Source organism: Streptomyces sp. McG3 (assembly GCF_018619185.1).
In the GTDB taxonomy this organism is placed as follows: domain Bacteria; phylum Actinomycetota; class Actinomycetes; order Streptomycetales; family Streptomycetaceae; genus Streptomyces.
Genome location: NZ_JAAXYC010000030.1, coordinates 1 through 44,693 on the forward strand (window position 1 = coordinate 1; position 44,693 = coordinate 44,693).

Annotated in this window: 36 protein-coding genes and 5 pseudogenes; 20 read left to right on the top strand and 21 right to left on the bottom strand. The window is 70.1% G+C overall.

Features of this window, described 5'->3' with window-relative positions; genetic code table 11:
• Positions 1 to 357: 357 nt before the first annotated feature.
• Both HET64_RS07695 and HET64_RS07700 read right to left on the bottom strand, forming a co-directional pair.
• Positions 358 to 690, bottom strand: a complete 333-nt coding sequence (locus tag HET64_RS07695; RefSeq protein WP_215103302.1) for a PRC-barrel domain containing protein — start codon at positions 688 to 690, stop codon at positions 358 to 360.
• 154 nt (positions 691 to 844) lie between these two features.
• Complete coding sequence (locus tag HET64_RS07700; protein WP_215103303.1) at positions 845 to 1,159, bottom strand: MerR family transcriptional regulator; 315 nt, start codon at positions 1,157 to 1,159, stop codon at positions 845 to 847.
• Positions 1,160 to 1,967: 808 nt separating this feature from the next.
• Between HET64_RS07700 and HET64_RS07705 the strand changes: the two are divergent.
• Positions 1,968 to 2,338 (top strand): annotated as a pseudogene (locus HET64_RS07705) (ATP-binding protein).
• A 486-nt stretch (positions 2,339 to 2,824) separates the two neighbouring features.
• Here HET64_RS07705 and HET64_RS07710 read toward each other — a convergent pair.
• From HET64_RS07710 to HET64_RS07720, 3 genes and pseudogenes are all read right to left on the bottom strand, one after another.
• Positions 2,825 to 2,986, bottom strand: coding sequence for a hypothetical protein (locus tag HET64_RS07710; protein ID WP_374105545.1), 162 nt, complete (start codon positions 2,984 to 2,986; stop codon positions 2,825 to 2,827).
• A 77-nt stretch (positions 2,987 to 3,063) separates the two neighbouring features.
• On the bottom strand, positions 3,064 to 3,342 hold the full coding sequence (locus HET64_RS07715) for a hypothetical protein (RefSeq protein ID WP_215103304.1): 279 nt from the start codon (positions 3,340 to 3,342) through the stop codon (positions 3,064 to 3,066).
• Between the two features lie 533 nt (positions 3,343 to 3,875).
• A pseudogene (locus HET64_RS07720) lies at positions 3,876 to 4,632 on the bottom strand (transposase family protein).
• A 235-nt stretch (positions 4,633 to 4,867) separates the two neighbouring features.
• On the opposite strand from HET64_RS07720, the gene HET64_RS39625 reads away from it, so the two are divergent.
• Positions 4,868 to 5,368: a hypothetical protein gene (locus HET64_RS39625; RefSeq protein ID WP_215103305.1), complete on the top strand. Its 501-nt coding sequence runs from the start codon at positions 4,868 to 4,870 to the stop codon at positions 5,366 to 5,368.
• Positions 5,369 to 5,686: 318 nt separating this feature from the next.
• Here HET64_RS39625 and HET64_RS07730 read toward each other — a convergent pair whose 3' ends face one another.
• Positions 5,687 to 6,001 carry a hypothetical protein gene (locus HET64_RS07730; RefSeq protein WP_215103306.1) on the bottom strand — a complete coding sequence of 105 codons (315 nt, stop codon included), beginning with the start codon at positions 5,999 to 6,001 and terminating at the stop codon, positions 5,687 to 5,689.
• 528 nt (positions 6,002 to 6,529) lie between these two features.
• On the opposite strand from HET64_RS07730, the gene HET64_RS07735 reads away from it, so the two are divergent.
• The gene (locus HET64_RS07735; protein WP_215103307.1) at positions 6,530 to 7,834 is read left to right on the top strand and encodes a helix-turn-helix domain-containing protein; all 1,305 of its coding nucleotides are present in this window, start codon (positions 6,530 to 6,532) and stop codon (positions 7,832 to 7,834) included.
• Between the two features lie 212 nt (positions 7,835 to 8,046).
• Here HET64_RS07735 and HET64_RS38840 read toward each other — a convergent pair whose 3' ends face one another.
• Both HET64_RS38840 and HET64_RS38845 read right to left on the bottom strand, forming a co-directional pair.
• Positions 8,047 to 8,370, bottom strand: a complete 324-nt coding sequence (locus tag HET64_RS38840; protein WP_251144945.1) for a hypothetical protein — start codon at positions 8,368 to 8,370, stop codon at positions 8,047 to 8,049.
• A gap of 354 nt (positions 8,371 to 8,724) precedes the next feature.
• Positions 8,725 to 9,672 (bottom strand): VOC family protein, encoded by a 948-nt coding sequence (locus HET64_RS38845; RefSeq protein ID WP_251144946.1) that lies wholly within the window; start codon positions 9,670 to 9,672, stop codon positions 8,725 to 8,727.
• A gap of 985 nt (positions 9,673 to 10,657) precedes the next feature.
• Here HET64_RS38845 and HET64_RS07745 point away from each other — a divergent pair.
• Positions 10,658 to 11,287: a TMEM175 family protein gene (locus HET64_RS07745; RefSeq protein ID WP_215103332.1), complete on the top strand. Its 630-nt coding sequence runs from the start codon at positions 10,658 to 10,660 to the stop codon at positions 11,285 to 11,287.
• Between the two features lie 323 nt (positions 11,288 to 11,610).
• Here HET64_RS07745 and HET64_RS07750 read toward each other — a convergent pair whose 3' ends face one another.
• The 3 genes and pseudogenes from HET64_RS07750 to HET64_RS38850 all read right to left on the bottom strand — a co-directional run bounded on the left by HET64_RS07750 (position 11,611) and on the right by HET64_RS38850 (position 13,544).
• Entirely contained in the window at positions 11,611 to 12,444 is an 834-nt protein-coding gene (locus HET64_RS07750; RefSeq protein WP_251144947.1) for a type II CAAX prenyl endopeptidase Rce1 family protein, read from the bottom strand.
• 293 nt (positions 12,445 to 12,737) lie between these two features.
• Positions 12,738 to 13,223: pseudogene (locus HET64_RS39830) on the bottom strand (IS630 family transposase); the annotation flags it as partial.
• An 88-nt stretch (positions 13,224 to 13,311) separates the two neighbouring features.
• Positions 13,312 to 13,544, bottom strand: a pseudogene (locus tag HET64_RS38850) (hypothetical protein).
• A gap of 392 nt (positions 13,545 to 13,936) precedes the next feature.
• Between HET64_RS38850 and HET64_RS07755 the strand changes: the two are divergent.
• Both HET64_RS07755 and HET64_RS07760 read left to right on the top strand, forming a co-directional pair.
• Positions 13,937 to 14,536 (top strand): hypothetical protein, encoded by a 600-nt coding sequence (locus HET64_RS07755; protein WP_215103309.1) that lies wholly within the window; start codon positions 13,937 to 13,939, stop codon positions 14,534 to 14,536.
• A gap of 1,266 nt (positions 14,537 to 15,802) precedes the next feature.
• Positions 15,803 to 16,903: a lytic polysaccharide monooxygenase gene (locus HET64_RS07760; protein WP_215103310.1), complete on the top strand. Its 1,101-nt coding sequence runs from the start codon at positions 15,803 to 15,805 to the stop codon at positions 16,901 to 16,903.
• A gap of 764 nt (positions 16,904 to 17,667) precedes the next feature.
• Here HET64_RS07760 and HET64_RS07765 read toward each other — a convergent pair.
• Positions 17,668 to 18,453, bottom strand: coding sequence for an ABC transporter permease (locus tag HET64_RS07765; protein ID WP_215103311.1), 786 nt, complete (start codon positions 18,451 to 18,453; stop codon positions 17,668 to 17,670).
• Positions 18,450 to 19,352, bottom strand: a complete 903-nt coding sequence (locus HET64_RS07770; protein WP_215103312.1) for an ABC transporter ATP-binding protein — start codon at positions 19,350 to 19,352, stop codon at positions 18,450 to 18,452. Before HET64_RS07770 ends, HET64_RS07765 begins: the two co-directional genes overlap by 4 nt.
• Before the next feature lie 464 nt (positions 19,353 to 19,816).
• Here HET64_RS07770 and HET64_RS07775 point away from each other — a divergent pair, with 464 nt between their 5' ends.
• From HET64_RS07775 to HET64_RS07790, 4 genes are all read left to right on the top strand, one after another.
• The gene (locus tag HET64_RS07775) at positions 19,817 to 20,581 is read left to right on the top strand and encodes a thioesterase II family protein (protein WP_215103313.1); all 765 of its coding nucleotides are present in this window, start codon (positions 19,817 to 19,819) and stop codon (positions 20,579 to 20,581) included.
• 290 nt (positions 20,582 to 20,871) lie between these two features.
• Positions 20,872 to 21,891 carry an endonuclease/exonuclease/phosphatase family protein gene (locus HET64_RS07780; RefSeq protein ID WP_215103314.1) on the top strand — a complete coding sequence of 340 codons (1,020 nt, stop codon included), beginning with the start codon at positions 20,872 to 20,874 and terminating at the stop codon, positions 21,889 to 21,891.
• Positions 21,892 to 21,947: 56 nt separating this feature from the next.
• Positions 21,948 to 22,163, top strand: coding sequence for an ester cyclase (locus HET64_RS07785; RefSeq protein WP_215103315.1), 216 nt, complete (start codon positions 21,948 to 21,950; stop codon positions 22,161 to 22,163).
• Positions 22,164 to 22,178: 15 nt separating this feature from the next.
• The gene (locus HET64_RS07790; RefSeq protein WP_215103316.1) at positions 22,179 to 22,970 is read left to right on the top strand and encodes an alpha/beta fold hydrolase; all 792 of its coding nucleotides are present in this window, start codon (positions 22,179 to 22,181) and stop codon (positions 22,968 to 22,970) included.
• A gap of 37 nt (positions 22,971 to 23,007) precedes the next feature.
• Here HET64_RS07790 and HET64_RS07795 read toward each other — a convergent pair whose 3' ends face one another.
• Positions 23,008 to 23,820, bottom strand: a complete 813-nt coding sequence (locus tag HET64_RS07795) for a DMT family transporter (RefSeq protein WP_215103333.1) — start codon at positions 23,818 to 23,820, stop codon at positions 23,008 to 23,010.
• A 168-nt stretch (positions 23,821 to 23,988) separates the two neighbouring features.
• On the opposite strand from HET64_RS07795, the gene HET64_RS07800 reads away from it, so the two are divergent.
• Entirely contained in the window at positions 23,989 to 24,891 is a 903-nt protein-coding gene (locus HET64_RS07800; protein ID WP_215103317.1) for a LysR family transcriptional regulator, read from the top strand.
• 81 nt (positions 24,892 to 24,972) lie between these two features.
• Here the strand turns inward: HET64_RS07800 and HET64_RS07805 are convergent, their stop codons facing one another.
• The 7 genes and pseudogenes from HET64_RS07805 to HET64_RS07835 form a co-directional block, all read right to left on the bottom strand.
• On the bottom strand, positions 24,973 to 25,647 hold the full coding sequence (locus HET64_RS07805) for a response regulator transcription factor (RefSeq protein WP_215103318.1): 675 nt from the start codon (positions 25,645 to 25,647) through the stop codon (positions 24,973 to 24,975).
• A 1-nt stretch (position 25,648) separates the two neighbouring features.
• A complete protein-coding gene (locus tag HET64_RS07810; RefSeq protein ID WP_215103319.1) occupies positions 25,649 to 26,833 on the bottom strand; it encodes a sensor histidine kinase in 1,185 nt (394 codons plus the stop codon).
• A gap of 4 nt (positions 26,834 to 26,837) precedes the next feature.
• Entirely contained in the window at positions 26,838 to 29,114 is a 2,277-nt protein-coding gene (locus HET64_RS07815) for an MMPL family transporter (protein ID WP_215103320.1), read from the bottom strand.
• A gap of 92 nt (positions 29,115 to 29,206) precedes the next feature.
• On the bottom strand, positions 29,207 to 29,944 hold the full coding sequence (locus HET64_RS07820) for a MerR family transcriptional regulator (RefSeq protein WP_215103321.1): 738 nt from the start codon (positions 29,942 to 29,944) through the stop codon (positions 29,207 to 29,209).
• A 259-nt stretch (positions 29,945 to 30,203) separates the two neighbouring features.
• Positions 30,204 to 31,778: an alpha/beta fold hydrolase gene (locus HET64_RS07825; RefSeq protein WP_251144949.1), complete on the bottom strand. Its 1,575-nt coding sequence runs from the start codon at positions 31,776 to 31,778 to the stop codon at positions 30,204 to 30,206.
• An 89-nt stretch (positions 31,779 to 31,867) separates the two neighbouring features.
• Positions 31,868 to 33,133: a peptide synthetase gene (locus HET64_RS07830; protein ID WP_215103322.1), complete on the bottom strand. Its 1,266-nt coding sequence runs from the start codon at positions 33,131 to 33,133 to the stop codon at positions 31,868 to 31,870.
• Between the two features lie 45 nt (positions 33,134 to 33,178).
• A pseudogene (locus tag HET64_RS07835) lies at positions 33,179 to 33,735 on the bottom strand (DUF3159 domain-containing protein).
• A 420-nt stretch (positions 33,736 to 34,155) separates the two neighbouring features.
• Here HET64_RS07835 and HET64_RS07840 point away from each other — a divergent pair.
• The 9 genes from HET64_RS07840 to HET64_RS07880 all read left to right on the top strand — a co-directional run bounded on the left by HET64_RS07840 (position 34,156) and on the right by HET64_RS07880 (position 44,563).
• Complete coding sequence (locus HET64_RS07840; RefSeq protein WP_018960934.1) at positions 34,156 to 34,812, top strand: GntR family transcriptional regulator; 657 nt, start codon at positions 34,156 to 34,158, stop codon at positions 34,810 to 34,812.
• Between the two features lie 50 nt (positions 34,813 to 34,862).
• Entirely contained in the window at positions 34,863 to 35,765 is a 903-nt protein-coding gene (locus tag HET64_RS07845) for a dihydrodipicolinate synthase family protein (RefSeq protein ID WP_215103323.1), read from the top strand.
• A complete protein-coding gene (araD, locus tag HET64_RS07850; RefSeq protein ID WP_215103324.1) occupies positions 35,762 to 37,516 on the top strand; it encodes an L-arabinonate dehydratase in 1,755 nt (584 codons plus the stop codon). The genes HET64_RS07845 and araD overlap by 4 nt, the downstream gene beginning before the upstream one ends.
• Positions 37,517 to 37,716: 200 nt before the next feature.
• Entirely contained in the window at positions 37,717 to 38,649 is a 933-nt protein-coding gene (locus HET64_RS07855) for a carbohydrate ABC transporter permease (protein WP_215103325.1), read from the top strand.
• Entirely contained in the window at positions 38,646 to 39,557 is a 912-nt protein-coding gene (locus HET64_RS07860) for a carbohydrate ABC transporter permease (RefSeq protein ID WP_215103326.1), read from the top strand. Before HET64_RS07855 ends, HET64_RS07860 begins: the two co-directional genes overlap by 4 nt.
• Positions 39,554 to 40,783, top strand: coding sequence for a Gfo/Idh/MocA family protein (locus HET64_RS07865; protein ID WP_215103327.1), 1,230 nt, complete (start codon positions 39,554 to 39,556; stop codon positions 40,781 to 40,783). The genes HET64_RS07860 and HET64_RS07865 overlap by 4 nt, the downstream gene beginning before the upstream one ends.
• On the top strand, positions 40,780 to 41,634 hold the full coding sequence (locus tag HET64_RS07870) for a PmoA family protein (RefSeq protein WP_215103328.1): 855 nt from the start codon (positions 40,780 to 40,782) through the stop codon (positions 41,632 to 41,634). The genes HET64_RS07865 and HET64_RS07870 overlap by 4 nt, the downstream gene beginning before the upstream one ends.
• Complete coding sequence (locus HET64_RS07875; RefSeq protein ID WP_215103329.1) at positions 41,631 to 43,232, top strand: glycoside hydrolase 43 family protein; 1,602 nt, start codon at positions 41,631 to 41,633, stop codon at positions 43,230 to 43,232. The genes HET64_RS07870 and HET64_RS07875 overlap by 4 nt, the downstream gene beginning before the upstream one ends.
• Positions 43,229 to 44,563, top strand: a complete 1,335-nt coding sequence (locus tag HET64_RS07880) for a sugar ABC transporter substrate-binding protein (protein ID WP_215103330.1) — start codon at positions 43,229 to 43,231, stop codon at positions 44,561 to 44,563. Before HET64_RS07875 ends, HET64_RS07880 begins: the two co-directional genes overlap by 4 nt.
• Positions 44,564 to 44,693: the final 130 nt, after the last annotated feature.

Sequence of the window (44,693 nt, forward strand, 5' to 3'; positions counted from 1 at the left end):
ACCGGAAACCAGACAGTGACGCACGCCGCACCGCCCGCCCTCAGCTCGAACCCCGGGGCGGCTTTGTTCACGAGTCGTGGTTCTGGCTCAACTTCTGTGGTGCCGGCTCGGCGATCAGTTCACTGGGACTCAGAACCATGGAAACCAGCAGGTCGGTCCATCCGTCCGACGCAGGCATAGGCGCGTACGGTGCAGCTCCACAGAAGTTGAGCCAGAACCGAAACTCGTGAACATCCGGTGCCCGTCGCTCACCCCCAGCGCCTCCCGAACGTCTTCCAAAGTGCTGCTCGTTCGGCCCACGTGCGAGTGGTGGCCAGGCGGTGCGCTGCGGTGGGTCAGAGGTTCAAAAGCGGGCAGTCAGGTGCGCAGGGACAGGTAGTAGTCGCCGACCTCGGACAGGTAGCCGGGGTCGGCTGTCTCGCTGTCGGTGGTGAAGCGGGGAGCGGATTTGATTTCCTCCCGGGACGGTGCGACCTCCACCTTCTGCGCCTCGGTGTCGATGAAGGTGACGGAGCCGGCTGGGATCAGGACGCTCCTGCCGAACTTCCACACGCCGGTGTCGACGACGAGGTGCTGCATTCCGGGCTGGTCCTGATGGCGGTCCACGTGCCCGATGACCCCGTCAGCGGCCTCCACCGTGAAACCCACCATCGACCACTGGGCCCCGTACCCGCTGTCCGGCGCGTACATCCACACTCTTCCCACCGGTCCCTCCACTCGTCTTCGGCAACCCGCACTGCGGATCTTCCCGTTGCCTACCGCCCTCCTTCCCCGGTGTCCGGCGAACAATCGGGGCCGCCGACCCTCGCAGGACGCATGCACCTTCAGACTGCGGAAGAAGGGTTCACCGGGCGGTGCGGTGGTGTTCGGCGTTGATGCGCTGGGCTTCTTCGAGCTGGTCCTCGAGGATGACGATGCGGCAGGCGGCCTCGATGGGCGTGCCCTGGTCGACGAGCTCGCGGGCGCGGGCGGCGATGCGCAGCTGGTAGCGGGAGTAGCGGCGGTGGCCGCCTTCGGAGCGCAGGGGGGTGATGAGGCGGGCTTCGCCGATGGCGCGGAGGAACCCTTGTGTGGTGTTGAGCATTTCGGCGGCCCGGCCCATGGTGTAGGCGGGGTAGTCGTCGTCGTCGAGACGGCCGAACGAGTCGTTTGCTGTCACTTGCACCTCTCTGTGGAACGCGCTTGAGGGGCCCTGGTGCCATATGGCACCAGGGCCCCGAAGGAACTGTTACACCATCGGCCGGCCGTGATCGGCTGTGCCGGCTCTCTGTTTCCGCATGCCCGCCCCGGGAGAGGTCGGGGGTTGCGGGGATCGCGGTTGCTTGACCGGAGACCACCTCACTATCGATGTCCTGCGGTACCCGGGCCCACGTCTTGCACCCGGGCGATCCTGATGGCGACCAACTCCTCCGTTCTTCCCTCTTGGTCAACTGCTTGCGTACTGCTGGTGACCTGAACAAGCGTCACTCTTCGGCAGCCAGCCCCGTCGCCCGTCCTGCGTCTGCTCTGGCTTGGAACCCCACTGCCGAACCTCCCGATGCGCGCGCCCGCAGCCGACGCCTTCACCGAGGTACTGCTCCTGCTTCACTTCTGGGTACCACCACTGCGTTTACTGCGGTACTTCTCGCGGCGGCCCCTGATCACTGCGGGCCACCCGGTCCGGTCGCCAGCCCCGTCGCCTTCCTGCAACAACCCTGGCTTCGGAACTCCACCACCGCACCGTCCTGCGCACTGCAACCGCCTGTACTGCTGCCCGGCAGTTCGTCTCTGCCGGGCCCTGGTGATCTCGGCTACGAGAGAAACCATAACCACGCCCTCGCCGGATGTCTACTGTGGCCGACATAGATTTCCGATGGCCCGGTACAGAGGTAATCGATCGTTGCGGGGTTGAGCTGGGCAGGACGGGGCACAGGGGACAGCCAGGCAGTGACGAGCAGAGGAGAGCCAGGGTGAACCTGACGAACACGATGCGCGTCGACGCCGCCATCCGCCCCACGACCACCGTCGCCGATGCGCGGGAGAAGGCCCGGAGCTTCCCGGAAGCCGTCCGGGAACCCGCCCTCGCCCCCGGAGCGGCAGACAGCGTGATCCCGGTCGTCTCCGAACTCGCCACCAACGCCCTGCGCCACTCAGGCGGCACCGCCTGACCGCCCACCCCGACCTCATCGAGGTGGCCGTCGACGACCCCAGCCCACACGCCCCGCGCATGCGCACCCCCGACCTGACCGGCTCCACCGGCGGCTTCGGCTGGCACATGGTCACCCAACTCGCCCGCACCACCGCAGTCATCCACCGACTCACCGGCGGCAAAACCGTCAGCGCCTTCCTCACCCGGTAGCGCCTGTCCGACGGGATCGAGGTCGTGTCGGCCGCACTCGCCAAGCGAGCCTTTGCCCCGTCACCCAGACCCTATCCAGCACGGCTGGGCCCTACCGGCGTTCACATCCTGTTGAGGACGTTGTCAGGGCGGCACACCCCGCAGGCCTGGACACCGTCGTCCAACTCGGCACGGGACGCTCCGCACTGACCGGCCGCAGCGTCCTGCCCCCGGCGAAACAATCACCCCGGTGAATCTCAGCGACGGGCGCCCCGGTACCGGCAGAGGAGATGCCCCAGTCAGGAGTGGGCGTGCGGCGCGGCACAGCGGGCCGGGCGGCGGCCGGGGGCTGCGGTGCGCGCTGGGGCGCTGCCGGCCGCTCGACAGCGGCGACCTGCTCACGGGCCCGCTTCAGGGACAGGTCCAGCCAGGTTTCCAGTGTCCGGAGACGGGCCAGGTCAGGTGGCAGATCGTCCATGACCGATCGACCCCTTTCAAGCGGTCGGCTCACGCCACCTCCGTACGCCGGTCCCCGCCGGTGAGCCGCCGGAGCTCCATCCGGGCAGCAGGCGTCCACCCGGCCGAAGCCGACCAGAACGGATGCCACTCGATCCGCACCGACAGCAGCAGGCGGCGGCGCAGTTCGGTGGCACCGCGCGGACGCGGCACGGCGAGCGCACGGTAGATGTCGTGCCACTCCTGTTGTGCGCGGACAAGGTCTTCGGGGGAAGCGGCCCATCCCTCTATTAGAACTCGTATTCGACTTCTGGTGTCGCCCCGGACCCACCGGCCCCGGCCGGTGCCAAGGCGACGCCGTCCGGGCGTGCGGCGTGGTCGAGGGCGGTGCACAGCCGGGTCAGCAGACCGTGCAGGATCGCGGCACCCGGGTCGTCCGCGATCAGCCGTACGGCCCCGGTGACGGCGTACCCCACGGCCAAGAGGCGCACCTGCTGGTCCGGGGTGAGCCAGTCCGCCTCCGGGAGCACGCCGGGGACAGCGGCCAGGGGGCACGGACGTTCCGCCACGCGCGTTGATCAGCTGCGTCTCGTAGTAGGGCCAGCCGCCCTCGACCTTCCCCATCGTGTCGTAGCCGCCGTCGACCCAGTTGTCGCCCGTCTCCCCCGCAGTGCGCGGCGGTGAGCACGCGCGCCCCGCCGTCGGAGTTGCACTTCACCCCGAACGCTGAGGTGCAGGCGTTGCCTCCGGCGCCGTTGATCATCAGGCCGCCGCCCCCGTACGGGCTGCTGTCGTCCATGCGGTCCACCGACCAGGGAGACCAGCACAGCGGTGCCGGGACTTGAGGCAGCAGGGGGAACGAGTTGCTTGTGAGCGTCAGTTCCCAGTGGTGCCCCGGTACCGTCCACGGCAACGTTCAGGCCGGATCCATCGTGCAGCGGCGCTGCCTCGACCGCTTTGCCGAACGCCGTGTCCGGCTGCGCCATGACCTGCTTGACTTCGTGGTTCAGTTCGGAGAGCGAGAACCTTGCCGGGTGCACGCGGACCGCGCTCTCACCTCGCGCGTTCAAATGGGTGACCAGGGACTGAGCCTTTTCCAACCTCAGGTCGAGGCGTGGTGAAGGACGAGGACGGCCTTCACCATGTCGGTGATCCGGTTGGTGCTGCAGCGGAGCTTCCGCCGTAGGCGCCAGCCTTTCAGGACGGCCGTGGCCTGCTCGCCGACGCACCGGATTTTGGCGTGGCTGCTGTTGTGTCGTCGCTTCCATCGCTTGAGCCGGCGGCTACGGGAGGGGACGCGGATCTGTCGGCCGGCGCCTTGGTACGCCTTGTCCGCCCAGCATTTCAGTCCCGCGGCGGCGAGCGCGTCGACGATCTCGTGCGTCCGTGCGGCCGTCAGGTCGTGGGTGGAGCCGGGCAGGGCCGGGGATGCCCAGAGCAGGCGACCGAACGGATCGGTGAGGACCTGCACGTTCATGCCGTGCCGTTTGTGATTCCCGGAGTAGTAGGGGGTGCCGGCGGCAATCCGGTCGATCGGCAGCAGGGTGCCGTCCAGAATCACGAATGCCTTCGTCCGGGCGGTCTGCATCGCCTCGGCCAGGGCCGGCGCGAGAGCAGCCACGACTTCGATGGCCTCGCGAATGTACCCGGTAGACAGTCGCGATGCCGATTCCGAAGCCGGCGGCAAGCTGGGCGTAGGTGTCTCCGCACCGCAGGTGGGCCAGGGCGAGCAGGGCTTGACGGCTGGCGGCCAGTCGCCGCCACCGCGTACCGATCTCCCGTTGCCGAACTGCGAGCTGCTCAGTCAGGTACCGCAGGGTGCTGCTGGACAGATCGATCGAGGACGGGTAGACAAGCACGAGAAGCTCCTGGCGAACACGGGTGATCTTGGTCGAGACCCGTCTACCAGGAGCTTCGTCGTTACGTACAGCCCGTTGACCCCCAACAGCTCGGCATCGCGGTCGGGTTGAAAAAGGCTCACTGGCTTCCGTCTAACTGACCGTTTCACAATGAAGCGTCGTAGTCAGACGTTGGCTGCTACCGTGCGCGTCGCTCGTCGTGGAGCGGGGACCGTGTATGCAGCTGGTGGGCTGTGTGTTCCAGGTCTATGGCGCGCTGCAGGCGCCACAACGCGACCGCGGGAAGCAGCAGGCTGCCGAGCCGGGCGGCCGCCCGCAGATCCTCGACGGCACCTCCCAGGAAGGTCCTGGGAACGCTCCCGGGGTCGCCTGGCCGGGCGGCGACGTGGGCGGCAGCGGCTTCGACGAAGTCGGCGAGTTCGGTGATGCCGGGGTCTTCGGGTACCTGGCGGATCACCGGCGGGCGACGGCCGTGCGGGAGGAAATCCGTTTGGTCGGCGAGGGCTGGGACGCGGCACGTACGGAGAGCCACGCGACCCGGTCCGCTGTGACGGCTCCACTCCTACGAGTGCGCCTCCTGCTGCCCGAGCCGGCCGAGACGAAGCAGTGTGCGGCGCAGGCGGTGTACGACATGCGGGCCTCGACAAACCCGGCCGCGCTCCAGGAGTCGCGGGAGAGGGCGCTCCAGGCCGCTGACGGTCTGGTGGCCGCAGCCGGGGTCGTGCTCGCCGCGTAGCCGCCTGCCGGGCCCGGCGGCCCGAAGCCGCCACGCCTCCACCGCACACCCACAGAAGCGACCCCCTCCCGCCCACCGAACGGCATCAGCCTTCGCCGGAAAACGACACCCGGATATGGCCACAGTCCAGGTCAGCACTGGTGAAAACCCATGACGCCCACCAGTGCACAACACACGACCCCCATCAGCCAGGTACCGCGCTCAGTCATAGTGGCTGGTGATCGTCTGTGTGGGCCCGCTGAGGGCCGATCTCCGCCCCGGGCGACCGCTGGGGCCCGGGGCGGAGATCGCTTCTCAGTTCACGCAACCGGTGCGGTCTCAGCAGTCGCCGACCCGGGAGGCTCCACGAACCGCAGTCACTCCACCGAGGTAGGTGTCGGAGCCGGCCCCCACGCAGATCTTCTCGTCGGGCCAGAAGATTTTGTCGATGTTGATCTTTTCGCTCGTCGTGATGCAGTTGCGCCAGTATCGGTCTTGGGTGTCCAGGACCTGGTGGGTGTGATTTCCGCAGGGGTCGTGCGCCTGTGGGGCGGAGAGCGTCGACGTAGCGCTGGTCGGGGAGGTCACGCTCAGAGCCAGGACCACCGCCGCAGCGCCGACTCCCAGATACCGTGAGATGCGTGAAGGCTTCATTCGTCTGTCCTTCCAATTCGTGCAGGCCGGAACATCACAGGCCACAACGTCAACGCGAGCACTGCACAGAGCCGCTGCCTTACCAGCACCAGCACTACCCATGATCCGACACGCAAATCCACCCGATAGGGTCCAACCAGGTTGAAACTTCGCTTGTATACGGATTGCGGCTGCTGGCCAGGCCCGCTCCCCCACACTCGCGCACCCACACCACAACGAAGCGACGTCGACCCGCTGGTTGAACCCCCGCCACCAACTGCGGGACCACCGAGCCGCACGGTGCACGAACACCCCTGCGACGGGGCGACAGCGCGCATCAGGAAGCCCCGAAACGGGCCTCGTGTCGGACAACGAGCGGACGGGCTGCCAGGTACGCGACGGGCGTACCGACCGCGACCAGCCGTCGCGTACCGCCGCGCTGTTGAGACTGTCGCCGAGCCTCCCCGGACGACCGGTCAAAAGGGCGTCTGCGGTGGCCCCGAGCAGTCCTAGAGTGGGCCTTCCACCGACGCTCAACGAGGATCGATCATGGGGATAGCGGACACTTCCGTCGCTGCGCAGAGCCGGGCCCGCATCTGGACGAAACTGCATCAGCACCTGGGGTCCGCTCCTGGTCCGCTCACCTACGGCATGGTCAGCCGGGCCGCAGCGGACCACCTGGAAGAGTCCGACGACCTCGACTGGAAGAGAGACCTTCCCCAGCCCCCCATGCACGGTCAGTGGAACGAGTTCGCCAAGGACATCAGCGCGATGGCCAACACCCGTGGCGGACTGCTCATCTACGGCGTCGCTGACAACCACGAGATCATCGGTATCGACTGGGGGAAGGCTGACCTCCGTCAGTACGCGCAGTGGGTCCGCAACCACGTCCACCCCTACCTGCCGGACCTCGTCATGTACCCCCTGACCGACGGTGCGACGACGCTTCTGGTCGTGGATGTCCCTGCCAGCGAAATGGCGCCGCACCTCGTCCACGGCAGGTCGGACAAGGACAAGGAGCAACAGGCGTTCACGGTGCCGTACCGCGACCGGGACCACACCGCCTGGATGGCGGAGCACCAGATCGAACGCGCCTACCGCGACCGCTTCACCCGCACTGACAGAGCTGAAGAAGCACTGCGTCGGCACTCCGACTTCCTCACCAGGACCATCACCGCGCACGCCGCCAAACCCTCCGCCTGGCTCGTCGCCGTCGCATGTCCCACCCGGCCCTACCCTCACGGTGCGCCCCCGCTGAGCCGGGACGAAGCCGGCTGCCTTCTTCGCGTCGTGGAGGAGCGGAGAAGCAACCAGCCGACGCGGCCGAATCGCGGACCTATTTCGGGCATGGGCGTCACCCTCATCATCCCCAGCCCGGGCCTGAGACGCTGGGTCGCCAGCACCATGGAGAGCGAGTACGACCGGAACACCATGATCGAGCTGCACCACGACGGCACCGTGACCCTGGCCACCGACCTGTCATGGCGGCCCTACGCCGTAGAGCAGCGCAGCCTCGCCGAGGAAGGCATCGGTGAAGGCCTGCCTGTCCCGCAGCGCTTGGTCACGGCGACCTGCGCCGACTTCGTGGCCATCGTCCAGGAGATGCAACGGAAACTGCGCCTGGACAGCACCCAGCAGATCACCGCAACGATCTACGCGTCAGACGGCCCGGAGGCCCTCGAACCCCGCACCGCGGACTTCGACGGCGGCTGCGAGAGCACACCCCCCTACACCCGACGCCCACACCACATCCAGCCAGTACACACACTGCTCCCACCCATCGCAGACAACGAGGAAGCAGCACGCGTCTCCGAGGAACTCAGTACCGATCTGATGAGCCAGTTCGGCCTCTGAGAACGCTTCTTCCACCACGGGATGCGGACCATCAGCTCGGCGAGTGCGCAGGTGCGAGTTCCGTCTCCGCGGTGACGTCGGCGGGGAGTTGGGTGAGCGGGCCGCCCCACCAGCGTGACCGCAGGGGCGGGGGTGCTCCGTAGGCGTAGCCGACGGGCTGGTCGCTGTCGTAGCCGATGACGCAGCCTCAGCCGGGCCGTGCGGTCCAGTGGTCAAGTCCTTCGGCGAAGCGGTCCGGGGAGGCGAACGAGTTGGTGCGCGCGGCTCGCGTAGACCTCGGTGTGCATGTCGAGGAGCAGTGGGCGCAGTGCGGGGTGTGGGCGCCGGTGGAGTGGCGGATTGCTGTCCCGGTGGTGACGGCGTCTCCTGGGCGTGGCGGGCTGGTGGTGGACGGTGGCGCGACGCTGGGCGATGCGGGGCCTGCTGACCGTGGTGGTGTCGACTGTCGTGTCGGTCGCTCTGGCGCTGGTGGTGTCGCCCTGGGCCAGCTGGGGTCGGGCGAACTGGATGCCGTAGTAGGCGCGGTTGCGCTGCATGGAGGGGCCGAGCAGGCGCAGGGCCTGGGCGATGGCGCTCTCCGCGTCGGGTACTCGGCCTGTGGCCTGGTGTGCGATGGCGGCGAGTCCGGCGATCTCGGCGGAGTCCAGGAAGCGCAGCCACGGTGGTGGGGGTGCGGTGGTGTCGAACCGGTCGTGGGCTTTCTCGGCGGCGAGGAGGGAACGTGCGCAGGCGCCGTGGTCTCCGGTGCGGGCGTGGCCGATGGCGAGGCGGGAGTGAAGCAGAGCTGCGAGGGGGTCCTGGCGGGCATGGCGGGTCTGAAGGGCGGCGCGGTTGATGCTCAGGGCTTCGCGGCGCCGGCCTTCGGCGCGGGATTGGACGGACAGGTCGGATCAGGCGCGGTCCCAGGCCCCCTCTCTGATCTCCCGGAAGATCAGAGCTGCACCGAGGGCCGCTCCGGCCGGAACGAAAAGCTCCCCTCGGCCCGTCTCGCGCGAGGGAAGTCCGTTTTCTGCAAGCAGCGCACGCACCCGAGCGATGTCAAGGACGGAAACTGTGCAGGCGACAAGCGCCGGGAGCGCGGGCGGATCCTCACCCGGCAGCAGATCCGGGAGGTCGGCCTTGGTCAGGAGAGTGACCGGCCCCTCTGTAGACATCGGCCGGCCCAGATACCGCTCGTACCGCTCGCGAAGCAGAGGGAGTTGTCCGTCGGGTACGCACAGCACCGCCTCGACGAGGTCCTGGGCGCCGTTGGGGTGGTCGAGGCGACGAGTGTGCTGGAATTCGGGGTCCAGGTCGGCGACGACGCCGACCCGGCCTTCCGGCGCGCCGTCGATCTCCAGGTAGCGGACAGGCTCCGTGCGCAGGCCATCAGGGGTCTCAACCGGCCGGCCGACGGTGTTCACCCCGCCGTGTCCTACGCCGGCAGCGGTGAGCCGGTTCCCCGTGCCATCGACGTTCGGCGAGGAGAACATCAGGATGTGGAGCCCTTCGAAGCGATCGAGCCATACGCCGAGCTGGGCGCTGGTCTCCTCGATCCGCGACATGACCAGGGGGAGCTTCTCCACAGGTGCCTGGAGCGGAACGATCCGCACGTCGGGTGGGAGACCCGCCGCGTTCCCAGGCTGCACCGGCGTCACCAGCTCGATGAAGCTACGGGACAGGTCGGCGTGAGTGTTCGCTGCCCCGAAGATCTCAAGCGCGGCACCCTCGCGGGGCGCCAGCGCCGGCACGCCGGGCGGCGGAACGTGAAATCCGAGCCGTCGGTAAAGCGTTATGGCCTGTGCCATGTCGCTGACCACGTGACCAACGTGATGCAAGTGTGCGATGTCGTGAGGCATGACCTCACCGTAGGCCCACACACGGGAAGCCCGGGAGCGTACCAAGGCACGGCAGGGCGATCCCCCGAATTGCACAGCAGGCCGGGCGGTCTGCCACCCGTGACGCCGAACGAGCCGTTGACGACACACTTCCGCCCCAGTGCCGACGGACGAAGCTGGTCCTCATAGCCCGAGGTCGTCGGCCAGGCGACGAAAGGCGGCAAGGGCCGCTTTCAGGAATTCACATCGCCCATCCCCACGACTTACCCCTGGGGCCGGCCACGACGTTCAAGCCCAGCCTGCCAAGCGGATCGAGCCTGCGTGGCCTTGCCACCTCATGCTGCCGCTTGACCATCAACACCCGGCCCGCCCGGCGGTCTCTGCGGATCATCCGGTGCAGTGTCGACGCCGACGGCACCGAGGCCCCGCTGCTCGCCGCGGCCGGCCGGCACCTCAGCCCAGCGACAATCCGTCCGACCTCACCCAGCAGCGACCACACCGCACACCCCTGCCGGACCGGCGCCTCTGCCTGCCCGGCCGTCTGGGCCCGCTCCAACCCAGCGCCACACCGTGCGCTCCAAGACACCCACCGTCTGAGCGACCGCACGCACATGCAGGGTCGCCAACTCCACCGCCCGTTGCCGCTCCAGCAGAGGACGCGCCACCAACCCCCGGGGCAGCACAGGCCCACGCCCGGCCAGTACCGCTTGATCCGCCCCACGACCACACCGACCGGGCCGCCCCCGCGCGACGCGTTTTCGCTCCGGATCTCGGCCTGTCCCCCAGCTCGTCCACCGCCGCGGAAACGCTCCCGCCCCACTCACCTCACTCTTCCCTCCACTCCTGTCCTGACCCGAAACTCACGCACCCCTGCCGCCCTCACCACCGCAGCTCGTGAAGAACGGCCCGGGAACGTTGACTCCGGACGACACACTGCCGCCCAGGAGAGGGACCGGCGTGCCCGCAGTTGGAGCAATTCGCCGCCGATCTGTAGCGAGGCACCAGGCTGAACAAGGTGAGTAACAGCAGCACTCCACCAGCACGCCCCGACCGTCTGATCACGTTGTCCGACGGCATCTTCGCGATCGCCATAACCCTCCTCGCACTCGAAGTCCGAGTCGCGCCGGACCTGGACTCCGAGCAGTTCCACGACGCGCTGCGCGAGACCGCTCCCCAACTCGCCGCCTACGCGTTGAGCTTCCTCATCCTGTGCATCTTCTGGCGCGACCAGCGTCAGATCCTGCTGATGTCCGCGAAGACGGGCGGCCTGCCCCAGCATCTGGCCCTCGCGGTGCTCGGCATGATCGCGCTGGTTCCGTTCCCCACGTCGATCCTCGCCGAGTACGGGGCCCGCGAGCCGTTGGCGGTGGCGATGTACGCCGCGACCATCTGCCTCATCGATCTGTTGCAGCTCGCCATGTTCGCGACGCTGAGGGGTCGGCACGGGGTACGCGCCGTGGGCGAGTGGCGGGACACCGCTGCGGATCTGGGCGCGACGATCGTCGTGTTCGGGGCGTCCGTACCGATCGCCTTCTTCGCCCCGCAGGCAGCCATATGGTGCTGGCTCGCCCTCTTCCCCGCGAAGGCCGTCCTCGGCAGGCGGGAGCGGCTCCGCGGCACCCGCCAGGATGGCTGACCCCGTGCGTTCCCCGCGCGATTCCCTTACGGGAGCACGCTCCGGAGGGCGGTGCCAGCACCGCGATTCCCGGGAACGCCCATGACCAGCACAACCGAAACCCCCACCACGGCCCCGCTCTCGCGGATCAAGATCCGGACCGGGGCCCTGGTGCTCTGCGGCGGCGACGTCGCCCTCATCCGCCGCGACCGCGCCGACTCCACTCACTGCACCCCGCCCGGCGGCAACGCCGAGGACGGGGAAGACATCCACGTCGCATGGTCCGAGGACCTGGCTGATCGGACCAGGAGCCCGGCATCGAGCAGGCCGGTGACGGTGACCGCCTACTCTTCGCCGGGCGTGTGCCGACGCGTGACCCGGCGGCACGCCAGGAATGCGATCGTGACGACCACCAGGTACAGCGGTACCAGCAGCACCGCGTCACCGGACGCCTGCTCCACCGTCACGCCCGTGTCGCGGTCCTCGCCCTGCAGCATGATGCGGTTCGTGGTGAGGACGGCCAGGTGCGTGCCGATCGCCGCCCACAGCGGGGCGTGACCCAAGGCCGCACGGGCGGCGATAAGGGTGAGGCTGAAGATGGTCAGGAGGATGAGGTAGTCGACCGGGTGCTGCCCCTCCGGGGCGATGCCGATGTGGCCCGGATCGTCGCCTGCCAACCTTGCGATGCCGGCCGTCACCAGCGTCGATGCGCCCGGCACGAGCATGAAGACCGCTGTGGTGCCGAGCACCGCCAGGACGGGTCCGAACCGTCCGCGCAGCGATGTCCAGGCGTAGCCGCGCAGCGTCGTCTCCTCGGGCAGGGCTTCAAGCAGGAAGGCGACAGCCGCGTTGGTGACGAGAAACCCGACCAGGGTGACGAGGTCCAACTGCTGCCAGACCAGTAACCCCATGGCCGTGCCCGTGCCCAGGACCAGCGCCGCTCCGGTGGCCGTCACTCCGACGCCGGTGAGGAACGCACGTAGGCTCGCGCCCGGGCTGCCGAAGCCGACCGTCCGGGGGTGTGACAGACGCAGGACGCATGGCACGGCCACGACGGTGACGAGGGCCGCAGCGATCAGCCGGGCGGTAAACCCACCAGTTCCGGTGACGTCCGCCAGTACGGGGCCGAGGCCGTTGCCGACGCCGAGAGACACCGCCATGATCAGGCCGCCGGCCATCGCGCGACCCAGAGCCCCGGAAGCCGTGGGTGCGGATGCGGGATGTCGAACGTGTAGCTCGGTCACAGCGCTCCTGATGACGGCAGGGCTACCTCCCATCGACAACCCCGTGTGCCTTCCAGCCTCGCCCGACCACGGGTCAGGGACGTCGTGCACGCGGACGATCTCCCGGTACACCCTTCGGCGCAGCGGACCATAGGGGGTCGAAGTCCCGATGCCACGGCATCAGCTCGTGCCGGTGGCAGGCAACGTTTGCCCTGTCGACGATGGCGCCCCGTTCCTGACCACGAAGAAGTGCCAGTGCGTCGGCACGAGAAGTTGTCGCTGCCGATCGCGATCCGCACGGTGGTTGGTCGAGGCTGCGCAGGTAGCGGCAGAACTCCAGGAACCGCGTCCGCTTCTTGACCGGTCTGATGTGGCCGTAGAGCTTGTCCTGGACCAGGTCCAGGGCGGCGAACGATGGCGTACTCCGCCGTAGCGGTTCAGGTCGCCCGCCGTCGACCGGGTTCACGGTCGGGGTGCTTGTGCTTGCCTCCCGTCCGGCTCCCACTGCCGGCCCGGGTACGACATCAGACCGAGGCCACCGAAGTCGTCCAGGCGGAAGATGACTTCGGGCTCGCTTGCGTCAGATATGACCTCTCCGTCGGCCATCGGATCCGGTACTCGAAGCGGGCCTGTTTGGCCGCGTAGTCCGGACAGCGGGAGGTCTTCCAGGTTTTCAGGCGTTGAATAGAGACGTCCTCCTCGCGGAGCAACATGTGCAGTTCCTCGTGGCTGATGGTCGACGTCCTCTTCGCCACGCTTCGCGACGGATCCTTCTACGAGCCCCAACCCGCCACCGCCAGCTGAGGAAGTCGAACCGACCTCTCACTCCTCCGGCCGCAACCGCTGACAAGCCGCCTCAAGCCGCCGGTCGCAATCGGGCCGAACAGCTCAGGCAGCGCTTTGTCCAACGTCCCGGCAATCCGATGGATCGGCGCCCAGACCGCCGGATCGTCGACAACACGACTGAGGTCCGTCATCTGGAGCTCCTCCAGCCAATGAGACAGCACCAGCGCCTCATCAGCCGTGAGCTCGATCGTTACCTGGCTACCGCCCATACCCACCCCTACAGTTCGCCCCCACCTTCGAACTCCCGTAACCTACCTGCCGACCTCCGACCTTGACCCAATACATGGCCCCCGCTTTCCGTCGTGGATCCGGCGAGGCGCCGAGGCGGTTGGCTGTGACTTCGAGCGGGATACCGACGCTCAACGAGTGGAAAGCGCCGCACCCTCATGGACGAGTTGCTTTCAGTAGGAGTTGCCACACGGCAACATTGATCCCCATTTCGTCCAGGCCTATACATATAGACTGCAGAAACCCCGCATGCCGAACGATTTCTCCGCGGCTGGCTTCATTGCCGGTATGGGGCATCTAACGGCAGCCTCTGACCCTTTCCATGATAGAGTCTTGATGATTTAGCAGAACAACGCGATAAAAGGGGAATGGCGTGAATACCGAGAAGCTTACGGCTCGGCGTCTTACGGCCGAGGAGACTTCAGGTTTGGGGCCCCAGGACGGCGTCTTCGTCCCGGCAAGCATGGATGGCGTCTCCCCCGACTGCTACGCACAAGCTTTCCTTACGAAACCGGGAAAGAGCTTCGAGGGTGGGTCCTTCACCGTGCGGACGGCATTCGGCGAGGAGATTCACGTCCTCCCCGATAATGCCGAAGAGGGCGGGATCTGGATTGCGGACAAGGCAGGGGAGGCAATCGAGGTCCTCCAGAGTGCCGGCGTTCTCCTGAACCTGGCCCTTTTCGTTCCCGGCGGAAGCAAGGAGTCCCTGGAATCTCTCTATTCCGCGGCCCGGGAAGCATTCGGCGCGGGGGTCGTCCAGCGCTGGAGCGAGGAAGTCGTCGAAGTACCGGATGTCAAGGTCGACCTGTACGAGGAGCCGGCCCGGGGACGCAAGAACGCGAACACCCAGAACCGCGATCGCCGCGCCCTGGACATCTTCCCGACCCGAGTGCGGTTCCTCGAGCCCAGCGAGGGCTGGAAGTTCGTCGTCGAACCGCACAAGGAGATCGTCGACGAGACGCCGACCATCTGACCTGATGGCAGGTTAGCCGCACTGTCGCGGGAGCCCGTCAGTACGCTGACGGGCTCTTCGCCGTGGAGCGGGCGGTCCCTCCGCCCGGCTTTCCGGGGCCTCTTGAGTGTGGACCCCGCCTGCGAGTCCGTAGAACAGTTCACCGATTCGTCGCACTCATGAGCAATCGCCGGCGGCGCCGCGAGGCAGATCGCGTCGGTCAGCACGATGATCCGAAAGGCACCGGCGGCGAGCGCCGCTACCGCGGCCCCATCCGTTCGGCGATGGTCGCGACCAGGTCGCTCACACCGATACGGAAATGGATAGATTCGGGAGCGCTCCCACCTTGAGCTTACGAGACATACGTCAAGCGGTTGGACAGGATCCTCCGCCCTCCCGATCTCAGGGGAGACGCACGGGTCGCCCCGGCTGAAACCACCACGCGGGCCCGGCCCCGAGTATGCGGATGCATGGTTTCCTGCCGCCTCGTCAGATCCTCCAGCCCGCCGCCCCAAGCGCTCGTTGGGACGCGGTGGGGAGCGGGCAGGCACTGAAGGGAAGTTCCGGAAGAACGGCGGGCCCGACGCTCGGGCCCGTCCCGCGTCCTCGTCGATCCACTCGACGCATTCTGCACGATGGGTTGTCAGGGGCACGGCAGCGCTCTTACAGTCCGTAGTACCAACAAGTGGGAGCGCTCCCACAATTGCCGGTCGGGCGCTTTCTCTTCTGTGATCGCCCCGATCCGGTCATCTCCCCCACAGAGAGGCCCCGCATGCGAGCGTCACCGCACTCCCCTGCCTCGCGCAGCCCGGCTCATCTTTTCTCCCGACGCAGGCCCTGCGTGGCTCTGTAGACCTCGGTTCCCGCCGGAGCGGGATCGGCCCCGTGGCACGGCCGTGCACTGATCCGCACACGAGACGGCACCCTGCGCCGTTCATCTTGGCCGTGCGCAGGACGTGGACCCGGTGACGTCGACCGCGTTGCGCGGCCCACATCCGGTCCGGGCGTCGTCGACTTCCGCGGCGCGAGGACTGGTCCGTCGGCGGCTACTCGCGGCCCAGCTCCGGCCGGCCCACCGCCTGTGGGACCGACGGCTTCGGCCGCATGCCGGGAATGACGCTCATCGGCCAGAGCGATCCCGTCCGTATCGCCGCCGCGCTTGCCCTCGGCAGCATCCCCCTCTGCTTCGGGCGCCGGCACCTCATGACTCCTCGCCCAACGGTGGCCGCAGGAGGGATGCACAGCACAGACCGGAAGACCGTCCCCAACACAGGCACAGGAGACATCATGGCCCGACGCAAGAAGCTGTTCACCTCGCTGGTGGCGGTGCTCGCGACGCTGCTCGGCGGAATCGGCCTGACCTTAATGAGCCAGGACAACGCTCAGGCGCACGGTGTGACGATGACACCGGGATCGCGCACCTACCTCTGCATGCTGGACGCCAGGACCGGAACCGGCGCTCTGGACCCGACAAACCCGGCGTGCCAGGCCGCGCTCGACGAGAGCGGTGCGAACGCGCTGTACAACTGGTTCGCCGTCCTCGACTCCAACGCGGGCGGACGGGGGGCGGGTTACGTCCCGGACGGAAAGCTGTGCAGCGCCGGTGACCGGTCACCGTACAACTTCACGGGCTACAACGCCCCGCGCTCCGACTGGCCCCGTACGCACCTGACGTCCGGGAAGACGATCCAGGTCAAGCACAGCAACTGGGCGGCGCACCCGGGGTCCTTCCGGGTGTACCTGTCCAAGCCCGGCTACTCGCCCAGCACCGAGCTGGGCTGGGACGATCTGGAACTGATCGAGACCGTCTCCGACCCGCCGCAGGCCGGCGGCCCCGGCACCGACGGGGGCCACTACTACTGGGATCTGAACCTGCCCTCGGGCCGCTCGGGTGACGCCGTCACGTTCATCCAGTGGGTGCGTTCGGACAGCCAGGAGAACTTCTTCTCCTGCTCCGACATCGTCTTCGACGGCGGCAACGGCGAGGTGACCGGCATCCGTGGTTCGGGCGGCACCCCGAATCCGACGCCCTCTCCGACACCCACCCCGACATCGAGCCCGACACCCGGCGACCCGCACACGGGATGCATGGCTGTGTACAGCGTGACCAACTCCTGGAGCGGCGGCTTCCAGGGCTCCGTCGAGGTCATGAACCACGGCGCGGCGGCGCGTGAGGGCTGGGCCGTGCAGTGGAAGCCCGGCGTCGGCGCCGAGGTCAGCAGCGTGTGGAACGGTGCTCTGACCCCGGGGCCCGATGGCACTCTCACGGTCAGGAATCTCGACTACAACCGCACCATCGCACCGGAAGGCAGCGTCACCTTCGGTTTCACCGCCACATCGACCGGCAACAACTTCCCGGTCGGCTCGATCGGCTGCGTCACTCCGTAGCCGCTGACGAACGCGGTGCCGGTCCCCCTGGTGGGGACCGGCGCTGCCGGCCGCCCTGGCCCGGGCCTCGGTCGCATCGGTGGTCGTCGGCCGATCAGCTCTTCGATGCGCGGACACGGCAGTGCCCAGGCCCGGTTCGGACTCCACGGTCAGCTCCCCCGCCGGCCGCTCCGTGCGGGCTCGCATGCCTTCAGACCGGGTCCGGACGCGGTGTCGTCCTCAGCCGGCGCGAGGGGTGCAAGGTTGGCGACGGCCCGGTGTGCTTCGCCCCGGCTGTGGCGGGCCGGGTGGAGGGCTCGTTCGGCGCGGCGGCGACCCTCGCGCGGTGGCCGGCAGGGCGAGGGGAACCCAGCGGCGGGGCACCAGACGCTCGGTGTCGAAGCATCCGGCCGCGGCGTAGAAGGCGCGGAACGGGTTGATCCAGGCCAGGCCGAACGGCCAGGACCGAGCGCGGCGTGCAGTACGCGGCGCCGGCCGCACCGGGGCCGGGACGGCCGGGTGCCACCCGGTCCCACGACAGCTGCGGGGCGAGGGCCGCTGCGGCGAGTAGCCCCGCCGCCACCCACTCGGCGCCGTCCATGCCGACCAGGGACGAGGTCGCCGCGGCGAGCACCAGTCCGACGCCGAGGAGGGCGGAGAGCTGAAGCGGAGGAGTAGGCGCGGCCGCGCGTCGGGCGCGGCGTGCGCCTCGGTGACCGGGGAGGACGCGTCGGGTGCCACGCGCTCGGTCTCGGCCATGGCACCCGCCGCGCGTGACACGTGCGTCACTCCCAGCGGAACCAGCGTGTGGCGGCCGCGGACAGCACCAGCGTCCACAGGGCCAGTACGCCGAGGTGGATCCAGTCCGGCCAGTCGCCTGCGGTGGCCTGGTTGAGGGCCTGGGCGGCGGCGCCAAAAGGCAGTGCCTCCACGATGTTGGCCATCAGGTCGGGCATCTGCTGGATGGGCATGTAGACGCCGGCCGCGAGCATCGCGGGGAAGAACACCGACAGGCTGACCGCCTGGGCGATCTTCACGTTGGGGGACAGCGCGGAGATCAACGCGCCGAGCGCCAGCAGGCACACCACCGCCAGCAGCAGGGTCACCAAGTAGCCCGCGAGCTGCGTCGGCAGGGCGACATCTGAGACGAAGCGCCCGACCGCCAGGGTGGCAACAGCGGAGATCAGCGAGGCGACGGCGTGCAATCCCACCTGGGCGCCGAGAACGGCGGTGGGGCGCACGGGGGTGGTGGACATCCGGCGCAGGATGCCGCGCTCGCGGTAGCCGGTGATCACCGGAGGCATGGCCATCAGACCGGCCATGATCATCGAGAGGAGCACGGCGACGGGCACGTAGGCCTCGACGGTGGAAAGGCCGCCGAGCTCGTCCATGGACTCGGTCATGGACGGGATGAGGCCGAGGACCACCAGCAGCAGCGTGGGGAAGGCCATGACCCAGAACACCGAGCCGGGTTCCCGGAAGAACAGGAGCAGTTCGGCGCGCAGCACGGCCCGCCCGGGGCGGGGCGCGGTAGTGGTGGAAGGTGCCGGGGGTGCGGTGGCGGCGCTCATGCGTCGGCTCCCGTCAGGTTGAGGAAGGCGTCATCGAGGGTGGCGTCGGTGACGCGCAGCCGGTGGGCGCTCATCCGGTTGCGGGCGAGCAGGGTGATCACCGCGTTGACGGTCTCGTCGGTTCCGGCGAGGGTGATCCTTCCCTCACGGACCGTGGCGGTGGCGAGGCCCGGCAGGGCGGCGAGGACGTCTTCCTCCAGCGGGCGGGAGGGGGTGAAGGAGATGACGGTGCCGCTCGCGGTCCGCGCCACCAGACCGGACGGGGTGTCCAGTGCGGCGACCCGTCCCCGGTCGAAGATCGCGACCCGGTCGCACAGCCGCTGTGCTTCTTCCATGAAGTGCGTGACGAGGAGGATGGTGACGCCGCTCGCCCGGACTTCCTCGATCAGCGACCACACCTCGCGCCGCGCCGCCGGGTCCAGGCCGGTCGTCAGTTCGTCCAGGACGACGACCCGGGGGTTGCCGATCAGGGCGAGCGCGATGGCCAGCCGCTGCTTCTGGCCGCCGGACAGCTGCGCGAAACGGGTGTCGAGCTTCTCCTCCAGGCCGAGGCGCGCGGCCAGGGCGCGCCAGTCGGCGGGGCGGGGGTAGCAGCCGGCGTACAGCTGGAGTGACTCGGTGACGGTGAGCTTGCCCTGCAGCTCGCTCTCCTGCAGTTGCGCGCCCACGATGAGCGTCGTCTTCGCGCGGTCGGCGACGGGGTCCAGCCCGCACACGCGAATCGTGCCGCTGTCCGGAACCCGCAGTCCGAGGATGGACTCGACGGTGGTGGTCTTGCCGGCGCCGTTGGGGCCGAGGACCCCAAAGATCTCGCCCTCCTCCACCGCCAGGGAGACGCCGTCCACGACGGGGCGTCCGCCGTAGCTCATGCGCAGGTCGCTCACTTCGATGAGAGTCATGCTTCCACGGTGCCGGGCCCTACCGGACCGGCACATCGCCCATCACGCTCGCGGGGGGATCAACCGATCGGTTGATCTCCCGTACGCCTCCCCTATCGCACGGCCCCTACGACCCTGACGCCGTCTCGGGGTTCCCTCGGAGGGGCTGGGTCAGACCGCGGGCGCGGCGGTTCCGACGAGCAGGCCGCACGGTGCGAGCAGGTGCTCCATGTAGTCGGCTTCGCACCCCCGTCCCCCGCGCCGTGCCACGCAACGGGGTTCATGTGCGGCGCAGTTGATGGTCGCCGGCGCCGGCCGGGTGGCCGTCCGGGATTGTTGGGGGTTGTCGGCAGCCGGTGGCGCTGAGATCGTTAGGGCCTGGGCCGAAGTGGCCGCGCGCCGGTGGCGGCGCGAGCGGGCGGACGCCGAGGACGTTCCCTCACCCGAGGGGAGAACGACACCGGTCGGAAAGGACGACGAACGCGATGGCGACGAGCGACCCGGGCGACCTGTGGGTGCGCCGCTTCCACCCCGCACCCCAGGCACCGGTCCGGCTGCTCTGCCTCCCGCACGCGGGAGGCTCCGCGAGCTACTTCCACCCGGTCTCCCGACGTCTCGCCCCGCGCGTCGAGACCCTGGCGGTGCAGTACCCGGGCCGGCAGGACCGCAGGAACGAACCGTGCCTGGAGACGGTGCAGGAACTGGCCGACCAGATCGTCGAGGTCATCGGCCCGTGGCAGGACAAACCGCTGGCGCTGTTCGGGCACAGTCTGGGCGCCTCGGTCGCCTTCGAGGTGGCTCGGCGCATGGAAGCGCGGGGCATCCTGCCCGTCGCGCTCATCGCGTCCGGGCGGCGTGCACCGAGCGCACCCCGGGACGAACGAGTTCATCTGCGGGACGACGACGGCCTGCTGGAAGAGATCAGGCGGCTGGACGGCACCCAGTCCCAACTCCTCGAGGACGACGAGATCAAGCGCATGGTCATGCCCTCGATCCGTGCCGACTACAAAGCAGCCGAAACCTACCGCTACGAGCCCGGCCCACCGCTGTCGGCACCCGTCTACGCCCTGACCGGAGACACCGACCCCAAGGCCACGACCGACGAGGTACGCACATGGGCCGACCACACCACCGGACCATTCGAGATGACCGTCTACCCCGGCGGCCACTTCTACCTCAACGCCCACGCCCCGGCGGTGACCGATAAAATCGCCGCCTGGCTGGCACCCGCCACCACCATCGGACGCTGACACCCGGGACCTCCCAGCAAGAGACTCCCCCACACCGGCACAGGCCTTACCGCGGTCATTCACGACAGCGGTCCCGGCCGGTACAGCCGAAGCCGCTTCGTGCCCACCGCGGCCCCGATCGACCGTCCTGGCCCTGGCCGGCTTCTCCTCCGGCGATACCAACTCGCCCCGACCGTCGGCCTCTCCGGCACCACGACGGACCGGTGGAACCAAGCAGCACGCACAGACGTCTCCGTCCGGGATCCGGCCATCGCCTCAGTCCACCGGGCACAACTCCAGGATGGGACCAAGTGACGCGCACGGCTGCAGAAGCCCCGCCCGCTGAGAGACCGCGGCGGGCCGGTGGTCGCGGACGGCGATGGGGGCTGCTGGGCTGTGGGGTCGCGCTCATCGCGCCCGCCGCTCTGCTCGTCGTCCGGCTGACAGGACTCGACGCCGGAACACCGCTGGCGATGCCGATGGTGCTCTTTCCCTGGACGACCGTCCTCGGTGTACTGGTGCTGTTGCTGATGGCCGCTGTTCCCGCTCTGCGGTCCCGATGGGCCCTGGCCGGCACCGCGGCCCTGATGATCGCTCACGCGGTGTTGCTGGCGCCGCGGTTCCTGTCCGACGGCCCGCAGGTGCCAGAAGGTGCGGTTGAGCTGCGGGTGGCCACCATCAACACCAACGGAGGCGCCGCCGACGCCCAGGCAGTGGTGCGGCTGGTCCGTACGGAGCGGATCGATGTTCTGGCGGTGCAGCAGATGCCGGCGGGAGGCGTGGAAGCCCTCGACAGGGCGGGCCTAGGCGCGTTGCTGCCGCACCAGGAACTCCACCCCGAGTACGACTCCTCGGTCTACTCACGGCTCCCGCTCGGCGGAGCCGGTACGACGCGTACCGACACCGCTTGGCCCCAGACCGTCGCCGAGGTCGCGGTCGGCGGACGTAGCGTGCGGTTCGTGGCGGTGCACACCTACTACCCCCTCGGGAGCCCGGAGCGGTGGACCCGGGACATGGCCGCGCTCACCTCCCTGGCACGGCGCGCGGGCCCGGACACCGTGTTCCTGGGTGACTTCAACGCTTCCCTCGACCACGCTCCGATGCGGGACCTGCTCGCGGCCGGCCTCACGGACACGCATGCCGAGCTCGGCCACGGGTGGGCTCCCACGTGGCCCGTCGGCGGTGCCCTCGTCCCACCCGTGGCCCAGCTGGATCACGTCCTGCACGGATCCGGTCTGGCAGGGGTCTCGGTGGCCGAGCGAACCGTGCCGGGAACCGATCATCGAGCCGTCGTCGCGGTGCTCGCGCTGCTGCCGAGAAGGAACGGGTGAGGAGTCGATAGTCGTGGGGCGCGGCCGGACCGGTGACGGGAGGTAAGAGCGGGGTCATGGACACCACATCGTTTGCCCGCCGGTTTCTGGAAGGGTCAGCAGACGATGACCGCGGCGACTGCCGGGGAAACCAGCCCAGCGGCAGAGCGTTCGAGACGACGAGGCACGTCACCTCGTGGTTCGAGCAGGGCCGGATCACCGAGAGCTGGTTCGACTACGACCTGGGCGGTGCGCTCGAACAGATCGGCGCTCCCCCGGACACCGGCCTATGAGGAGTGAGGACGCGCATGCCCCACACGACGACGCCCGACGGGGTCGGTATCGCCTATCAGGTCCAGGGCGACGGGGCTCCTCCCCTGCTCCTCCTGGCGGGTCAGGCCAACAACCACCGCTGGTGGGACTCGGTGCGCGACGACTTCCACGGCGCCCGCGGCACCGTCACGTTCGACTACCGGGGTACGGGGGAGAGTGACAAGCCCGATCTGCCCTACAGCACCGAGCTGTTCGCCCTGGACGCGATCGCGGTGCTCGACGCCCTCGGGGTCGAGCGGGCCGATGTCTACGGGACGTCCATGGGCGGGCGGGTGGCCCAGCAGCTCGCGGCTCGCCATCCCGAGCGCGTGCGCGCCCTGGTGCTCGGGTGCACATCGCCCGGCGGCCCGCACGCCGTCGAACGCACCGACGAGGTGCGCAGGTCCCTGGTGCAGACGCGACCGGGTGCGGCGCGGCGGGCCCTGCTGGAACTGATGTACACCCCGGCCTGGCCGGCGGCGAACCCCGGACCGTACCGGACGCTCGGTGACCCGGGCATGCCCGCCCACGCCCAACGGCGCCACCTTGCCGCCAGTAACCAGCACGACGCGTGGCAGCTCCTGCCGGGTATCGGCGCGCCCACGCTCGTCGTACACGGGACCGATGACCTGCTCAACCCCGCCGCCAACGCCGCCCTGCTCGCGGAGCGTGTCCCCGGCGCCCGTCTGCACCTGATCCCCGGAGCGCGGCACGCCTACTTCGAGGAGTTCCGCGCCGTCGCGAGCCCGCTGGTCCTGGACTTCCTCACCACCGTCCCGCAGCGGTAGGAACGGGCCGGACGCGTGGTGGAGGTGGACGTGACCTTCACCGGGTTCTCCGGTGTGCGGTGGAGACGGCAGCGGCGTTCGCGGCGACGATCACCGCGATGGCCGACCAGGCGAGGGCATCGAGACGCTGCCCGAGAACGGCGAGGCCGACCAAGGCGGCGAAGACCGGGTTGACGCTCATGAACACTCCGAAGAAGTGCACCGGGACACGGCGCAGCGCCAGCAGGTCGGCCAGGAACGGCACCGCCGAGGAGAGCACCCCGGCGACGAGGGCGCAGCCCAGCGCGGTGGGCGTGGGCGGGTGGTGCCACAGCACCCAGGCGCCGACGGGCAGGTAGAGCAGGGCGGAGACGATCGCGGCGGCGGCCGAGCCCTCCAGGCCGGGCAGGCGGGTTCCGACCGTCCGGTTGAGGAGGATGTAGCAGGCCCAGCAGGCCGCCGCCAGGAGGGCCAGGCCGATGCCCAGGTAGTCGGTGGAGGGCGTGGGGCGCATGAGAACGGCCACCGCGCCCGCGGCTGCCCCGGCGGCTACCAGGTCGATCCGGCGGCGGGAGCCGGCCAGGGCGACGGTCAGCGGGCCGAGGAACTCCAGCGTGACGGCCAGCCCGAGGCCGATCCTGTCGATCGCCGTGTACAGGGAGAGGTTCATCCCGGCGAACACCAGGGCGAGGCCCAGGACGGGACGCCACTGCGCGGCGGTGAAGTGCCGCAGCCGTGGCCGGCCGACGGCGCCGAGGATGACGGCGGCCACCCACTGGCGTACCGCCACCACTCCCGCGGGCCCGATCACCGGGAAGGCCAGCGCCGCGACGGAGGCACCTGTCTGGTTGGACAGGCCGCTGCCCAGCATCAGGGCGACACCGGTTCCGCGCCCCGTACCCCGTGGTCGCGCCGTCCCGTCGGCACCGGTCGGGCGGGGTGGCGAGGCCGGCGAAGTTTCGGTCTTCATGGCGTCGACGATGGGAGAGCCACCGCCCTGCGCAAAATGCGTCCGCGCACGCATCTATACGATGGGCGTATGGATGAGTCGGGGAGCGCGGCGCGTGCGCTGGAGCTGAAGCAGCTCCGGTGTCTGGTCGCCATCGTGGACACCGGCAGTTTCACCGACGCCGGCCACGCACTCGGTATGTCGCAGGCCGCCGTCTCCCGCACCCTCGCCGGCCTGGAAGGCCTCCTCGGGGTACGGCTGCTGATCCGCACCAGTCGCAGCGTCGCCCCCACCGCGGCGGGAGTCCGGGCGCTGGCCCGCGCCCGCACCGTGCTCGCCGGCACCGAGGAATTCGTCCGCGAGGCCACCACCGGGCACGCCCGTCTGCACATCGGTCACGCCTGGTCCGCCTTCGGCCGGCACACCACCGAGTTCCAGCGCCGCTGGCACGAACAGCACCCCGGGACCGACCTGCGCCTCATCCGTCACAACACCCCTACCGGCGGCCTCGCCGAAGGGCTGTGCGACCTCGCCGTCATCCGTGCGCCGATCGACCTCAAGCCGTGGTCCCATGCCCGGATCGGCACCGAGGCCCGGTACGTGGCCATGGCGTCCGACGACCCCTGGGCCCGTCGCCGCGGCATCCGCCTGGACGAGATCCCGACCCGTACCCTGGCCATCGACCGCCGCACGGGCACCACCGCTCTGGATCTGTGGCCGGAGCGGGACCGGCCGAGGACCGAGCTCACCCAGGACATCGACGACTGGCTGGCCGCCATCGCCACCGGCCGCTGCGTCGGGCTCACGCCTCGGGCAACCGCCGCCCAGTACCGCCGTGACGGCATCACCTACCGCCCTCTCCGGGGCGCGGAACCGGTCACCGTCCACCTCATCTGGCGCGCCCACTCCACCCACCCCGCCACGCACACCGCTATCGCTCTCGCCGCCGGCCTCTACCGCGAGGACCGGCCCGGCACGCGCTGGCGAGGCTGACCCGCCACGAGCAGAGGCTGACCCGCTACGAGCGGGGGCTGAACCGCTACGAGCGGGGTTACGCGCCGACCGGGCAGGAGGTCAGGCGCCTTCCGCTCTCCCCCGGGGTCCTTTCAGCAGACCGAGCTCCAGTGCCTTGACCACCGCGTGCGTACGGTCGGCCACGTCGAGCTTGGCGAAGACCCTCAGCAGATGCGTCTTCACGGTCGCCTCCGCGATGACCAGCCGACGGCCGATCTCCACGTTGGACAGCCCGTCCGCCACCGCGCCCAGTACATCCACCTCCCGTGGCGTCAGCGTCACCGGCGTCGGCCGTCGCATCCGGGCCACCAGCCGAGCCGCGACGCGCGGAGCCAGCACGGTCTCGCCCCGGGACGCGGAGTGGACGGCCTCCACCAGCTGCTCGCGGGTGGCGTCCTTCAGCAGGTAGCCGATGGCGCCCGCCTCGACGGCGCGCTCGATCTCCGCGTCGGTCTCGTACGTGGTCAGGATCAGCACGCGGGTCCGGGCGGGCCCGGCGACGATCTCCGTGGTGGCGCTCGTCCCGTCGAGGACGGGCATGCGCAGGTCCATCAGCACCACGTCGGGCTCCAGCCGTTCGACGAGACCGACGGCCGCACGGCCGTCCTCGGCCTCGCCGACGATCTCGATGGTGGGTTCGTTCGCCAGCAGGGCGACGACCCCGGCACGCATCACCGTGTGGTCGTCCGCCACGAGGATCCGGAGCTTCTTGTCCGTTGTCGGCCCGTGGGTCATCTCAGCCCTGTCCGTCGGTGGGAATCATGGCCAGGACACGTGTGCCGTCGCCGACCGAGCTGGTGACGGTGAGCTCGCCGCCGAGCTCGGCCAGGCGCTTGCGCATGCCGTGCAGCCCGAAGCCGTGGGAGTCCTCCGCAACGAAGCCCGCGCCGTCGTCGGTGATCTCCAGTTCGATCCCGTACGGCTGCATGGTGAGGACCACCTCCACGGTGGAGGCCGCCGCGTGCTTGCGGATGTTGGCGAGGGACTCCTGGGTGCAGCGCAGGAGAGCGATGCGGGTCTGCTGGTCGCAGGTGACGTCCGGCAGTTCGGAGGTGACGCGGGTCCCGGTGTCCTCGGTGAACCGCCGCAGGGTCCGTCGCAGGGTGTCCGCCACCGAACCGGCGGCGACACCGCTCTGCGGGGCGGAGCCGACGAGGACGCGCGCCTCGGCGAGGTTCTCGCGCGCGGTGTTCTCGATCGCGAGCAGGTGTTTCCCGCTCCTGCCCGGGTCGGTCGCCAGACCGGATCCGGCCGCCTCCGCGAGCACGATGATGGACGCGAACCCCTGGGCGAGCGTGTCGTGGATCTCCCGCGCGAGCCGTTCGCGCTCGTCCGCCGCACCCTGCCGGTGGTGTGCCTCGATGAGCCGGAGCCGCGCTTCCTCCAGTTCGGCGCTCAGCCGGCGGGCCCTCTCGTCGGCGTCCTCGGTGATGTGGCGCACCCCCAACCCGATGAGGACGCCTGCCGCGTAGCCGATGAGCGTGAAGATCACGTTGCCGGTGAAGAACTCCCCGTCCCAGCCCTGCCGTACGACGTTGCCGGCCACGACGCCCGCCGCTGCGAGACCGCTCAGAGTGATCGCGGCACGCGCGCTCGCGGTGTAGATCCAGAAGTGCGGCAGTGTCACCACGAAGAGCGCCGCGCTGCCGTCGAGCAGGTACGACATGGCTCCGAGGCCCACGACGAGTACGTACAGGTAAGGGCGGGGGCGCAGGACGGGGTTGCCGGGGAACAGCCCCACCGCGCCGTACGACAGGGCGAGCACGGCCAGCAGCCCCAGCACCGGGAAGCGCGTCGTCCCGGGTGCGTCGGCGACCGCGAGGGCCGGCGGGACCACGCCCAGCAGCACCCAGAAGACGGCGTTCCACCGGTGCAGCGACGGTACGGTCAACGCGGTGTCGGGCTGCGGCCGTTGATTCACCGCGTCAGCCTACTTCCGCGGGCGACCCGGCGGCGGCGGGTTCCTGGGCCCGCACGGTCCGGCCGGGGCGCCGGGCCGGCCACCAGGCACGCTCACCGAGGAGCAACAGCACCGACGGCAGGACCATGAGCCGGATGACCACGGCGTCCAGGAGGACGGCCACGGCCAGGCAGAACCCCATCTGTTTCATCTCGGTGAGGTGCAGGGCCACGAACGCGCCGAACACCGTCACCATGACGATCGCCGCGCTGGTCACCACCTTGGCCGACCGGTTGATGCCCTCCAGGACCGCCTCGCGGGCGGACACGCCGTTCTGCCTGGCCTCCTGGATCCGGCTGACCACGAACACCTGGTAGTCCATCGACAGGCCGAAGAGGATCACCACGAGGAACAACGGAACCCTGGACGCGATCGCCCCGAGGGAGTCGAAGGCCAGCAGTCCCTCCGCCCACGTCCCCTGGAAGACCAGGACCAGCATGCCGAGTGAGGCGCCGGCGGAGAGCAGGTTCAGTACGACGCCGATCGCGCCGATCACCACGGAGCGGAACGCCCACACGGTCATCAGGAAGGTCATCAGCAGCAGGAAACCGAGGACGAGGGGCAGTTTGCCGCTCTCGTGGCTCACGTAGTCGCGTCCCCGCGCGACGTCGCCGCTCACCGCCGTCTCCACGCCGGACAGTCGGCCGACGGTGGCGGGGATGTGGTCCTGGCGGAGGTGGGTGAGCGACGCGATCGCCTCGGCGGAGGGCGCGGGATGGGGCACCGGGAGTTCCAGCACGCTGATCCTGCCGTCGGCCGACGTGCGGACCGTCGGCCGGAGGTCCTCCGGGGATTCCGGATTCGCCGCCGGGTTCGTCAGGTTCTTCGCCCCCTCCGGGTTCTGCGGGGCCCGTGCGAACAGGGGGTCCGTCCGGGCCCGTCGGCCGAGGTCCTCCAGGGCCCGCTTCACCTGTGCCGCCCGTTCCGGCGTGGAGCGGGTGACGACCTCGTGGGTGACGAGGAGTTCGGGGAAGCTCTCGGTCAGCCGGTCGTAGACCCGCATGGCCGGGATGTCGCGGGAGAAGGTGTCCCTTCCCGGGTCGATCAGTTTCAGGCCGAGCGCGGGCACGGCCAGGCCGAGCATGACGAGGACCGACAGGCACAGGGTGAGGGCGGGGCGGGTCCGGGCCGGGCGCAGCAGAGCGGCGAACACCCGTCCCGTCTCCGGCTTCCCGGCCCGGGCCGGCTTGCCGCGCCTCGCCCGGCAGGCGGCCCGGCGGGGAGCGAGGCGGTCGGCGCGGCGGCCGATGACGACCAGCAGCGCGGGGAGCACGGTGAGCGAGCTGGCGACGGCGACGGCCACGACGAGGATGGTCCCGGTCGCCCGTGAGGAGAAGATGACGTCCGCGGCCAGATACAGGGTGGCGGTGGAGACGATCACGGCCAGACCGGAGACCACGATGGCCCGGCCCGCCGTCGCCGCCGCCAGCTCCACGAGGGCTTCCGGGCCGAGCCGCCCGTCGGCGCGCGCCCGTTCCTCCCGTTCGCGCTTCAGGTAGAAGAGCGTGTAGTCGACGCCGACCGCCAGACCGATGAGCAGGATGAGGTTCGTCCCGACCCCCGCGTCGGGCATGACGTGCGAGGCGACCATGGACAGTCCGATGGCCGCGGCGATCGAGGAGAGCGCCAGCAGCAGCGGCACACCCGCCATGATCACCGAGCCGAACACGACCAGCAGGGTGATGACGGTGACGGGCAGGCTGATGCGTTCGGAGAGTGCGAGATCCTCGTCGCGCTGGTCGTTGACGCCCTTGCTGATGGCGGGGGATCCGGTCTCCTCCACCACCAGGTCCGGGTGGTCGGCGGCCACCGCCGCCGTCTGCTCCAGGAGCGGTACGACGTTCTTCCTGCCTTCCAGCTCGGGGCCGTTCAGGACCAACGAGACCAGCAGGACCTCGCCGTCCTTCGAGCGGACGGGAGCGGCCACGCTCTCCACCTGGGGCAGCTCCCGCATCCGCGCGGTCACGTCCCGGGCCGCCGCACCGGCCGCCGCCATGTCCAGCTCCCCCGACCTGGCCCGGATCATGATCCGCTCGGTGGGGGAACGCTCCAGGCCGCCCTCGGTCGCCGTCGCCTCGGCGCGTCCCGCCTCGCCGACCCAGAAGTCCTTGGTGGTGGCCTCGTTGGTGCCCCATGCGATGCCGGCCACGAGGCACAGGACGACGAACGCGAACCAGCCGGCGATCGCCCGCCCGGCGTGCCGGGCGCTCCATCGGGCCATACGTACAGGTAGGTGTCTCATGCCGGAAATCCTGGTCGCAGGAGTGCGGCGCCCGACACGTCCTGCCGACTGAACCTGTTGTCCACCGATCGGTGGACAAGAGCGCCGGCGGGTCAGACTGCCGTGTTCCCCTCCGGCCGCGCGAGAAGGGTTCCGAGGCGACGCATCACGTCGACCTGGGCGGGGTTGTAGAGGTCGGTGATCGCTCTGCCGATGGTCTGCGCGGTGTGCTCCGGGCCGCGTGGGGCGTCCGAGGAGAGGTGCTCCAGTCCGGGGTGCTTCACATGCAGTGCGCGGACATAGGGCACGAGGCGTCTCGCGAGGTCCCGGCGCGTCGGTTCGTCGGCGTCTGCGGGGAGGTCGTCGAGTTCCAGGGCTACCGCGTCGGGGTCCTGTCGCAGCATGTCCGCGTAGGCGTCCAGGCCGCTCGGGCCGAGGATCGTGCCCAGGACGGTGACGAACGAGCGGTCCGGGTCGGGCAGTTCGGCGGGGTCGTCCGCCTCGGCGAACCGGAGGGGCAGATCGGTGGCTCCGGTCTTCTTGAGCAGTGCCGCGACCTCGACGCGGGCCTGCTGGAGGCGTTCGATGGTGGCGGCCAGTTCGGCGTCGAGGGCTCGGAGGGCGTCCCGGGGGTGTTCGTGGTCGGGCAGGGCGGCGATCTGGGCCAGGGAGAATCCGAGGGCCGTGAGGCGTTTGACCCGCAGCAGTCGGACGAGGTGGGTGACTCCGTACTGCTTGTAGCCGTTGGAGCGCCGCTCCGGCTCGTCGAGCAGCCCGATGTCGTGGTAGTGCCGCACGGTCCTCAGACTGGTTCCGGCGAGCTCCGCGATCTCGCGGGTGCTCCACGCCATGATGGGTCTCTCCCTCGGCAGCCGGTGATGTCGGCGCGGTCGCGCCGAAGGGGTCCAGTGGAAACCATGCCGCAGCGGCATGGTCAAGCGCGGGCGTGCGGGACGGGCGCGCCTGGCCCCGGCAGCGTACGGGCAGGTCGCGCCTTCAAGCGCGGGGGTCCCTCCCACCGGAACCGCAGTGTCCTCCTTCCCCCTGTTCGGCGGGGGAAGGAGGACACGGGCCGGGCGCAGCCGCTCGTCGGCGGGCCCGGTGGGGTGTTCAGAGGGTGCAGGTGGTGCTTTCGGACGGGGTTCGCAGGTGGATCAGATAGTCGGCCACGGCCTTGTTGACGCAGGCGTTGACCCCTGACGCGGCGATGGTGTGCTGTTCCCCCTTCACGGTGAGCAGGCTGCCGTCGAGGGTTTCTGCCAGGTTGACGCCCGCCTGATGCGGGGTGCTCGGGTCACCGGTGATCGAGATCGTCAGGGTGGCGGGCAGCCCGTCGACGCGGTCGGGGAAGGGGTACGTGGTCTTCGGCTCGGCCGGCCAGAACTCGCAGGTGTCCCTGGCCCCTTCGGTGCCGGTGCCCGGGTCGGCGAACGGTGCCGCCCGGTAGGTCCTGCCGCGCATCTCGACCGCCTGCTCGGGGGTCATGCGTGCCTCGTCCATGCAGGTGATGGCATAGTTGGCCACGTCGAAGTTGCTGCCGCTCCCGTCCGGGCCGCGCCCGCTGAAGGCCGCGGAGATGGCGAGGAGTTGTTCGGGGTTGCCCGACCGCACCTCGGCGATGCCCTTGGTGATCTTCGGCCAGACCGCCTGGTAGTAGAGGCCGGAGATCACGGCGTCCATGAGGTCGTTGTACGTGAACCGCATCCCCTGCCCGTAGATGAGCGGCTTGTCGAGCAGCGGGCGGGCGATCTTCTGGAACTTCTCGGTCGCCTGCTTCGGATCGGTGCCCAGGGGGCAGTCCTGGGCGGCGGCGCAGGCCTCGGCCATCTTGTCGAAGGAGCGTTGGAAGCCGCTGTACTGGGACAGTCGCCGCTCGCTGCCGAGGTGGGGATCGACGGCGCCGTCGAGGACCATGCCGCGGACGTTGCCCGGGAACTGCTCGGCGTACAGCGCCCCGATGCGGGTCCCGTAGCTCTGGCCCAGGAAGTTCAGCTTCTTCCCGCCGAGGGCGGACCGCAGGATGTCCATGTCGCGGACCGTGTCGCGGGTGCTGACGGTGCCCAGGTTCTGTTCACCGCCGGAGCCCCGCGCGCACTTGGCGACGAGTCGCTCGGTGTCCTCCGCGGTGAAGCGACCGGCTGTCAGGACGAGTTCGGTCCGTACGTCACCGGCGCGGTAGTCCTCCTCGGTGAAGCAGCTGATCGCCGGTTCGGACGCTCCGACGCCACGGGGGTCGAATCCCACGAGGTCGAAGCTCTCGGTCACGGGGCTCTTCGCCAGCGCCGTGCCGGTCTGCGCCGCGAAGTTCTGGCCGGTGCCGCCGGGGCCGCCCGAGTTGAGGAGCAGGGGACCCTTCGACTTGCCCCGTGCGGGAACCCGGAGCACCGCGATCTGCCCCGTCCTGCCGTCGGGGGCGTCGTAGTCCAGCGGCACGTCCAGCCGGGCACACTGGAGGCGGGGATCGGCGAAGGCCTTCTCGTCCGCCGGAGTGGTGCCGTACCCCTCGCACGAGCCGAACGCGAGGTCCTGGTCGTAGAAGCGGTCCAGCTCACCGGGTGGTTTCGTCGAGGCCTTCGCCGGCTGCGAGGCGTCGGACGTGCTCGGGGCGCAGGCTCCGACCAGAAGCAGCAGCGGCACGGCCACCGCGGTCATCGTCGGGCGGAGTCGCGTGGGCAGGTAGGACAACGTCGCTCCTCGTGGGGGTGTGGTGGGGGACGGGGAAGAGCGTGCGGTGGTGCGCGGCGGACCGGCTCCCGCCGCGCGGGAGGGAACCGTCACGCGGGGCCGGCGTCCCGGTCCGAGGCCGCGCAGGCCCGGGCGAGGACAGCGGCCATCTCCGGGAGAAGGCCGGCCACGGGGTCGTGGGTGAGTTCGGTCATCCGCAGGCGCCCGCCGACGGTGACGACACCGAGGACGTGCTCCCCGCGCACCTGGGTGATCTGCGCGGGGCCCCACAGAGCCGTGACGCAGGACGGGATCGATCCGTACGCTTCCGCCGCACCGAGGTTGGTGATCTGGATGTCGGCCGCCGTGACCGCGGCCATCATCGCCTCGGCGTGCTCGGGGGTCTCCGGTGCGCTCTCGGAGAGAGCCGCGGAAGCGGCCCGGAGCGCGTGCGGTGCGCGTTGCCGCGCCAGCGACGCGTGGTGCCGCCGGGCGAGGCCCCAGAAGTCGTCCGCCCGCCTCTCCTCACTCGCCGTCCGAGCTCCGGCGAAGCGGTTGGCGACGTCGTCGGGCAGGCCGGCCGCGCGACGCAGGTCCACCGGGCTCAACACCCGCACGAAGTCGCGGCCCCGCCGGTGGAACACCGTGGAGGCGGCCGAGCAGAGGGCCGCGTGCACCGACACGCCCTCCGTACGGCAGCGGCCGACGAGCCTCGTGGTCAGTTCACGGTCGAGGGCAAGGGCGGACACGTGCGGCAGCAGCGCGGAGAACGGGACGAGCTCTCCGGGTGCGCTCATGCGCTCGTCCTCCGCCGGCGGGACCTCCAAGGCCGCGGCGTCGCCGGTGTCCGTACCCACGTCGAGGCCGGCGAGGAGGTCCTCCTGGGCCCGCGGTACACCGCCGGCCCTTCCGGGTTCGCCGCCGTCGAGAGCCTCGATCAGGTCCAGCAGCACCTGCAGGCCACCGACTCCGTCGGTGATCTGGTGGGCGAAGGTCAGCACGACGGAACAGTCCGTGTCTCCGGGGATCAGGACGGCTCGCAGCAGGGGACCCGGTTCCGGCGGAATGGGGCGCGTCTGTTCGGTGGCCACGACCGCCTGCCACGGGGTGCCCGCGGCACGGGTCGCGACGTCTACGGCGCCCTCCGCCGAGCGGTACAGGGTTTCCACCGCACTGCGGTCGACCGAGGCCGCGAGCAGGGGATGGCGCTCCTGGAGGCGCGCCAGCGCCCGTGCCAGCGTCACCGTCGACACCTGCCGGTCGACGCGCGCCACCAGAGAGAACTGGACAGGGTATTTATGCATATAGAGATCGATGGTCTTCTCGAATGCGCCGAGCGCACGCAATGCCGTTCCCCGGCTGTTGCTGATCGTCACTTTCCCGCCTCTTCCGAATGATGTCGTCGTGCGTGCGTGGGCCTGTCAGGGTTCCCGGATCAACCGCCCGGAACTCCGCCGGAAAGCCCAGGCGGCGACAAGCACGGCCACAATCGTCAGTGGGGTGCCCATGGCGACCTTCGCGAACGCCAGCCAGCCGGTGAAGTCATGGACGTAGAGCCACTGCTTGACGACGAACCCGGCCGGCGGACCAGGAGCGAACCGAAAGCGGCGATGAATCCGGCGAGGGCCGCCCAGATCCCGAGCAGGAAGAAGTCCTTGGCCGACCCGGTCAGCGCGACGATGCCCGCGGCGAACGCCACGCCGACGAGCCCGCCGACGGCGGAGGCGAAGCGCTCTCCGCGCAGCAGGCGCACCACGGTGAGCACCACCCCGGTGGCGATCGCCACCGAGATGGCCACCGCTGTGGTCGCCAGGGAATTTCCCACCACGAAGACGACGACCGGAATGGTGGAGTAGACGAATCCCGCCGGGCCTCCCATGGATTCGAGCACGGTCGGTTTCGGATCAGGACCCGGCGCGGCTGCGAAGGGTGCGGCGGGCTCCTGCGGAGCGCTGCGTTCGCCGTCCAGAAAAGTCATGGAGTTCTCCTGGTCAGTCGGTTCCAGGACCGCCCTGAAATCGCATGTGATCCCTTTCCCCACGTCATCTCGTTTCCGTAGGACGACGTCAGGGCTTGGGTATCAAAGGGCGTTTACCTCGTCGATTCCCGGCGAAACCCGTGACGTTACGGCACAGTTCGACAAATAGGAGGTCGCGCACTTTCGAGCGGCGGAGGCCGGGCGGGCCGGGTCGGTGCCGCACGGGCGAGCCCTGCTCCGCCGATGGGGCCCGAGCGGGCGGGCGGCACGCCCACCGGCGTCGTCAAGTGGCTCCCGGGCGGGAGAAGTTCTTCGGTCGGAAGCGTTGACGAAACATTCCACGTGGCCCTAGCTTCATCGCGTCGTACTTCGTACGTCATATATGAGACGCGATACGCGAGATGTGAGAGCCCGTCACCCATGACCTTCGCCCCTGCCCCGATCCCGTCCCGGACCCAGTACGTGCTGGAGGCCATCAAGCACGCCATCCTCACCGCGCAGTTGAGACCGGGACAGGCGCTGGTGGAGACCGAACTCGCCGCGCAGTTCGGGGTGTCGAAGACTCCCGTCCGCGAGGCGCTCAAGACGCTCGCGGGCACCGGGCTCGTGGTGATGAGCCAGTACAAGGGCGTCACCGTGCGGCTCGTCGACGCGACCATGGCCAGGGAGGTGTACGACGTGCGCCTCCTGCTGGAACCGGAGGCGCTGCGCCGCTCCATCACCCGGGGCGCCTCCCTGGAGGCGGCCCAAGAGGCCCTGGAACGGGCCGACTCGGCGGCCGACACGGCGGACAGGTCGCTGGCCAACCGGGACTTCCACCGGGCCCTCTACCTGCCCTGCGGCAACCCGCTGCTCTCCCGGATGCTCGACGAGGTCCGCGACCAGGCGGCGCTCGTGTCGACCGTGGCCTGGTCGGCCGTCCCGTCCTGGGAGCGGGAGGCGGCCGAGCACCGCGAGATCCTGCGGCTCGCCCTCGCCGACGACGCGGAGGCCGCCGCCGGGGCCCTGCACCACCACATCGCCTCGTTCGTACGCCGCGCCTTCCCCGACGACGAAGACGGGGGTGACGCCGCGTGAACCGCCCGCCGGCCACGCTCCGCCAGCACCTCGAAGAAAGGCCAGTCCGCATGGACCACTCACCGCTGAAGGCGGCCCTCGCAGACGTCGTGGCGATCCCGGTGACGCCGTTCGCCGAGGACGGGAGCGTCGACCCCGCGACCCACCGTGTCCTGATGCGCAGGCTGCTCGACGGCGGCGTCCGCACCGTCACCCCGAACGGCAACACCGGGGAGTTCTACGCCCTCACCCCCGACGAGCGGCGCCTGGTCACCGAGCTGACCGTCGAGGAGGCCGCGGGGCGCGCCACCGTCCTGGTGGGCGTCGGTCACGATGTGCCGACCGCGGTGGCCGCGGCCGAGCACGCCGCCGAGGCCGGTGCGGCGATGGTGATGGTGCACCAGCCGGTGCACCCGTACATCGCGCAGGAGGGGTGGGTCGACTACCACCGGTCGATCGCCGAGGCCGTGCCGCAGCTCGGTGTCGTCCCCTACATCCGCAGCCCGCGGCTGGCCGGCGAGCGGCTCGCCGAACTCGCCGACGCCTGCCCCAACGTCGTCGGCGTGAAGTACGCGGTCCCCGACGCGGCCCGCTTCGGCGCCTTCGCCCGGGACGCCAGCCTGGAACGGTTCGTCTGGATCGCCGGTCTCGCGGAGCTGTACGCCCCCTCCTACTTCGCCACCGGCGCCACCGGCTTCACCTCCGGTCTCGTCAACGTCGCCCCGGCCGTCTCCCTCGACATGCTGGAGGCGCTGCGGGCCGGGGACTACGTGGCGGCGATGAAGGTCTGGGACCGTATCCGCCGCTTCGAGGAACTCCGCGCCGAGGAGCAGTCCGCCGACAACGTCACCGTCGTGAAGGAGGCCCTGTCCGCCCTGGGGCTCTGCCGCCGCGACGTACGCGCTCCGAGCCGGGTCCTGCCCGAGGCGCGGCGCGCCGAGGTCGCCGGGCTGATATCCGAGTGGTCCCTGTGACCGACGCGTCCACCCGGGACCCGGGATCCGGCCGTATCGCGCCCGAGGAGCTGCGCAGCCACCGGTGGTTCGGCGCCGACGGGCTGCGGTCCTTCAGCCACCGGGCCCGCACCCGTCAGCTCGGCTACCTCCCCGAGGAGCACCTCGGCAAGCCCGTCATCGCGGTGCTCAACACCTGGTCCGACATCAACCCGTGCCACACCCATCTGCGCGACCGTGCGCAGGCGGTCAAGCGGGGGGTCTGGCAGGCGGGCGGGTTCCCCCTGGAGTTCCCGGTCTCCACCCTCTCGGAGACCTTCCAGAAGCCGACCCCGATGCTCTATCGCAACCTGCTGGCGATGGAGACCGAGGAGCTGCTGCGCTCCTACCCCGTCGACGGGGCCGTGCTGCTGGGCGGCTGCGACAAGTCGACGCCCGCGCTGCTGATGGGCGCCGCCTCGGTGAACCTGCCGACCGTCTTCGTGCCCGCCGGGCCGATGCTGCCCGGGCACTGGCGCGACGAGGTCCTCGGCTCCGGCACGGACATGTGGAAGTACTGGGACGAGCGGCGGGCCGGGATCATCGGCGACTGCGAGATGGCCGAGCTGGAGAACGGTCTGGCCCGCTCCCCCGGCCACTGCATGACGATGGGCACCGCCTCCACGCTGACGGCCGCCGCCGAGGTGCTGGGGGTCACCCTGCCGGGCGCCTCGTCCATACCGGCGGTCGACTCGGGGCACGAGCGGATGGCCGCGGCTTCGGGGCTGCGGATCGTCGACCTCGTCATGCGGCAGGTGACGTTGTCGCAGATCCTGACGCCGGAGGCGTACGAGGACGCCGTCGCCACGGTTCTCGCGCTCGGCGGTTCCACCAACGCCGTGATCCATCTGATCGCGATGGCGGGCCGGTCCGGCGTGAAGCTCACCCTGGACGACTTCGACCGGATCGCCCGTACGGTGCCCGTCCTCGCCGACCTCCGTCCCGGCGGGCGGTACTTGATGGAGGACTTCCACTTCGCCGGCGGTCTGCCCGGCTTCCTGGGGCGGCTCACCGACGTACTGCATCTGGAGCGGCCCACGGTCGCGCACGCCACCCTGCGCGAGCAGCTCGACGGGGCCCCCGTCCACAACAGCGACGTCATCCGCGAACGCTCCGACCCCCTGGCCGGGGAAGGCGGGGTGGCGGTGCTGCGCGGCAACCTCTGTCCCGACGGGGCCGTCATCAAGCACATCGCCGCCGAGCCGCGCCTGCTGCGCCACACCGGGCCCGCCGTCGTCTTCGACGACTACCGGGAACTCCAGCGCACGATCAACGACCCGGCCCTCGGCCTCACTCCGGACCATGTGCTCGTGCTGCGCAACGCCGGGCCCCAGGGCGGCCCCGGCATGCCCGAGTACGGCATGCTGCCGATCCCCGACTACCTGCTGAAGCAAGGTGTGCGGGACATGGTGCGGATCTCCGACGCGCGGATGAGCGGCACCAGTTACGGGGCGTGTGTCCTGCACATCGCGCCCGAGTCCTTCGTCGGCGGTCCGCTCGCCCTGGTCCGCACCGGCGACCTCATCACGCTGGACGTCGGGGCCCGGCTCCTGCGGCTCGACGTCGACGACGAGGAACTGGAGCGGCGCAGGGCCGCCTGGTCCCCGCCGCCCGCCCGCTACGGACGCGGCTACGGGGCGCTGTACCAGGATCAGATCACCCAGGCCGACACCGGATGCGACTTCGCGTTCCTGGCCCGGCAGGGAGAGGTGCCCGACCCGTACGCGGGATGAACCGGGCCCCGTGACCGTACGCGGGCCCCGTGACCGTACGCGGGCCCCGTGGCCGTACCCGGGCGGAGCCGGGGAACCCCCCTCGGTCCCTCGCTCCCCCGGGCCGCTCCAGCTCTTCGTAGCAAGCGCTTTCAGAACCTGTGGCCAACAGGCCCGGACGTCCAGCGCATCCAGCACCTCCCAGAGATCGGAGACGCGTCATGGCCCCAACCGCAGCCGTGGCCACACCGCCGCCCAAAGAGTCCCGGCGCCGCCGGGCGAGCCCCCGCCGCCTGCCGTATCTGCTGATCGCGCCGGCGGGCCTCCTGATGCTGGGCTTCATCGCCTACCCGGTGCTCAGCGTCTTCTACTACAGCCTGCAGAACTACAACGTCACCAAGCCGTGGCGGAACGGCTTCGCCGGGCTCGACAACTTCCGGCGCGTCTTCACCGAGGACGACCAGTTCTGGCCGACGCTCGGGTTCAGCGCCCAGTGGGTCTTCACCCAGGTCACGCTCCAGCTGCTCCTCGGCCTGGCGCTCGCCCTGATCGTCAACCAGACGTTCATCGGGCGCGGCATCTCCCGGGCCATGGTCTTCTCCCCCTGGGCCGTCTCCGGTGTGCTGACCAGCACGATCTGGATCCTGCTCTACAACTCCTCGACCGGCTTCAGCCGCTACCTCGCGGACGCCGGGATCGGCGAGTACGGCACGTCGGTGCTCTCGGACACCGGAACCGTCTTCTGGGCGGCCACCGTCACCGAACTCTGGCGCGGCGTCCCCTTCTTCGCGATTCTCATCCTCGCCGACCTCCAGTCCGTCTCGAAGGAGTTGTACGAGGCGGCGTCGGTCGACGGCGCGGGCCGGCTGCGGCAGTTCTTCCACATCACGCTGCCCCACCTGCGGGACGCGATCATCCTCGCCACCCTGCTGCGCGGTGTCTGGGAGTTCAACAACGTCGACCTGCTCTACACCCTCACCGGCGGCGGGCCCGCGGGTGAGACCACCACCCTGCCGCTCTACGTGGCCAACACCGGCATCGAGGGCCACGACTTCGGGTACGCCTCCGCGCTCACCACCGTCGCCTTCGTGATCCTCCTCTTCTGTTCGATCGTCTATCTGCGCCTGAGCAAGTTCGGAGGCGACCGCACGTGACCGCCCTGCTCACGGAGAAGAACGGAACCGCTCGGCGGTCCTCCGCTCCCGGCTCCCCGCCGTCCTCCCCGCGCCGCCGCAGCGGGCGGGAGCGCGCTTTCGACGACGTGCCGCGCTGGCAGATCTACCTGCCGCTCGGCCTCTACCTGCTCTTCACGCTCATCCCGTTCTACTGGATGCTGCTCTTCGCCGTACGGCCCGCCGGCTCCACATCGCTGGTGCCCTGGCCGATGACCGGAGCGCACTTCTCCAAGGTCTGGAACGAGCGGAGCTTCGCCGTCTTCTTCCAGAACAGCATGATCGTCGGCGTCGCGACGCTCGTCGCCACGACCCTGGTCGCCCTGGCCGGCGGCTACGCCCTGGCCCGGTTCGACTTCAGGATCAAGGGCGCGTTCATGCTCGCGCTGCTCTGCTCGCAGTTCATCCCGGGCGCCCTGATGCTCGTACCGCTCTTCGAGATCTTCCGGAACCTCCAGATGATCAACTCGCTGGGGAGCGTCGTCATCGCGGAGACGGTGTTCCAGCTCCCGCTGTCGATCATCCTGATCAGCGGCTTCATCAAGAACGTCCCGGTCTCCCTGGAGGAGGCCGCCTGGGTCGACGGCTGCTCGCGCTTCACCGCCTTCCGCGCCGTCGTCCTGCCGCTCCTGCGCCCCGGGCTGATCGCCGTCGGCTCCTTCGCGTTCGTGCACAGCTGGAACCACTTCCTCTTCGCCCTGATGTTCCTGAGCGAGCAGGACAAGCAGACGATCCCGGTCGGTCTCAACACGCTGATCGGCGCGGACAGCGTCGACCTGGGCGCGCTCGCTGCGGGCGGTGTCATCGCGGCCGTCCCCGTGGTGATCGTCTTCGCCTTCATCCAGAAGTGGCTCATCACGGGCTTCAGCGCCGGCGCGGTGAAGGGATGAGGGAAGTGACCGCCCCGGCCGCGGACCCGGCCGCCCGCACGCCCGTCGTCCCGACCGCCCCCGTGCCGGTCGTCCTGGCCGGCGCCCGGGGCCACGGCCGGTGGCACCTCGCCCATGTGCGCCGGCTCCAGCACCAGGGCCGGGTCAGGCTGGCCGGCATCTGCGAGCTGGAACCGCTGACCGCCGGTGAACTCGCCGCCGCCGGCTTCGGCGCCGACGAGTCGCCCGAGCAGTCCGACGACTTCGGGGCGCTCCTGGACGTCACCGGAGCGCGGGCGGCCATCATCTGCACCCCCATCCAGACCCACACCGAGCTGGCCCTCACCGCCGCCGCCCGGGGCGTCCACCTGCTGCTGGAGAAGCCGCCCGCCGCCGGCTGGGCCGACTACGCGCGGATGGCCGAGGGCGTCGAACGAGCGGGCATCGCCTGCCAGGTGGGGTTCCAGTCCTTCGGCTCGCACGCCCTGCCCGCCATCCGCGAGCTGGTGGCCACCGGAGCCATCGGGACCGTCACCGGCTTCGGGGCCGCCGGGGCGTGGGTCCGGGACGACGCCTACTTCCGGCGGGCGCCCTGGGCCGGGCGGCGCAGGATCGGCACCACCGACGTGGTCGACGGCGTCCTCACCAATCCCCTGGCGCACGCCGTGGCCACCGCGCTCGAACTGGCCTGCCGGGGCCGGTCCGAGGAGGTCACCGCCATCGAGACGGAGCTGTACCGGGCGCACGCCATCGAGGCGGACGACACCAGCAGCGTCCGTGTCACCACCGCCGCCGGGCCGTGTGTCACCGTCGCCGTCACCCTGTGCGCCGAACGCCCCGGGGAGCCGTATGTGATCGTGCACGGCGAGAAGGGCCGGATCACCTTCTGGTACAAGCAGGACCGGGTCCTGGTGCAGCGCGCCGGACGGGGCCCCGAGGAGACCGTCCACGGGCGGACCGATCTCCTGGAGAACCTCCTCGACCACCTGGAGCACGGCACACCGCTGCTGGTTCCGCCCGCGTCCACGGGGGCGTTCATGCGGGTCGTCGAGGCCGTACGCAACGCCCCCGAGCCCGCCCCGCTGCCCGACCGCGCCTGGGAGACCCGGTACGACGGGCCTGACGGCGGGGCGCGGCGGGTCGTGCCGGGCATCGACTCCCTGGTCGCCGCCGGGGCCGAGTCCCTCAGCCTCTTCTCCGAACTGGGCGCCCCCTGGGCCCGGGTGGGCGAGGTGGCCACCTCATGACCCGGCACGCCACGGACCCGTTCCCCGATCTCCCGGCCACCCTGGCCTGCGGCGACGACACCGTCGCCCACTACGGCTACGCACCGGGGGCGGACGGCCGCCCCCGCCTCCACCCCGTCACCACGCTCGGCGGGATCGCCGTCACCGAGGAGCGCCCCGCCGACCACCTCCACCATCTGGGCGTCTGTGTCGCCGTCCCCGACGTCGCCGGGTACAACTTCTGGGGCGGGCGCACCTTCGTACGGGGCCGGGGGCCCACCGCACTCGACAACCACGGCGTCCAGCGCCACCTGGCCAGGCCGCACCGCAGCCCGAACGGCTTCACCCAGGAGCTCGGCTGGGAAGCCGCCGGCGTCGAACTCCTGCGTGAGTACCGCACCCTGTCGGCCACCCGGACCTCCGGCGCCAGCTGGGAGCTGGACTTCTCCTTCGTGCTCACCAACCCCGGGGGCACGGACCTCTCCATCGGCAGCCCGGCGACCAACGGCCGGCCGGGCGCCGGGTACGGCGGCTTCTTCTGGCGTGCCCCCAAGGAGGCCGAACCGCCGACGGTGTTCAGCGCCGCGCACGAGGGGGAGAGCGAGGTCCACGGCCGCACCGCCGACTGGCTGGCGCTCTCCGGGGGCGGCTGGACGCTCGTGTTCGTGGGGGCGACCGAGGAGACCCGGCGCGACCCGTGGTTCGTGAGGACCACCGAGTACCCGGGCGTCGGCTCCAGCCTGGCGGCGCACGAGCGGCTGCCCGTACCCGCCGGGGCGTCGGTCGTGCGCCGGATCATCACCGTCGTCGTGGACGGCCGGCCGGACCGGGAGACCGCCGCCCGGTACGCGCGCGAGGCGGTGGCCCGGTGAGCCGGCCCTGGACCTCCGACCTCGGTGACGGGACGTACCGCAACCCGGTCCTCAACGCCGACTGGTCCGACCCCGACGTCGTCCGCGTCGGTGACGACTACTACCTCACCGCGTCCAGCTTCGGCCGGTCCCCCGGGCTGCCGCTCCTGCACTCCCGCGACCTGGTCAACTGGACCGCCGTCGGGCACGCGCTGGACCGCCTCGAACCCGCCGCCGAGTTCGCCGCTCCCCGCCACGACCGCGGGGTCTGGGCCCCCTCGCTGCGCCACCACGGCGGACGCTTCTGGATCTTCTGGGGCGATCCCGACCACGGAATCCAGCAGATCAACGCGGCCCACATTGAAGGACCTTGGAGCGCCCCTCATCTGCTCAAGGCGGGCAAGGGGTTCATCGACGCCTGCCCGCTGTGGGACGAGGAGACCGGCGAGGCCTATCTCGTCCACGCCTGGGCCAAGTCCCGCTCCGGCGTCAAGAACCGGCTCACCGGCCACCGGATGAGCCCCGACGGCCGCGAACTCCTCGACGAGGGATCGACGTTGGTGGACGCCGACCGGATTCCGGGCTGGTTCACCCTCGAAGGCCCCAAGCTCTACCGGCGCGACGGCTACTTCTGGATCCTCGCGCCGGCCGGGGGCGTGGAGACCGGCTGGCAGGGCGCGTTCCGTTCCCGGGACTTCTTCGGCCCGTACGAGGAACGCGTCGTCCTCGCCCAGGGCCGCACCGACGTCAACGGCCCCCATCAGGGCGGCTGGGTGCACACCTCCGCGGGCGAGGACTGGTTCCTCCACTTCCAGGCCCGGGGAGCGTACGGGCGGGTCGTCCACCTCCAGCCGATGCGCTGGGACGCCGAGGGCTGGCCCGTCATCGGCGACAGGGGCGAACCCGTCCCCCGGCACACCAAACCCGTCGCCCCCGCCCAGCCGGTGGCGGCGCCCGCCGTCGACGACGACTTCCCCGACGGCCGCCCCGGGGCCCAGTGGCAGTGGACGGCCAACCGACGCTCCGGCTGGACCACCCGGCACACCGGGGACGGCCTGCGGCTCACCTGCGTACGGACCGCGGACGAGCACGACCTGCGGTTGCTGCCCAACATCCTGGTCCAGCGGCTGCCCGCCGAAGCGTTCACCGTCGACGTGGACCTCGCGCTGGACAGCGGCGAACCGGGCGCCAAGGCCGGACTCGCCGTGGTGGGTGACGCCTTCGGCTGGATCGGCCTCGCGGTCGCCGCGGACGGCACACCGCGGCTCGTCCACCGCTTCGCCGAGGGCGTCGCCGCACACGAACGGGACGCGGCCGGGCCCCGCGCGTCCCCCGGCGGACGGGCCAGGCTGCGCGTCGAGGTCACGGCGGGGGCCCGCTGCCGCTTCTCCGCCGACACCGGCGACGGCTTCCGGCCCTCGGGCCAGGTCTTCGCCGCCACCCCCTGGCGCTGGGTCGGGGCCCTCCTCGGGCTCTTCGCCACCGCGCCGGCCGGGACGGGCCCCGCCGGAACGGCCCGCTTCACCGCATTCCGCGTCACCGGCCCCAACCCCCCGCAGAAGTGCACGTGTACGGATCCATCACACCCGCATCATCAGACAGAGAAGAGCCGAAAATGACCATTTCGAAGACACAGCGGGGACGTACCGCGGCCGCGGTCTCCATCACGGCGGTGCTCGCGCTGACGGCCACCGCGTGCGGCGACGACGGCAGCGGCTCCGGCACGGAGGGCAGCGGAAAGGGCGAGATCACCTTCTGGGACAACAACGGCGGTCCGCGCACCGCCGTCTGGACCGAGATCATCGAGGACTTCGAGAAGCAGCACCCGGACATCGAGGTCACGTACGTCCCGATCCCGATCGCCGACGTCCAGTCCAAGTACGACACCGCGATCGCGGGCGGCGGGCTGCCCGACGTCGGCGGCGTCGGCACGGCCTACCTGGCCAACATGGTCTCCCAGGAGGCCCTGGAGCCGGTCAACGACCGGCTGGAGAAGTCAGCGCTGCGGGGCAAGCTGGTCGAGTCCATGGTCGAGAGCGTCCGCGCGGCGGCCGGCCGGGGTGACGACGTCTACTCCGTACCGACCTCCGCGAACAACGGTGTGCTCTGGTACCGCACCGACCTGTTCGAGCAGGCCGGTCTGAAGGCTCCCGACACGTGGGCGAACTTCTACACGGCGGCCGAGAAGCTGACCGACGCGAAGGACAACAAGTTCGGCTACACGATCCGCGGCGGCGCCGGCTCCATCGCGCAGGCGCTGGACGCCGTCTACGGACAGTCCGGCATCACCGAGTTCTGGGACGGCGACCGGACGACGCTCAACGACCCGAAGAACGTCGCCGCTCTGGAGAAGTACGCCGGGTTCTTCAAGAAGACCACGCCCGCCGCCGACGTCAACAACGACTTCACCAAGATGGTGGCCCAGTGGGACACCGGCACGATCGGCATGCTGAGCCACAACCTCGGCTCCTACCAGGACCATCTCAAGGCCCTCGGCGAGGAGAAGTTCGCGGGCATACCCGCTCCCATCGGGGACGGCGGCACCCGGGTGCAGGTCTCCAACCCCGTCGACGGCCTCGGCCTCTTCCGGACGAGCCGGAACAAGACCGCGGCGTGGAAGTTCATCGAGTTCGCGGCCTCCCACGCGTCCAACAGCAAGTGGAACGAGTCGGCGGGCGCCATCCCGGCCAACACCGAAGCGGCGAAGGACCCCTGGATCAAGGAGACCGAGTCGACCGCGCTGGCCGCGAAGACCCTGACCGACGGCTCCACGAAGGTCGTCGATCTGCCCTACTACCTGCCCGACTGGAACAACATCAGCAAGGCGGACAACGAGCCGGAGTTCCAGAAGGTGTTGCTCGGCAAGATCACGGCCAAGGCGTTCCTGGACGACATGGCCGAGCAGTTGAACGCCGCCAACAAGGAGTGGAAGGAGATCGGCAACGGTTGATCCGACCGCGCTTCTGCCCCTCCCCACTGACGGGGTCCGGCGGCGGCGCGGTCCCCGCCTCACCACCACTTCCGCGCTCGCACACGGCGGCGGGCCGGGGGTGGTGATCATGCCCCCTGCCCCTTTGCCC

Excerpts from the sequence above, each read along its gene's own strand:
- HET64_RS07790 (WP_215103316.1), top strand. The coding sequence starts at position 22,179 with ATGCCCCACACGACGACGCCCGACGGGGTCGGTATCGCCTATCAGGTC.
- HET64_RS07865 (WP_215103327.1), top strand. The coding sequence starts at position 39,554 with ATGAGGGAAGTGACCGCCCCGGCCGCGGACCCGGCCGCCCGCACGCCC.
- HET64_RS07695 (WP_215103302.1), bottom strand. The coding sequence starts at position 690 with ATGTACGCGCCGGACAGCGGGTACGGGGCCCAGTGGTCGATGGTGGGT.
- HET64_RS07785 (WP_215103315.1), top strand. The coding sequence starts at position 21,948 with ATGGACACCACATCGTTTGCCCGCCGGTTTCTGGAAGGGTCAGCAGAC.
- HET64_RS07840 (WP_018960934.1), top strand. The coding sequence starts at position 34,156 with ATGACCTTCGCCCCTGCCCCGATCCCGTCCCGGACCCAGTACGTGCTG.
- HET64_RS07770 (WP_215103312.1), bottom strand. The coding sequence starts at position 19,352 with ATGACTCTCATCGAAGTGAGCGACCTGCGCATGAGCTACGGCGGACGC.
- HET64_RS07800 (WP_215103317.1), top strand. The coding sequence starts at position 23,989 with ATGGATGAGTCGGGGAGCGCGGCGCGTGCGCTGGAGCTGAAGCAGCTC.
- HET64_RS07815 (WP_215103320.1), bottom strand. The coding sequence starts at position 29,114 with ATGAGACACCTACCTGTACGTATGGCCCGATGGAGCGCCCGGCACGCC.
- HET64_RS07730 (WP_215103306.1), bottom strand. The coding sequence starts at position 6,001 with ATGAAGCCTTCACGCATCTCACGGTATCTGGGAGTCGGCGCTGCGGCG.
- HET64_RS38845 (WP_251144946.1), bottom strand. The coding sequence starts at position 9,672 with ATGCCTCACGACATCGCACACTTGCATCACGTTGGTCACGTGGTCAGC.
- HET64_RS07735 (WP_215103307.1), top strand. The coding sequence starts at position 6,530 with ATGGGGATAGCGGACACTTCCGTCGCTGCGCAGAGCCGGGCCCGCATC.
- HET64_RS07855 (WP_215103325.1), top strand. The coding sequence starts at position 37,717 with ATGGCCCCAACCGCAGCCGTGGCCACACCGCCGCCCAAAGAGTCCCGG.
- HET64_RS07760 (WP_215103310.1), top strand. The coding sequence starts at position 15,803 with ATGGCCCGACGCAAGAAGCTGTTCACCTCGCTGGTGGCGGTGCTCGCG.
- HET64_RS07750 (WP_251144947.1), bottom strand. The coding sequence starts at position 12,444 with ATGGCCGGCGGCCTGATCATGGCGGTGTCTCTCGGCGTCGGCAACGGC.
- HET64_RS07880 (WP_215103330.1), top strand. The coding sequence starts at position 43,229 with ATGACCATTTCGAAGACACAGCGGGGACGTACCGCGGCCGCGGTCTCC.
- HET64_RS07870 (WP_215103328.1), top strand. The coding sequence starts at position 40,780 with ATGACCCGGCACGCCACGGACCCGTTCCCCGATCTCCCGGCCACCCTG.
- HET64_RS07775 (WP_215103313.1), top strand. The coding sequence starts at position 19,817 with ATGGCGACGAGCGACCCGGGCGACCTGTGGGTGCGCCGCTTCCACCCC.
- HET64_RS07820 (WP_215103321.1), bottom strand. The coding sequence starts at position 29,944 with ATGGCGTGGAGCACCCGCGAGATCGCGGAGCTCGCCGGAACCAGTCTG.
- HET64_RS07795 (WP_215103333.1), bottom strand. The coding sequence starts at position 23,820 with ATGCTGGGCAGCGGCCTGTCCAACCAGACAGGTGCCTCCGTCGCGGCG.
- HET64_RS07845 (WP_215103323.1), top strand. The coding sequence starts at position 34,863 with ATGGACCACTCACCGCTGAAGGCGGCCCTCGCAGACGTCGTGGCGATC.
- HET64_RS07765 (WP_215103311.1), bottom strand. The coding sequence starts at position 18,453 with ATGAGCGCCGCCACCGCACCCCCGGCACCTTCCACCACTACCGCGCCC.
- HET64_RS38840 (WP_251144945.1), bottom strand. The coding sequence starts at position 8,370 with ATGCAGCGCAACCGCGCCTACTACGGCATCCAGTTCGCCCGACCCCAG.
- HET64_RS07805 (WP_215103318.1), bottom strand. The coding sequence starts at position 25,647 with ATGACCCACGGGCCGACAACGGACAAGAAGCTCCGGATCCTCGTGGCG.